The 57671-nt window shown below is 70.3% G+C and carries 44 protein-coding genes and 8 pseudogenes (1 of these 52 running past the window's edge); 30 read left to right on the top strand and 22 right to left on the bottom strand.

Annotated features, from left to right (window positions below):
- The 5 genes from ACFV9O_RS24690 to ACFV9O_RS24670 form a co-directional block, all read left to right on the top strand.
- Nucleotides 1-646 carry the 3' portion of an ABC transporter permease gene (locus tag ACFV9O_RS24690; RefSeq protein WP_385421233.1) on the top strand. The gene continues 1124 nt to the left of window position 1, outside the view, so 646 of the gene's 1770 nt are visible here — the last part of the coding sequence; its start codon lies beyond the left edge, outside the window; its stop codon occupies nucleotides 644-646.
- 26 nt (nucleotides 647-672) lie between these two features.
- A complete protein-coding gene (locus ACFV9O_RS24685; protein WP_385421231.1) occupies nucleotides 673-1803 on the top strand; it encodes an ABC transporter ATP-binding protein in 1131 nt (376 codons plus the stop codon).
- A gap of 69 nt (nucleotides 1804-1872) precedes the next feature.
- On the top strand, nucleotides 1873-3129 hold the full coding sequence (locus ACFV9O_RS24680; RefSeq protein ID WP_385421229.1) for an MFS transporter: 1257 nt from the start codon (nucleotides 1873-1875) through the stop codon (nucleotides 3127-3129).
- A gap of 127 nt (nucleotides 3130-3256) precedes the next feature.
- Nucleotides 3257-4324 carry a cupin domain-containing protein gene (locus tag ACFV9O_RS24675; RefSeq protein WP_385421227.1) on the top strand — a complete coding sequence of 356 codons (1068 nt, stop codon included), beginning with the start codon at nucleotides 3257-3259 and terminating at the stop codon, nucleotides 4322-4324.
- 19 nt (nucleotides 4325-4343) lie between these two features.
- Nucleotides 4344-5243: an AAA family ATPase gene (locus ACFV9O_RS24670; RefSeq protein ID WP_385421225.1), complete on the top strand. Its 900-nt coding sequence runs from the start codon at nucleotides 4344-4346 to the stop codon at nucleotides 5241-5243.
- 75 nt (nucleotides 5244-5318) lie between these two features.
- Here ACFV9O_RS24670 and ACFV9O_RS24665 read toward each other — a convergent pair whose 3' ends face one another.
- Entirely contained in the window at nucleotides 5319-6317 is a 999-nt protein-coding gene (locus tag ACFV9O_RS24665; protein ID WP_385421224.1) for a cupin domain-containing protein, read from the bottom strand.
- A gap of 171 nt (nucleotides 6318-6488) precedes the next feature.
- The gene (locus ACFV9O_RS24660; RefSeq protein ID WP_385421222.1) at nucleotides 6489-7250 is read right to left on the bottom strand and encodes a FadR/GntR family transcriptional regulator; all 762 of its coding nucleotides are present in this window, start codon (nucleotides 7248-7250) and stop codon (nucleotides 6489-6491) included.
- A gap of 88 nt (nucleotides 7251-7338) precedes the next feature.
- Between ACFV9O_RS24660 and ACFV9O_RS24655 the strand changes: the two genes are divergently transcribed.
- The 5 genes from ACFV9O_RS24655 to ACFV9O_RS24635 all read left to right on the top strand — a co-directional run bounded on the left by ACFV9O_RS24655 (nucleotide 7339) and on the right by ACFV9O_RS24635 (nucleotide 12571).
- Nucleotides 7339-8424: an ornithine cyclodeaminase family protein gene (locus ACFV9O_RS24655; RefSeq protein WP_385421220.1), complete on the top strand. Its 1086-nt coding sequence runs from the start codon at nucleotides 7339-7341 to the stop codon at nucleotides 8422-8424.
- Nucleotides 8425-8454: 30 nt separating this feature from the next.
- On the top strand, nucleotides 8455-9177 hold the full coding sequence (locus tag ACFV9O_RS24650; RefSeq protein ID WP_385421217.1) for a class II aldolase/adducin family protein: 723 nt from the start codon (nucleotides 8455-8457) through the stop codon (nucleotides 9175-9177).
- Between the two features lie 272 nt (nucleotides 9178-9449).
- Entirely contained in the window at nucleotides 9450-10136 is a 687-nt protein-coding gene (locus ACFV9O_RS24645) for a hypothetical protein (RefSeq protein ID WP_385421215.1), read from the top strand.
- Between the two features lie 43 nt (nucleotides 10137-10179).
- Nucleotides 10180-11361, top strand: coding sequence for an MFS transporter (locus tag ACFV9O_RS24640; protein ID WP_385421213.1), 1182 nt, complete (start codon nucleotides 10180-10182; stop codon nucleotides 11359-11361).
- Nucleotides 11354-12571 carry an MFS transporter gene (locus tag ACFV9O_RS24635; RefSeq protein WP_385421211.1) on the top strand — a complete coding sequence of 406 codons (1218 nt, stop codon included), beginning with the start codon at nucleotides 11354-11356 and terminating at the stop codon, nucleotides 12569-12571. Before ACFV9O_RS24640 ends, ACFV9O_RS24635 begins: the two co-directional genes overlap by 8 nt.
- Here the strand turns inward: ACFV9O_RS24635 and ACFV9O_RS24630 are convergent.
- A complete protein-coding gene (locus tag ACFV9O_RS24630) occupies nucleotides 12557-12835 on the bottom strand; it encodes an FCD domain-containing protein (RefSeq protein ID WP_385421210.1) in 279 nt (92 codons plus the stop codon). The two genes, ACFV9O_RS24635 and ACFV9O_RS24630, sit on opposite strands and share 15 nt — an antisense overlap.
- Nucleotides 12836-13269: 434 nt before the next feature.
- On the opposite strand from ACFV9O_RS24630, the gene ACFV9O_RS24625 reads away from it, so the two are divergent.
- The 5 genes and pseudogenes from ACFV9O_RS24625 to ACFV9O_RS24605 all read left to right on the top strand — a co-directional run bounded on the left by ACFV9O_RS24625 (nucleotide 13270) and on the right by ACFV9O_RS24605 (nucleotide 20851).
- Complete coding sequence (locus ACFV9O_RS24625) at nucleotides 13270-13539, top strand: hypothetical protein (RefSeq protein ID WP_385421208.1); 270 nt, start codon at nucleotides 13270-13272, stop codon at nucleotides 13537-13539.
- A 264-nt stretch (nucleotides 13540-13803) separates the two neighbouring features.
- Nucleotides 13804-13905 (top strand): annotated as a pseudogene (locus ACFV9O_RS24620) (ABC transporter ATP-binding protein); the annotation flags it as partial.
- A 137-nt stretch (nucleotides 13906-14042) separates the two neighbouring features.
- The gene (locus ACFV9O_RS24615) at nucleotides 14043-15146 is read left to right on the top strand and encodes a HupE/UreJ family protein (RefSeq protein WP_385421206.1); all 1104 of its coding nucleotides are present in this window, start codon (nucleotides 14043-14045) and stop codon (nucleotides 15144-15146) included.
- Between the two features lie 77 nt (nucleotides 15147-15223).
- Nucleotides 15224-19894 (top strand): PQQ-binding-like beta-propeller repeat protein, encoded by a 4671-nt coding sequence (locus ACFV9O_RS24610; protein WP_385421204.1) that lies wholly within the window; start codon nucleotides 15224-15226, stop codon nucleotides 19892-19894.
- A gap of 93 nt (nucleotides 19895-19987) precedes the next feature.
- Nucleotides 19988-20851, top strand: coding sequence for a transposase (locus ACFV9O_RS24605; protein WP_385421260.1), 864 nt, complete (start codon nucleotides 19988-19990; stop codon nucleotides 20849-20851).
- Nucleotides 20852-21368: 517 nt separating this feature from the next.
- On the opposite strand, the gene ACFV9O_RS24600 is transcribed toward ACFV9O_RS24605, so the two are convergent.
- From ACFV9O_RS24600 to ACFV9O_RS24580, 5 genes are all read right to left on the bottom strand, one after another.
- Nucleotides 21369-22664, bottom strand: a complete 1296-nt coding sequence (locus tag ACFV9O_RS24600; protein WP_385421202.1) for a nitrate/nitrite transporter — start codon at nucleotides 22662-22664, stop codon at nucleotides 21369-21371.
- Between the two features lie 63 nt (nucleotides 22665-22727).
- On the bottom strand, nucleotides 22728-23696 hold the full coding sequence (locus tag ACFV9O_RS24595; RefSeq protein WP_385421200.1) for a PDR/VanB family oxidoreductase: 969 nt from the start codon (nucleotides 23694-23696) through the stop codon (nucleotides 22728-22730).
- Nucleotides 23693-24133, bottom strand: coding sequence for a hypothetical protein (locus ACFV9O_RS24590; protein WP_385421198.1), 441 nt, complete (start codon nucleotides 24131-24133; stop codon nucleotides 23693-23695). Before ACFV9O_RS24590 ends, ACFV9O_RS24595 begins: the two co-directional genes overlap by 4 nt.
- Nucleotides 24134-24175: 42 nt before the next feature.
- Nucleotides 24176-25462: a Rieske 2Fe-2S domain-containing protein gene (locus ACFV9O_RS24585; RefSeq protein ID WP_385421196.1), complete on the bottom strand. Its 1287-nt coding sequence runs from the start codon at nucleotides 25460-25462 to the stop codon at nucleotides 24176-24178.
- A gap of 92 nt (nucleotides 25463-25554) precedes the next feature.
- The gene (locus ACFV9O_RS24580; protein WP_385421194.1) at nucleotides 25555-26670 is read right to left on the bottom strand and encodes a zinc-binding dehydrogenase; all 1116 of its coding nucleotides are present in this window, start codon (nucleotides 26668-26670) and stop codon (nucleotides 25555-25557) included.
- Nucleotides 26671-26773: 103 nt separating this feature from the next.
- Between ACFV9O_RS24580 and ACFV9O_RS24575 the strand changes: the two genes are divergently transcribed.
- Nucleotides 26774-27565 carry an IclR family transcriptional regulator gene (locus ACFV9O_RS24575; RefSeq protein ID WP_385421192.1) on the top strand — a complete coding sequence of 264 codons (792 nt, stop codon included), beginning with the start codon at nucleotides 26774-26776 and terminating at the stop codon, nucleotides 27563-27565.
- A 224-nt stretch (nucleotides 27566-27789) separates the two neighbouring features.
- Here ACFV9O_RS24575 and ACFV9O_RS24570 read toward each other — a convergent pair whose 3' ends face one another.
- A complete protein-coding gene (locus ACFV9O_RS24570; RefSeq protein ID WP_385421258.1) occupies nucleotides 27790-28161 on the bottom strand; it encodes a Rieske 2Fe-2S domain-containing protein in 372 nt (123 codons plus the stop codon).
- Between ACFV9O_RS24570 and ACFV9O_RS24565 the strand changes: the two genes are divergently transcribed.
- Entirely contained in the window at nucleotides 28138-28278 is a 141-nt protein-coding gene (locus ACFV9O_RS24565) for a hypothetical protein (protein WP_385421264.1), read from the top strand. The two genes, ACFV9O_RS24570 and ACFV9O_RS24565, sit on opposite strands and share 24 nt — an antisense overlap.
- Nucleotides 28279-28346: 68 nt before the next feature.
- Here the strand turns inward: ACFV9O_RS24565 and ACFV9O_RS24560 are convergent, their stop codons facing one another.
- The gene (locus ACFV9O_RS24560; RefSeq protein ID WP_385421190.1) at nucleotides 28347-29618 is read right to left on the bottom strand and encodes an MFS transporter; all 1272 of its coding nucleotides are present in this window, start codon (nucleotides 29616-29618) and stop codon (nucleotides 28347-28349) included.
- Nucleotides 29619-29942: 324 nt separating this feature from the next.
- Between ACFV9O_RS24560 and ACFV9O_RS24555 the strand changes: the two genes are divergently transcribed.
- On the top strand, nucleotides 29943-30770 hold the full coding sequence (locus ACFV9O_RS24555) for an IclR family transcriptional regulator C-terminal domain-containing protein (RefSeq protein WP_385421188.1): 828 nt from the start codon (nucleotides 29943-29945) through the stop codon (nucleotides 30768-30770).
- A complete protein-coding gene (locus ACFV9O_RS24550) occupies nucleotides 30763-31548 on the top strand; it encodes an IclR family transcriptional regulator C-terminal domain-containing protein (RefSeq protein WP_385421186.1) in 786 nt (261 codons plus the stop codon). Before ACFV9O_RS24555 ends, ACFV9O_RS24550 begins: the two co-directional genes overlap by 8 nt.
- A gap of 733 nt (nucleotides 31549-32281) precedes the next feature.
- Here ACFV9O_RS24550 and ACFV9O_RS24545 read toward each other — a convergent pair.
- Together ACFV9O_RS24545 and ACFV9O_RS24540 are read right to left on the bottom strand one after the other, a co-directional pair.
- Nucleotides 32282-33826, bottom strand: a complete 1545-nt coding sequence (locus ACFV9O_RS24545; protein WP_385421184.1) for an alkaline phosphatase D family protein — start codon at nucleotides 33824-33826, stop codon at nucleotides 32282-32284.
- A gap of 872 nt (nucleotides 33827-34698) precedes the next feature.
- Nucleotides 34699-35373 (bottom strand): hypothetical protein, encoded by a 675-nt coding sequence (locus ACFV9O_RS24540; protein WP_385421182.1) that lies wholly within the window; start codon nucleotides 35371-35373, stop codon nucleotides 34699-34701.
- Between the two features lie 169 nt (nucleotides 35374-35542).
- On the opposite strand from ACFV9O_RS24540, the gene ACFV9O_RS24535 reads away from it, so the two are divergent.
- The 3 genes from ACFV9O_RS24535 to ACFV9O_RS24525 all read left to right on the top strand — a co-directional run bounded on the left by ACFV9O_RS24535 (nucleotide 35543) and on the right by ACFV9O_RS24525 (nucleotide 39696).
- Nucleotides 35543-36754, top strand: a complete 1212-nt coding sequence (locus ACFV9O_RS24535; RefSeq protein ID WP_385421180.1) for a HupE/UreJ family protein — start codon at nucleotides 35543-35545, stop codon at nucleotides 36752-36754.
- A 179-nt stretch (nucleotides 36755-36933) separates the two neighbouring features.
- Nucleotides 36934-38424: a fibronectin type III domain-containing protein gene (locus ACFV9O_RS24530; protein ID WP_385421178.1), complete on the top strand. Its 1491-nt coding sequence runs from the start codon at nucleotides 36934-36936 to the stop codon at nucleotides 38422-38424.
- Between the two features lie 150 nt (nucleotides 38425-38574).
- Entirely contained in the window at nucleotides 38575-39696 is a 1122-nt protein-coding gene (locus tag ACFV9O_RS24525; protein WP_385421176.1) for a WxL protein peptidoglycan domain-containing protein, read from the top strand.
- On the opposite strand, the gene ACFV9O_RS24520 is transcribed toward ACFV9O_RS24525, so the two are convergent.
- Nucleotides 39586-40206 (bottom strand): hypothetical protein, encoded by a 621-nt coding sequence (locus tag ACFV9O_RS24520; protein ID WP_385421175.1) that lies wholly within the window; start codon nucleotides 40204-40206, stop codon nucleotides 39586-39588. The genes ACFV9O_RS24525 and ACFV9O_RS24520 overlap by 111 nt on opposite strands.
- A 294-nt stretch (nucleotides 40207-40500) precedes the next feature.
- The gene (locus ACFV9O_RS24515) at nucleotides 40501-41289 is read right to left on the bottom strand and encodes an endonuclease/exonuclease/phosphatase family protein (RefSeq protein WP_385421174.1); all 789 of its coding nucleotides are present in this window, start codon (nucleotides 41287-41289) and stop codon (nucleotides 40501-40503) included.
- A 2-nt stretch (nucleotides 41290-41291) separates the two neighbouring features.
- Here ACFV9O_RS24515 and ACFV9O_RS24510 point away from each other — a divergent pair, with 2 nt between their 5' ends.
- Nucleotides 41292-42773, top strand: coding sequence for an alkaline phosphatase D family protein (locus ACFV9O_RS24510; RefSeq protein ID WP_385421172.1), 1482 nt, complete (start codon nucleotides 41292-41294; stop codon nucleotides 42771-42773).
- A gap of 419 nt (nucleotides 42774-43192) precedes the next feature.
- On the opposite strand, the pseudogene ACFV9O_RS24505 reads toward ACFV9O_RS24510, so the two are convergent.
- The 4 genes and pseudogenes from ACFV9O_RS24505 to ACFV9O_RS24490 form a co-directional block, all read right to left on the bottom strand.
- A pseudogene (locus ACFV9O_RS24505) lies at nucleotides 43193-43657 on the bottom strand (MFS transporter); the annotation flags it as partial.
- A 119-nt stretch (nucleotides 43658-43776) separates the two neighbouring features.
- A pseudogene (locus ACFV9O_RS24500) lies at nucleotides 43777-44452 on the bottom strand (PP2C family protein-serine/threonine phosphatase); the annotation flags it as partial.
- Between the two features lie 754 nt (nucleotides 44453-45206).
- Entirely contained in the window at nucleotides 45207-46667 is a 1461-nt protein-coding gene (locus tag ACFV9O_RS24495; protein WP_385421171.1) for an alkaline phosphatase PhoX, read from the bottom strand.
- 250 nt (nucleotides 46668-46917) lie between these two features.
- Nucleotides 46918-47073, bottom strand: coding sequence for a hypothetical protein (locus tag ACFV9O_RS24490; protein ID WP_385421262.1), 156 nt, complete (start codon nucleotides 47071-47073; stop codon nucleotides 46918-46920).
- A gap of 116 nt (nucleotides 47074-47189) precedes the next feature.
- Here ACFV9O_RS24490 and ACFV9O_RS24485 point away from each other — a divergent pair.
- Nucleotides 47190-47426 (top strand): annotated as a pseudogene (locus tag ACFV9O_RS24485) (LacI family DNA-binding transcriptional regulator); the annotation flags it as partial.
- Here ACFV9O_RS24485 and ACFV9O_RS24480 read toward each other — a convergent pair.
- The gene (locus ACFV9O_RS24480) at nucleotides 47381-47653 is read right to left on the bottom strand and encodes a hypothetical protein (RefSeq protein ID WP_385421261.1); all 273 of its coding nucleotides are present in this window, start codon (nucleotides 47651-47653) and stop codon (nucleotides 47381-47383) included. The pseudogene ACFV9O_RS24485 and the gene ACFV9O_RS24480 sit on opposite strands and share 46 nt — an antisense overlap.
- A gap of 86 nt (nucleotides 47654-47739) precedes the next feature.
- On the opposite strand from ACFV9O_RS24480, the gene ACFV9O_RS24475 reads away from it, so the two are divergent.
- From ACFV9O_RS24475 to ACFV9O_RS24465, 3 genes are read left to right on the top strand one after another with little or no spacing between them, the layout of a single operon-like run.
- The gene (locus ACFV9O_RS24475; protein WP_385421169.1) at nucleotides 47740-48681 is read left to right on the top strand and encodes an ABC transporter ATP-binding protein; all 942 of its coding nucleotides are present in this window, start codon (nucleotides 47740-47742) and stop codon (nucleotides 48679-48681) included.
- Nucleotides 48678-50054: an ABC transporter permease gene (locus tag ACFV9O_RS24470; protein WP_385421168.1), complete on the top strand. Its 1377-nt coding sequence runs from the start codon at nucleotides 48678-48680 to the stop codon at nucleotides 50052-50054. The genes ACFV9O_RS24475 and ACFV9O_RS24470 overlap by 4 nt, the downstream gene beginning before the upstream one ends.
- Before the next feature lie 6 nt (nucleotides 50055-50060).
- Nucleotides 50061-52811 (top strand): alkaline phosphatase family protein, encoded by a 2751-nt coding sequence (locus ACFV9O_RS24465; RefSeq protein WP_385421167.1) that lies wholly within the window; start codon nucleotides 50061-50063, stop codon nucleotides 52809-52811.
- 278 nt (nucleotides 52812-53089) lie between these two features.
- On the opposite strand, the gene ACFV9O_RS24460 is transcribed toward ACFV9O_RS24465, so the two are convergent.
- Both ACFV9O_RS24460 and ACFV9O_RS24455 read right to left on the bottom strand, forming a co-directional pair.
- The gene (locus ACFV9O_RS24460) at nucleotides 53090-53974 is read right to left on the bottom strand and encodes a CPBP family intramembrane glutamic endopeptidase (RefSeq protein ID WP_385421165.1); all 885 of its coding nucleotides are present in this window, start codon (nucleotides 53972-53974) and stop codon (nucleotides 53090-53092) included.
- A 460-nt stretch (nucleotides 53975-54434) separates the two neighbouring features.
- Nucleotides 54435-55055 (bottom strand): annotated as a pseudogene (locus ACFV9O_RS24455) (LacI family DNA-binding transcriptional regulator); the annotation flags it as partial.
- Between the two features lies 1 nt (nucleotide 55056).
- Here ACFV9O_RS24455 and ACFV9O_RS24450 point away from each other — a divergent pair.
- The 3 genes and pseudogenes from ACFV9O_RS24450 to ACFV9O_RS24440 all read left to right on the top strand — a co-directional run.
- A pseudogene (locus ACFV9O_RS24450) lies at nucleotides 55057-56708 on the top strand (alpha-mannosidase); the annotation flags it as partial.
- Between the two features lie 146 nt (nucleotides 56709-56854).
- Entirely contained in the window at nucleotides 56855-57337 is a 483-nt protein-coding gene (locus tag ACFV9O_RS24445) for an Lrp/AsnC family transcriptional regulator (RefSeq protein WP_385421164.1), read from the top strand.
- Nucleotides 57338-57407: 70 nt separating this feature from the next.
- A pseudogene (locus tag ACFV9O_RS24440) lies at nucleotides 57408-57512 on the top strand (HAD family phosphatase); the annotation flags it as partial.
- Between the two features lie 71 nt (nucleotides 57513-57583).
- Here ACFV9O_RS24440 and ACFV9O_RS24435 read toward each other — a convergent pair.
- Nucleotides 57584-57671 (bottom strand): annotated as a pseudogene (locus ACFV9O_RS24435) (IS200/IS605 family transposase); the annotation flags it as partial.

Raw genomic sequence — 57671 nt, 5'->3', positions numbered from 1 at the left:
GCGCGTGTTCGAGATGCCGCAGGCCCTCAACGCGCTGGAGAACTCGGTGATCGTCGGCGTCGGCGCGGCGACCGCGGTCATGCTGCTGACCGCGGTGGCCTCATGGGTCGTGCTGCGCACCAAGGCCAAGGGGCGGCAGGTACTGGACGTGCTGGCCTTCACGCCGATCGTCATCCCCGGCCTGGTGCTGGGTCTGGCACTGTCCTTCGTCTATCTGCGCATGCCGCTGCCGATCTACGGCACGCTGCTGATCCTGTTGATCTCGTACTGCACCCGTTACCTGCCGTACGGGATGCGCTATTCCTCGGCGGCGATGTCCCAGATGTCGCCCGAGCTGGAGGAGTCCGCCCATGTGTCGGGGGCGTCCTGGTTCCAGACCTTCCGGCGCGTGCTGCTGCCGCTGATGAGCAGCGGCATCCTCGCCGGCTGGGTCTACATCCTGGTCGTCTCCTTCCGCGAGTTGTCCTCCACGATCCTGCTCTACAGCCCCGGAACCGAGGTTCTGTCGGTGCTCATGTGGGAGCAGTTCGAAAACGGTCAGTTCACCACGCTCGCCGCGATCGGCGTGCTGATGGTGGTGCTGCTCGTCGTCCTCGTCGCCGGCGCCTACCGCGTCGGGGCCCGCTTCGGGCTGCAGAACGACTGAACAGGTCCGGAACCGGAGGAAATCCCATGCTGACAGTCTCATCCCTGAAGAAGAGCTATGAAGGCCCCTCGCGGCGCCAGAAGCACAAGGAGGACGACACACGCACCTATGCCGTAGGCGGGATCGATTTCGAGGTCGAGGACGGCGAGCTGTTCACCCTGCTCGGCCCCTCGGGCTGCGGCAAGACCACCACGCTGCGCTCCATCGCAGGCCTGGAGAAGCCCACCGCCGGACGCGTCGCCCTCGGCGACCGGGTCCTGTTCGACGACGAGCAGGGCATCAACCTGCGGGCCAATATGCGCGGCTTCGGCATGGTCTTCCAGTCCTACGCCATCTGGCCGCACATGACGGTGTTCAAGAACGTTTCCTTCCCGCTGGAGGTCCTGCCCCGCGCGCAGCGGCCCTCCCGTGAGCAGATAGAAAAGCGCGTGACCGAGGTGCTGGAGGTCATCGAGCTGGGGGCGTATGTCTCCCGCCCGGCCACCAAGCTCTCCGGCGGCCAGCAGCAGCGCCTGGCGCTGGGCCGCGCCCTGGTCACCCGGCCCGAGCTGATGCTGCTGGACGAGCCGCTGTCCAACCTGGACGCCAAGCTGCGCGAGTCCATGCGCTTCGAGCTCAAGCGCCTGCAGCGCGAGCTGAACATCACCGCGATCTACGTCACCCACGACCAGTCCGAGGCGCTGGTGATGTCCAACCGCATCGCGGTGATGAACCAGGGCCGCATCGAGCAGATCGGCAGGCCCCGCGAGATCTACACCAAGCCGGCCACCCGCTTCGTCGCCGAGTTCATCGGCACTTCCAACTTCCTGGAGGCGAAGGTCACCGCGGTGCGCGGCAACGAGGTCGAGGTCGAGACCGCCCAGGGCAAGCTGACCGCGAGCGGCGTGGAGAAGGCGCCCTCGGTGGGCTCCCAGGTGCTGCTGTCCATCCGGCCCGAGTCGGTCGACCTGAGCCGCGAACCGCGCGCCGGCACGCCCAACCAATGGAGCGGAACCGTGGCCACCCGCGCCTTCCTCGGCGACACCGTGGACCACATCGTCAACGTCGGCGGCGTGGAGATCCGCAACCGCTCGAACCCGAACGTCTCCATCCCGCCCGAGGAGGAAGTCCACCTCAGCATCGACCCCGACAAGGTCACCCTCGTCCCGGTCGACTGAGCAGCCGCGCCCCGTATCCCCGTCACCGGCCCGCTCCGGCCGGATCCCCGTCCACAGGAAAGAAGGCTCGTGCACATACCCGAGGTGCTGCGCCACCGGGACTTCGATCTCTACTGGGGCGGCGTAGTCCTCTCCCAGATCGGGACACGGGGCGCCGTGGCCGCCAACCTCTACCAGGTGTACGAACTCACCGGCTCCACCGCCCAGGTGGGGCTGGTGGGCCTCGCCCAGGCCGTGGCGCTGGTCGTGCTCTCCCCGCTGGGCGGCGTGTACGCGGACCGGCTGGACCGGCGGCGCCTGCTGCAGGCCTCCCAGGCCGTGGCGCTGCTGGTCTCGGCCGCCCTCGCAGCCGTCACCCTGGCCGGCGAGGCCACGGTCTGGGCGGTGGTCCTGTCCTCGCTGCTGGCCACCGCGGCAGCCACCTTCGACCAGCCGGCCCGCCAGGCGCTCATCCCCGCGATGGTGCCACGCGAGCACCTGGTCGACGCCTTCGCCCTGCTCAACCCCTCACGGGAGCTGGCCGTCCTGCTCGGCCCGGCGCTCGCGGGGGTGCTCATCGCGATCGGCGGCCCGGGGCTGGTCTACGTCTTCGACACGGTGACGTACGCCGCCCTGGTGGTGGTCCTGGCCCTGCTGCGCACCCCGGTCCTCAAGCCGGACGGGCCGAGGCTGCCGCTGTGGCAGAGCATGCGCGAGGGCGTGCAGTGTGTGGCCAAGCGCCCCGTGATCTGGCAGCTCACCGGTCTCGACCTGTCGGCCACCGTGTTCGGCGCCTACCGAGTGCTGCTGCCCGCGCTGGCCACCGACGTCCTGCACGTCGGCGCCACCGGGTACGGGCTGCTGTCGGCAGCCCCCTCGGCCGGCGCTCTGATCGGCTCGGCCTGGGTGTTCCGCCTGGTCCGTACCGCCCGCTCGGGACACGTCGTGCTGTACGGCACGGCTGCCTACGGGCTGGCCGTGGTGGGGCTCGCGCTGGCGCACGCCTTCTGGCTGGCGTTGGTGATGGCCCTCGCACTGGGCGCCGCGGACGCCGTGGCCACCACGGTGCGGCACGCGGCCGTCCAGCTGGAGACCCCCGACGAGCTGCGCGGACGAGTCTCGGCCATCTACCAGATGGCCTCCCGGGGCGGGCCCGCCGTCGGCGACACCCTGATGGGTGTGGCCGCCGGAGTCCTCGGGCCGGTCGCCGCCCTGGCCGCGGGCGGGCTGGTACCCGCCCTCGCCGCGGGAGCGAGCGCCCTGCGCAGCCGCACGGTGCGCGAGTACAGCGTGCCGCAGCCCGGGTCCGGCGAGGAGTCCGAGGCCGATCCCAACCCCGCGTCCTGACCCCGCCCGTACCCCCCGAACCACCCGTCCACCTCGATTCCTGTCCCGACCCTGCCCGCACACCGAACACGTCTGAACCCCGCTCACCCCCGAACATGTCCAGAACGTACTCGTGTTGGAGGATCTTTTGAGTACGCACACCACCACCGGAACCACCCACTATCACGTCCAAAAGCGCCGCCGGGCCAAGTTCATCGAGGACTGGAGGGAGAACCACCGCACGGTGGTCGCCCTCGAGGACGCCGTGATGCACGAGACCGCGCGCGGCAGCAAGGTCGGCGTCTACGTCGGCGCGGACGGCGACCGGCCCACTCGTACCATGGACGCCCTCGCCCACGAGATCGAGCCCGGCGTGACCACCACGGTGCACCGCCACTCCTGGGACGCCATGGTCTTCGTCGTGGCCGGCAACGGCTGGACCGAGATCGACGGCAAGCGCATCGACTTCGGCCCCGGCGACTCGCTCCACCTGCCCTCCTGGGCCTGGCACCGCAGCGGCAACGACGGCGACACCACGGTGCGTTACCTGACCTTCTCCAGCCAGCCGATGCTGGAGACCATGGGCATGGCCGTCCTGGAGGACGCCGGGCACACCCCGGTCGCCGAGCTGGCGCCCCGCCCGCCCTTCTCCCCCGGCATCGACGGCGCCGACCCGTACGCCAACCGGCTGCGCCGCCTGGCCAAGGACCAGGAGCAGCGCCGCTCCGGCCGGCTGCACACCGACTGGGACGAGCTGGAGCTGCGCAACACCCCGCGCGGCACCCGCACCACCTTCCTGCTGGACCGCGCCATCGGCTACCAGGCCTCCGGCATCACCATGGCGATGTTCGAGATCGGCCCGGGCCGCCAGCAGTCGATGCACCGCCACCCCGGTGAGGCCTGGCTGTACGTGGTCGAGGGCTCCGGCGAGAGCTACCTGGGCACCGAGCCGGAGGGCGGCAAGCGCTACCCGTGGAAGAAGGGCGACATCATCGTCGTCGACCACTTCCTGTGGCACCAGCACATCAATACCGACCCGGACAACACCGCGAAGGTCGTGCGGATCCACATGTTCGACAGCCTCCTGGAGACCATGCGCGCGCTGTGCGACCCGCTGGTCCTGTTCGAGGAGCCGCCGGTCCACATCCGCGACGCCCAGGCCGGCGACCCCTCGACCATCGAGTGGCCCGAGAACAACCGCCCCACCTGGCCGTAGGAAAGGAGAAAAGCTCCTCATGAGCGCACTGCCGCACGGCGTTGCCGGAGTGCACGCCCTGCCCGCCGACCATCACGACGGTCCGTGGGACGCGGTGCTCATCGACCCGCGGGTCAAGGAGCGGCTGCTGGCGACCGCCGTCCTCGTGCTCCGGCACGGACGGCGGCTCGTCGGCTCGGCCGTCGCCCCGCACGGCCTGATCGTGCTGGCCGGGCCGCCGGGCACCGGGAAGACCACGCTCGCCCAGGGGCTGGCCCAGGCCGCGGCCCGCACCCTGGCCCCGCACGGGGCCACCACCCTGGTCGAGGTCGATCCGCACGCCTTTCCCAGCGAGTTGCTGGGCGAGAGCCAGCGCGCGGTGAGCCGGCTGTTCCGCGAGGACCTGCCGGAGCTGGCGGCCCGCAGGCCGCACACCATGGTGCTGGTCGACGAGGTGGAGGCACTGGCCGTCAGGCGGCAGAGTGCGTCCTTCGACACCAACCCGGTCGATGTGCACCGGGCCACCGATGCGGTGCTCAGCGGGCTGGACACGCTGCGCGCCCAGCGGCCCGGCACGCTGATGGTGGTGACGACGAACTTCGCCGACGCCGTCGACGAGGCCTTCCTGTCCCGCGCCGACCTGGTGATCCGTACCGAGCTGCCCTCGGCCGAGGTCACTCCGCTGATCGTGGCCGACTCGCTGCGCGAACTGGCCGCCCAGTGGCCGGAGCTGGCCCCGCTCGCCGAGAACGAGGAGGTGCACACCAAGGTCGGCCGCCTCCTGGACGGGGTGGACGGCCGGCGCATCCGCAAGACCGTGCACGGGGCGCTCGCGCTGCGGCTGTCCACCGCGCGCGAGCCCTCCCTACTGACGGTGGAGGACCTGGTGGAGGCCGCCGAGGAGACGGCCGCACAGGCGGCTGCCGAGGCCGCCGGCTGAGTACCGCGACAACGGGAAGAGCCCCGCACCTCACGGTGCGGGGCTCTTCCCGTTCCGACAGCCCGAATACCAGGATCAGCCCTGGTATTCGGGGGCGTCCTCGAAGTAGTGCACCGTGTCGTAGCCCAGGTGCTTGAAGACGCGGTTCTGGGCCGAAAACACCCGCAGCGGGGTGCCGTCGGCCGCGAACAGCTGGCAGATGTGGTTCTGCGGCACGTACAGCGTGTCGCCCTCGGTGATCTCGTAGCGCTTCGGCTCCTTGGCGACGCGGGCGTAGTACTTCTCCGCGATCTCCGCCTCGACCTCCCACTGCAGCGCGTAGCCGCCGCCCTCGAGGACGTAGAAGACCTCGTCGGCCATCTTCCAGTACTTGCCCGAGCGGCTCCCGGCCGGGATGTCCAGCTCGTAGGCGTCGACGGAGAAGATGCGCGCGTCGGTGCGCTCCGGCGAGGCCATCACCCGGGTGCGGCCCAGCGGGGTGGACTCCCAGGTGGTGTCCTTCGGGCTGATGACCTTCTTGCGGTCCAGTACGCCCGGAGTCCAGATCCGCGACCAGTCCTCGCGCTCGCCGAACTCCTCGGGGCGGTCGATCGGGCCGGAGCGGCCCTGCTGGATCAGGCCCATGAACATCCAGGTGCTCTTGGCCTTCACCACGAGCGCCTTGGCCTTCTCGTCGTACGGGTTGAAGTGCCGGTGCACCGAGTCGGTGTGAACGAAGACGAGGTCGTCCTTGGCCCAGTCGTAGCGCTGGTCGTCGTGGATCTCGTAGCCGCGGCCCTCGAGGATGTAGAACGCCGCCTCGTTCTGGTGCCCGTGGCCGTGGTTGCTCGACTGGCCGGGCAGCTCCACGAAGTGGACCTGGATGGTCTGGGTGAGGAAGTCCTCGTCACCCGGACCCACCCGCCACCAGGTGCGCGACTTCTCGCTGTCGCCGGAGTGGGCGACCTTCGCGTCGTCGACGACCACCGTGTCGTCCCGGACCCGCTCGACAGCCAGCTGCTGCTTGCGGAAATCGTTGAGGCCGTACGTCTCCGAGGTCAGACCGCGGACGAAGACGCGTCCCTTCTTTGCCATGGATCCTCCTGTAGGACAGCGCAACCGATCGGTCTAACCATAAAACCTCTAGCCCTCTACGCCAATCCCCGTGTCGCACCCGGACCTTGCCCGCACCGGGACATCCCTCACATACGCGTGCGCCCCGGACCACAATGGTCCGGGGCGCAGCAGGCAGGGCACGCGGGCGGCTCACTCCTTGAGGCGGGAGGCGGTGCGCTCCAGGTGAGTGCGCATGGTGGCGGTGGCCGCCTCGACGTCGCGGGCCGCGATCGCCTCGACGAACTCGTGGTGCTCCTTGGAGCCGTGCTGCCCCATGTTCGGCTCGACGGTCTGGGCCTCGCGCAGGCTCATCAGCAGCGGGCCGTGGAAGGACTGCACCAGCATCTCGACAGCCGGGTTGTGCGCGCAGGCCGCCACCCGGATATGGAAGGCGGCCGACGCCTCCATCGTGTACTTGTCCTGCTCCAGGGCCTCGGCGTGGGCCTCGCACATCTCGCGCAGCTCGGCGATGTCCTCCTCGGTGGCGCGCTCGACCACCAGCGGCACGATGCCCAGCTCGAAGACCAGCCGCACCTCGGTGACCTGGGCAGCCGTCAGCGGCGAGAGGGTGAGAAGGTCGACCAGGCCCTCGCTGACCCGCCGCGAGGACGGAGCGGTGACGAAGGCGCCCCCGCGGGCGCCGACGCGGATCTCCACGAGTCCGCTGGACTCCAGGATGCGCAGGGCCTCGCGCACCGTGACCCGGCTGACCCCGAACTGAGTGCACAGCTCCCGCTCACTGGGCAGGCGGTCGCCCGGCTGCAGGCGCTCCTCGCGCATCAGGTGGCGGATCTGCTCGACGATCACCTGGGACACGCGGTTGGAGCTGACGGCCTTGAAGAGGTGCCGGCCCACGGGGGCGGAGCGGGTGGACTTCTCGCCTTCCGTGGTCTGACTGGGTCGCGATGGCATGCCTGTCATCCTCCCATGCGAAGCGGCGATGTTGACCATGCTAAGCCTATGGCTTAACGTCATACCAAAACTCCATTATGGAGGTGCCGTGCTCGTCCTGGACAACCAGGCAACCGAGGCCGTGCTCACCGTGCCCGATGTCGTCCGCGCCCTGGAGGACTCCTACCGGGACCTGGCCACCGGCCAGGGCATCTGCCGCCCCCGCACCGACCTGCGCCTTCCGGTGGACGACCGCCGCGTCTACCAGTGGGGCACCATGGAGGGCGGATCGGCCCGCACCGGCTACGTCGCCATCCGCATGAAGTCCGACATCCTCACCGAGTCCGGCGGAACCCAGTCCAAATACTGCGTGGAACCCGGCCGTTACTGCGGCCTCGTCCTGCTCCTCAGTGCCCATACGGGCGAACCCCTGGCCTTGCTCAACGATGGGCTGCTGCAGCACCTGCGGGTCGGCGCCGACTCCGCGATCGGCGTGCGCCACGGCTCCCGCCCGGACGCTGCCGTGCTCGGCCTGCTGGGCTCCGGCGGCATGGCCCGCAGCCACCTGGAGGCCTTCCGCACCGTCCGCCCGCTGGAGCGCGTGCAGGTCTACAGCCCCACCCGCGCCCACCGCGAGGCCTTCGCCGCCGAGGCACGCGAGCGCTACGGGCTGGACGCGGTCGCGATGGACACCCCCGAGGCCGCCCACCGCGGCGCCGACCTGGTGGCCGCCTGTACGGACGCAGTGGGCGAGGTCGTCTTCGGCGCCCACCTGGACCCGGGCACGCACGTCACCTGCATCGGCGGCCGCCCCGACGCCCGCGCCCTGGAACGCTTCGACGTGTGGCTGCGCCTCGGCGACGCCACCGCCCCCGACGCCGCGCCCGAGGCCGCCACCCGCGACGAGTACGTGATCTACCGGGCCGCCCCCGAGGACCCGGTCTGGCAGCGGCACCGGCACGGCCACCACCCGCGCCACCCGCCGGAGCACGTGCGCACCGTCAGCCTGGAGGACGTGCTGACCGGCCGGGCCGCCGCCCGTCAGGACGTTGACCAGGTCACCTTCTCCGAGCGCGGCAACATCCAGGGCGCCCAGTTCCACGCGGTGGCCGGCCTGGTCTACGAGCGGGCCCTGGAGCGCGGGCTGGGCCGGGAGATCCCCCGCGACTGGCTGCTGCAGGACATCCGCGACTGACGGCCCCTTACACCCCTACCGGAGGACCCCATGCAGTACATGCCGGAGAGGCAGCTGGTCTCGGACGCCTGCCGCGTGCTGGCCGCCAGGGGTCTGGCCGACGGCATCCTCGGGCACATCAGCCTGCGCATGGACGACACCATGCTGCTGGTGCGCTGCCGGGGGCCGCAGGAGCGCGGGCTGCGCTTCACCACACCCGCCGACATCCGCCTTGTCGACCTGGACGGGCAGACGGCCGCCCCCGGCGAGCTGGACGGCTGGTCGGTGCCGAACGAACTCCCCCTGCACACCGAGGTCCTGCGCACCCGCCCGGACGTACGGGCCGTGGTGCACGCCCACCCGCCGGCCGTGGTCGCCGCCGACCTGGCCGGGCTCGCCCTGCGCCCGATCGTCGGAGCCTTCGACATCCCCGGCACCCGGCTCGCCGCGGATGGCGTGCCGGTCTACCCGCGCGGCGTGCTGATACACAACCGGCGCCTCGCCCTGGAGATGGTGCGCGCCCTGGGCGAGCGCCCCGCCGTGCTGCTGCGCGGGCACGGGCTGACCAGTACCGGCAGCGGCGTCCCCGAAGCAGTCCTGCGGGCCGTCTCCCTGGACACCCTCGCCCGGCTCTCCCTGGACATCACCCAGGCCGGCGGCAGCCTGCGCGACCTGCCCGAGGAGGACCTGGCCGAACTCCCCGACCTGGGCGGCTCCTTCAACCACGACACCGCCTGGCGCCACGAGCTGGCCCGGCTCGGCCCGGCGGACTGAGCGGGACGGCGGGCCCGGGTCCCGCCGCGGATGCGCCGCCGCCTGCCCGGCGACGGCCTGCACACCGGGCGCTGCCCCGGGCCCGGACGTCGGCGTACGGCACGGGAGGGTGCCGCCCCGCAGGGTCGGCAAGCGACGGCCCAACGAGTCCCGTTGGCTGGACAGGCACCCTGTGCCCGGTATTATATTCAATGGTCAAACCATTCTCGGGGGTTGGTGCAGTCAGGCGTGCGTGCCGACGTGGGGTCGGCGCAGGCATCAGGAGGAACCGCATGGCCAAGAAGGGCCGCGTCTTCGTCCGGCGGCTCACCTCCGAGACCTACCTCCTCGGGGAGTTCCGGCGGCAGCAGCTGGCGCATGAGCGCGTCCGCGACGACTCGGTGGTCGTCGACGACGCGAATGTCGCCCACTCCGGCGACAGCGAGAAGTCCCGGACCTGGTGGCGCATCGGCCCTGGCGACGAGGACTTCCTGACCCAGACCATCCAGGTCCACTTCGTGGGGCTGCCCGGCCAGTCCTCGAACCACGGGCACGGTCACCAGAACGACGACAAGGCCGTCGCCCTGGTCGTGAAGGCCAAGTGCACGTGGATGTTCATGGGGCCTATCCAGCAGGGCCGCAGCGGCCCGGTGGAGAACGAAGAGCGGTTCGGGCCGCGCGAGGAGTGGGGCCGCATCCGGACCCGCGTGCTGGACCGCAAGAAGGTGATCAGCCCCTCGGACACGGTCTGGGAGGACACCCCGCTCGGCCGCGTGCGCGTGCTGGCCTCGCCCGAGAAGACCGACGGCCGGATCCCGCAGAACCACGTGTGCCAGCTGTTCGCGGCCGACGGCACCCCGCTGCGCCTGTTCAACGCGCAGAACCGGGTCTTCAAGCACCTCGGCTACAACAACGTGCACTACTTCGAGGCTGCGCCGGAGTATGCAGGCGACCGCGCTCTCGCCGATGCAACCGCGTGAGCCACGGCCGACCGGGCCGTTGCCGAGGCCGGTGGGGAGGCGGGTGACCAAGCGTCGGACGATCCATCGCCCCCCGCGCGACACCGTCGCCGCCGCGGGCAGCGCCGTCGTCTTCTCGTGTGCGCTGGGCCTGGCCTCGGTCGCGCTGCCTCTGCTCGCCCTCGACGCGGGCTACACCAGCGTCGAGGTCGGTGTCCTGACCGCCATCTCGGGGGTGTCGCAGATGGCCACCCGCCTCGGGCTGGGCGTCGTGATGAGGGTGCTTCCCGACTGGACCCTGGTTGCCATGGCGGGCGCCGTGCTCGCTGTGGCGAACGTCATCGTGGTGGTCTCGGCGACTGTCGTGCCGTTCGTGGTGGCGCAGCTGCTCCAGGGAGTGGCGCGAGCCTGCTTCTGGACCGGCAGTCAGACCCACGTCGTGCGCGGCAACGGCTCGTCCGTCCGCGCCCTGGCGACGGTCAACTTCATGTCCAACGCCGGCCTGCTCATCGGGCCGGTGCTCGCGGGCCTGCTGTCGGAGCGCAGTCCGTCGTACGCCCTTGCCGTCTGCGCCGCGATCGCGGCCGTTGCCGTCGTGCCGACCCTGTGCCTGGACCGGCTGCGGCCGTTCCGGCGGCCCGACGACCGGCCCCCGGGCCGGATCTGGCGACGGCCCGGAGTCTCCACCGGGTGCTGGGCGGGTGTGAGCGCGGGCGCGTGGCGCGGTCTTCTCGGCTCCTACGTCCCGGTGGTGCTGGTGCACGCCGGGCATGCCGCGGCCGTCGTGGGCGCCCTCGTCTCGGTCGCCAACGCGTCCTCGCTCGCCGGGTCGGCCATCATCGGCCGGACCGGCCGGACGGCCCTGGCGCGGGCCTTCGCCATCGGCACGATCGCCACAGGGGGCGCGGTCGCGCTGCTCGGCGTGCTGGCCGGTTCCGCGGTGACTGCCGGCATCGCGCTCGCCATCTCGGGCATCGGAGCCGGAGCCCTCCAGACCCTCGGCCCGGCCATCGCCAGCGACGCGGTCCACCCCGAGGAGAGGGGCGAGGCGATAGCTGCGGCCGGCACCTTCCGCGCCGCCGCGCTGTTCGCGGTGCCGTTCGGCGCCGCCGGCCTGGTCGCCGTGCTGCCCGTCTCCGCGTCACTGATGATCGCCGGAGCCGCGATCGCGGTGCCGGCGCTCGCCGTCGGCCGACTGCGCGAGCACCTGCGCGAACCCCCGGTGGACGGAGCCGAACATGCGTGACGGGATGGCACGCGCGCTGCGCTCGCTGTCCCATCGCAACTACCGCCTCTTCCTCACCGGCCACTCGGTGAGCGTGATCGGCACCTGGATGCAGCGCGTGGCCCAGGACTGGCTGGTGTTCGACCTCACCGACGACGCGGTCGCGGTCGGGACAGCCGCGGCACTGCAGTTCCTGCCGATGCTCCTCTTCGGGCTCTGGGGCGGCGTGCTGGTCGACAGGTGGGACCGCCGCCGCGTGCTCCTGGCCACCCAGGCGGCCAGCGGGGTGCTGGCCGCCGCGCTGGCCGTCGTCGTACTCGCCGGGGTTGTCGAGCTCTGGATGGTCTTCGCGCTGGCGCTCGCGCTCGGGTTCGTCACCGTCCTCGACAACCCGGCGCGCCAGGCCTTCGTCGCCGAGCTCACGGCCCCGGCGGACTACGTCAACGCGCAGGCGCTCGCCTCGACGGTGCACAACCTCGGCCGACTGGCCGGTCCGGCGGTCGCCGGCGGGCTGATCGCCGCGGTCGGGCCCGGCTACGCGTTCGCGCTCAACGCCGTCTCGTTCGTGCCGGTGCTCTGGGGACTACTCCTCATCGACCCGCAGGCGACACGTCGCCGGCTCGAGGCCGCCCGGACTGGCGCCGGCGGAGTCCGTGAGGGCCTGCACTACGTGTTCACCCACCCCGAGCTGCGCGCCTGCATGCTGCTCATCGGCGTGGTCGCCCTGCTCGGGCAGAACTTCCGGGCGGTGCTACCGGTGCTGGCCAGAGACACCTTCGACGGTGGCCCCGCGACCTACGGCTGGCTCACCTCGGCGCTCGGCGTCGGCGCAGTCGCGGGAGCCCTCGGTACGGCGGCGGCGCGACGAGTCACCAGCTGGGCGCTGCTCCTCGCCGCGGTTGGCTTCGGTACTGCGAACGCTCTCGTGGCGGCGGCTCCCTGGCTGGGGCTCGCCCTCGCGGGAATGATCGCGGTCGGCATCGCGAACCTCGCGTTCAACACGCTGGGCAAAAGCCTGCTTCAGCTCGGCACGGACCCAGGCATGCACGGGAGGGTGATGGCGCTGCACGGCCTCGTGGTCCTCGGGAGCACACCGCTCGGCATGCCGCTCCTCGGCTGGATCTGCGACCTATGGGGCGCTCGCGCCGGGATGGCCGTGGCTTCGGTGAGCGCGCTGGTCGCCGCCGCCGTTGTGCTCCCGCAGCTGAGGCGGCGATCAGTCAGTCGGTGACGTCTCCACCGAGCTGACCCGCTCAGCGGTACGACCGAGGTGGGCGCGCATCACGGTCGTCGCGGTGTCGAGGTCGCGACGCTGGATCGTTTCAGCGAGCTCGCGGTGCTCCTCGGTGCCCTTGTGGCCCATGAGTGGCGCTGCCACCTGGGCCTCGCGCAGGGACATGAGCATCGGGCCGGGGAAGCTCTGCACGAGCATCTCGATCGCCGGGTTGTGTGTGCAGGTCGCGATCCGGACGTGGAAGGCGGCCGAGAGACCCATGGTGTACTCGCCCTTGTCGAGCGCGGCCTGGCCCTCCTACACCATGGCGAACAGGTCGGCGACGTCCTGCTCGGCCGCCCGCTCGACGACCAGCGGCAGGATGCCGAGCTCGACGATCATCTGCGCCTCGGTCACGTTCGCCGCGGTGAGCGGCGACAGGGAGAGCAGGCCGGCCAGGCCCTCGCCGAGCCGCTCCCGCGACGGGCTGGTGACGAACGCGCCGCCACGAGCGCCGACGCGATCTCGATCAGTCCGCTCGCCTCCAGCACGCGCAGTGCCTCACGGACGGACCGCCCACTACGCGCGGATCACCGACCAGACCGTCCGCCGCCGCTGGGAAGCGGCGATGAAGGTCAACATCAAGGATGAGCGCGTCACTCTCGACGCCGACGGGCCGCTCGGCCAGGCTCAGTGCGCCAGGGACCCGCTACGGCATGGCCACCCAGACCTTACCCAACGGCTACTGCGGGCTGCTGCCCGTCCAGAAGAGCTGCCCGCATGCGAATGCCTGCCTGACCTGCCCGTTCTTCCTCACCGGGCCGGAGTTCCTGCCCGAGCTCCGCGAACAGCGCACCCGCACCTTGACACTGATCGACAACGCCACCGTCCCCCCGCACGATCCTCGCCGCCCTGGCTCCGGTGCTGTTGCCTTTGCCGTCCGGCTGCGGGCCCGCGTGGGCGATTCGGTCCTGCCCGAGCGGTGACACCGAGTGACCATCACGCCCCGGTGACTGACTTCTCATCAATACGCGCTCCGCGCGCTCCGTTCAGGCCGCCGAGTGACTCCTCAATCGACCCCCAACACCACGCAGCGTTCGCGATCGTAACTTCTCCATCCACTCCTCTGCTTTTGATCAAGCAATCGCAAAAGGGTGCTGGCCGTTTCGTGTTCCATCAACATTTACTCGCGATCCCTGTGAGCAGCATGAGCAGTCCCTATGGTCCTTGGAGATGCCAAGGAAGGACTTATGGACAGACCTATCGCAATCCGGGCTCGCGCCATCGCAAAGAGTTTCGGTGACGTCGTCGCGCTCGACGGCATAGACCTTGATGTGACGCAGGGTCAGATACCACAGCAACGCTAAAGGTCAAGCTCAGAAACCGGCGTGAAGCGGCCGGTAGAAGATGAAACGCCCGCCCTCCCCCCCATCTCGGAGTTGCAGCTGTGCGCCTAAAGGCGTTCCTTACCACCCTCGTTGCCGCCGTCGTGACCGTGCTCCTGTGCGGCGCCCCGGCGCAGGCGCACGTCCAAACGACCTCCGTCGCCGTCGACCTCCGCAGCCACGGTGACGGCGTCGCCGCCGTCGCCGACGTCGAGTACGACGTCCTCGGCAAGCTGCTGAGCCTCGACGGCGTGAGCAGCAACGCCGGGTTGCCCAGTCCGGACGGGACGGTCGCCGACGTGCCCACCGACACGCGGCGGAAGGCGCTCGACGCGCATGCGACCGAGGTGGCGGCGTACGTCGGCGGCCGACTGCGACTGAGCCGTGGCACGATCGGGTGCACCCCGGAGGACGACCACCGCGTCGAGCTCACCGACGCGGGCGCGGTGCGGGTGTCGCTTGCCTACGACTGCCCTGCGTCGGGTGCGCTCACCGTCCGCAACGATATCTTCCGCTCCTCCGACGGAGTCGTCGACGACACCACCACGAAAGTGGCTTACGACATCGACGGGCACCGCGGTGCCGCACTGCTCGACCTCGCGCACACCAGCGTCACGGTCGGCCACACCGACTTGCTCAGCGAGATCCCGCGGCTCGTTCGCCTGGGGTCCGAGCACCTGCTGTTCGGCCTCGATCACGTGCTGTTCCTGCTCGCCCTCCTGCTCGGTGCGAAGCGGCTGCGCGACGTGGTCCAGGTCGCCTCGGCGTTCACGCTTGCCCACTCGGTGACCCTGGTACTCGCGGCGATCGGCTGGATCAGCGCGCCGACGTGGCTCGTCGAGCCGCTGATCGCGCTGTCCATCGCGTTCATCGCGATCGACAACCTGCTCTCACCCCGCGCCGCCCACCGGCTGCCCGTCGTATTCGGGTTCGGGCTCCTTCACGGGCTCGGGTTCGCGGGCGCGCTGAGCGTCGACGGCCAGTTGTCGGTCTCGACGCTGGTCGACCTCGTCTCCTTCAACCTCGGCATCGAGCTGGCCCAGCTCGCCATCATCGCGGTGGCCTTCCCGGCTCTGCTGTTCCTGCGTCGGGCGGCGACCGCACCCGCCGCAGCCCGCACCCTCACGCTCGGGACCGTCGCGGCAACCCTCGCCGTCGCCGGTTCCGGTCTGGTCTGGTTCGTCGAACGCTCGCCCCTCCTGACCTGACGCCCCCAATCCCCACCCCCCAACCGCTCACTCCCCGAAGGATTCTCATGTCCCCGTCCAGATGGACGCGCGCACGCATGCGCGTGGTCCTGTACCTCACCACGCTGGGGCTAACCGCCAGCATCGTGGCGGACCCGCTCACGTCGTACGTGGCGGCCGCCATCGACCCGCCGGAGGCCACCGTCAGTGGCGTCGTGTACGTCGACGCCAACGGCGACGGCGCCCGGAACGACGGCGAGGCCGGTCTGGCCGGCGTCCGCGTCTCCGACGGCGTGGTCGCCACCACGACCGCAGCCGACGGCACCTACTCCCTGACGATCTCGACCGACCGCCGCACGACCGACATCGTCTGGGCCAGTCAGCCCCGCGGCTACCGGTTCGGCCTCGACCGGTTCAAGGAGCCCAGGTTCTGGGCCAACCTCGGCCGGCTCGCCGACGGCGCCACGTCCTCGGCGGACTTCGCCCTCGAGCGCGACCCGGTCTCCGACGGGGACAAGTTCTCGTGGGCGAACATCGCCGACCCGCACGTCAACGCGCAGCTGCCCGACCAGATCCGCGAGATCAACTCGACAGGCACCGACCTGCGCTTCATCGCGGTGAGCGGTGACCTCACGAACAACGCCAGCCAGGGTCAGTTCGACACCTACCGCAACGGCACCGCGCAGTCGAACGTCGGCGTGTGGCCGGCGGTCGGCAACCACGAGTACGGCAGCGGCTCGGCGTACGCGGACCGGATCGACAACTACCGCAAGAACGTCGGCCCGGAGTGGTACTCGTTCAACTACGGCAACCGCCACTTCGTCGTGCTGGAGAACAACGGCTCCGCGCCGTTCGACGAGCAGCTCCAGTGGCTGCAGGACGACCTCGCGGCGAGCGTCCCGCTCGACGACGACCCGGCCAACGACCTCGAGGTCGTCGTGCTGACCCACCAGCCGATGAACGTGCCGTTCGGCTCGCCGTCGACCTACGACGCCTTCGGCGACGTTCTCGAGAAGTACAAGGCTCAGCTCATCCTCGTCGGTCACGAGCACTCCAACCACGTCGAGAACGACTCGGCGTTCGCCTCGACCGCCAAGCACATCCAGACCGTGTCGAGCTCCTACACGATCGACAACGCGCCCCGCGGCTTCCGCTACATCCACATGGCGGGCTCCGGCTTCGACAACCCGTTCCGGATGTACGGCGAGAACGAGCACCTGACCATCGTCAGCCCGGCCCCCGGCTCGAAGGTCCCGGCCGCGGGCTTCCCGGGAATCCAGGTCAACGCCTACGACACCGGTGACGAGGTCAAGTCGGCCCGCTACCGCATCGACGGGAAGGGCGAATGGCTCCCGCTGCGCGCCAGCGGCGAGTTCACCTGGCAGAACAACCTGCCGGAGAACCTGCAGACCGCCGGCAAGCACAGCATCGAGGTGACCATCACCGACAAGGCCGGCAAGGACTGGACGGAGTCCGCCGAGTTCACGCTGACCAAGGAGCCCGCGCTCGCCCCCGTCGCCGACGGTGACTGGACCCAGCACCACGGCGACGCCGCCCACTCCGGCATCGCGCCCGCGCAGGAGCCGGGCCGCCGTCTCGCCTGGAGCTACCGCACCCCGGGCACCTTCCTCACGGGCTCGCCGGTGATCCACGACGGCGTCGTCTACGCGGGCACCCGCGACGAGAACGGTGACGGCAACAGCCGCATCCACGCCGTGTCCCTCAAGAGCGGCAAGAAGCTGTGGGACTTCGAGGTGCCGCAGTCGATCCACGGCAGCCTCGCCTACGGCGACGGCCTGGTCTACGCGCCAACCCTCGGCTCGGAGCTGTACGCCGTCGACGCCACCACCGGCGAGCTGCGGTGGAAGGCCGTGCCGGAGAAGGCGCCCGCCCCGAACAACCAGCGCACCTACGGCTACTACTCGCCCGCCGTCTCCGGGAACAAGGTCCTCTGGCCGTACCAGACCCGCTACGGCATCGGCAGCCAGGGCGTGCTCAAGGCGCTCGACACGAAGACCGGCAAGGAGATCTGGGCCTCGCCGATGTCGGGCAGCCAGATGAGCGACGGCACCCCGGCGGTCATGGACGGCACCGTGTACGTCGGCAACCAGACCGCCGACCGGGTGCTCGCCTACGACCTCGAGACCGGCGCCCGCAAGTGGACCGGCACCGAGTCCCTGGGCAGCTGGCAGGACGGCGTACCGACGGCGGCCGAGGGCAAGGTCTTCATCGGCGCCAACAACGGCATCGCCGCCCGCGACGCCCGGACCGGCAAGACGCTGTGGACCTACAAGAGCCCGCACACCTCGCTCGTCTCGAGCGGCTCGACCCCGAGCGCCGCTGCGGTCAAGGACGGCGTCGTCTACATGGGCTTCCCGACCGGCGCGGTCACGGCCCTCGACGCCGAGACCGGCAACGTGGTCTGGAACCGGGTCCTGCCCGGCGACATCTACCACGGTGGCGTCATGTCGAGCCCGGTCGTGGCCGGTGACACCCTCTTCGTCGGCGCCAACAACGGCCGCTTCTACGCGCTCGCCGCGGACACCGGGCAGCCGCTGTGGAACCACGAGATGGGCACCTGGGTCGGCGCCGGTCCCGCGGTCAGCGGCAACACCGTGGTCGCGGGCTCGTGGGACGGCAACCTGTACGCCTACGTCCCCGGCGGCGAGGCGGCGCAGCGCTGGGCCACCGTGACCGGCACCGTCACCGACCCGGAGAGCGGCAAGCCCGTCGCGGGTGCCCGGGTCACCGCGACGGCCACTGGCAAGGAGACCACCCAGACCAGCACCGACGCACAGGGCCACTACAAGCTGGGCCTGCCGGCCGCGTCCTGGACGGTCACCGCCGCCAAGCGCGGCCTGATCGCCGACGACCGCTCCGCGACCACCGTCGAGGTCGGCGCCACCGGCACCTCCACCGCCGGCCTGAAGCTGATCAAGGTCACCCACCCGGTGGCCGGCGCGTCGAAGTACGCACCGGACTACGGCAACGGCAGCACGCGCCGCGACGTCGTGACCGGCAACGACTACCACTACGTCGCGAACGACCGGATCCGCAGCTCGATCACGCCGTACACCGCCGGCAACGACGGCACCGGCGGGCTCGCCCCCGGTGCGCTCTCCGACCTGATGCTGAACGACGCCAACGGCGCCGAGACGCTCGACTGGGCGGAGATGCTGCTGCGCAAGGACCTGTCGAGCCCGAGCAGCTGGGACCGGCAGTCCGAGCAGGTCGACCTGCCCGACCTCAAGGTCGACGGCTCGGCCGTGGTCGCGTCGGGCAACGCCCGCGCGAACGCGGACATCAAGACGAAGGTGCGCTACGAGACCCTGCCGGACGCACCGGTCGTCAAGCTCACCGTGAACCTGACGAACACCGGCAGCACGGACTACTCGGGCTACTTCAACTACATGATCGACCCCGACAGCTCCTCCGACGTCGGACGGATCCCCGGCATCAGCGGCACCAACCCCGGCCTGAAGACCTCGGGCTGGAGCGACGACTTCGTCTACGTCGGTGCCAACGACGCCACCACCAACGGCCAGGCGGCGCACGCCCTCGCCTGGGCCAAGGACGTCCCGGCGGCCGTCGGTGCCTTCGGCTTCATCGAGGGCCTCTGGTACGACGCCTCGATGCCCGCCGGTGGCTCCAAGGAGCTCTCGTTCTACCACCTGACGGACTACGCGACGGCCGGCGGCGACCCGACCGGCAACATCGCCCGCTGGGTCGACGAGCTCGACCTGCACGACCCCGCCCTGCCGGACGCCGCGCGTGCGGCCGGCACGGTGACCGCAGGCGGCAACGCCGTCGCGGGCGCCCGGGTCGCGCTGGAACAGGCCGGCAAGGCCGTCGCCTCGACGACCACGGACGCCGACGGCAAGTACCTGGTCAAGGCCCCGGCCGGCCAGTACGACGTCCGGGTGACCGCGCTGGGCCACCAGACGGCCACCGGCTCGGTCGAGGTGCCGGCTTCCGGCACCGGTGTCGCGGACGTCGCGCTGAAGCCGGTCACGGTCGAGGCGAGCTACGGCAAGCGGATCGGCTCCGGTCTGGTCGAGGCCGGCTACGACGACGTCATGCTGGAGAACGACAAGCTCTCCATGGCGATCGCCGACGCGTACAACGACTCGCAGCTGTCCGGTGGCACGCGTGGCAAGCCGGTCGACATCGCCGTGCGCGGCAAGGCCGACCAGTTCGACTGGATCAACCTGCCCTACGTCTCGGCGACCCAGCCGACCGGCGGCAGCGCGTGGGACATCCGGTCGGTCGCGGCCACCGACGTCAAGATCGTGCAGGCGAGTGGTGACAAGGCCGTCGTGCAGGTGTCCGGTCCGGTGAAGGGTCTCACCGGGCTGACCGCGACGACGACGTACACGCTGAAGCCGGGCGACACCTTCGCCACGGTCGAGACGGTGCTGGCCAACTCCGGTTCCACGGCGATGAACGTGTGGACCGGCGACGCGATGGACCACGACGCGGCCGGCCAGGCCAGTGTCATCCCGGGCACCGGCGTCGTCACGCCGGGTGCGACGGCGGCGTACACGCCGACGAAGCCGTACTTCGGCATGATCGGCACGGACCCGCAGGTCTTCGGCCTCGTCTACGGCACGCCGGCGAGCGCGTTCGACGTGTACGCCGCGGGCAACTGGGCGATGAGCCGGTTCCAGGCCGAGGTACCGGCGGGTGGCTCGTACACACTCACCCGGCGCCTCGTGGTCGCCCCGGGCAGCGACGCCACCGGCATCCTGGACGCCGTCCCGGCGCCGTGACGCGTTAGCAGCACAGTACGACCGCGTTCAGGGCCGGTCCGGATCCGTCCGGGCCGGCCCGCCCGGCTTCATGCGCGGTGCTGCCGGCAGGTGATGCTGTTGCCGTCGGCGGATGCCTTCTCGCGTCGCACGCAGTGTTGCAGCCAACCCACCGACATTTCTTGGCGGATCAGCCTGACAGGACAATCTGGCGTGAGCCTGATCGGCGCCGCGCACTTGACCCGGTGGCAAGGCCCTGAGCCACCACCCGCGGGGCAGTCAGCCGCGAGAAAGGCCGCGCTTGGCCGGCGATCGAATACCACAGCGACGTCGTACGCCGCAACGCTGCCGCCGTTGAGCATCTCGAGCAGGACATCGCGCCCCTCGCCGCAGCCGAAGAGCAGCGAGTCGACACCTCCGGCGACAAGTTCGAGTTCACTCCGCCGCTCGCGTACAGCGGTGCCGTCAGGCCGGTCAAGACGCGGAAGGAGGCCGCCGCGAACATCGCCGAGACGGTTGCGAGGCTCGTCTCGGCTACGTGCTGGCAGCAGAGGGAAATCCTTACCCGGTCGGCCAGCTGGGCGGGCTCGACCTGTACGCCCGGCAGGTGACCGGCTGGCTCACCCGCCCACGGCCCTGAGCGAAGAAGACCGCGCCGCGCTGAAGGACGTCCTGGCCTGCTGCCCCGAGCTGGACACCGCCGCCGAACATGTCCGCGGCTTCGGCGAAATACTCACCGGCCGCCTCGGCGCCACGCTTCCTGTCTGGATCGACGCCGTCGGTGCCGGCCAACTGCCCGGCTTCACCGGCTTCGCACTCCACCTGCTTCGGGACCTCGACGCCGTGACAGCCGGGCTCAGCCTGCAATGGAGTTCCGGCGGGACCGAAGGTGCCGTGAACCGCATCAAGAAGATCAAAAGGCAGCTTTACGGGCGAGCCGGATTCGAACTACTCCGCAAGATGCTCCTGCTTCAGTGACCCTCCGCGACCGCTCCCCACGATCTGTGCCGAACCGAGAGCCGAGATCGAATGTCGCCGGGCCCGGCACCGGGTTCCGGCGACCCGGCCGGTTCCCGATCGGCAGCGGGCATCCGATGCCTCCCTGCTGCGGCGATGGGAGGCCGTCACCGAGCGCAACCGACAGCTGGAGGCGGAGAACCGGGAACTGCGGCAGGGCCCTCGCCCTCGCACTCGGGGAACGACGCACCGCCGACCTGCCAGGCCGCTCCCGCAACACGCCGAAGAAGAATTCTTCCGCCGTCATCGGACCCTGCTGACGAGCCGCGTCGAGACATCGTCCACCACACAACGCACCAGGTCAGCAACCTGCGAGCCAGGCGAGCTCAAGATAGCGGAAGCCACCGCGCCAGTCCCCGGCCCTACTGAGGAGACGGCCGCGCCCAGGCCCGTATAAAAGCTATGAAAGCAAGGGCCCGCCCCCGTCCGGTCGTGGACGGGGGCGGGCCCTTCGCACACAGGGCCGCGAGGCCGGCGGCTACACGGACTCGGGCACCTTCTCCTCCGACTCCGTCGAGGTGGCCTGCTTGCGGTGCTCGGCCTTGTCGCGGACGGGCAGCATGAACAGGATCGCCAGGGCGGGTCCCGCGGCCAGCGTGAGGAAGGCGGCGTTGAAGGACCCCGTCGCTGAGAACACGGCGCCCACCGCCAGCGGGACGAGCACACTGCCGAGCTGCCAGATCGCGTTGGCGATGCCCGCCACGCTGCCCGTCACCGAGTCGGGCACGAGGCGCGGGATGAGGGCGACCAGGAGGGCGGCCCAGCCGTAGGCGGCAGCGCCGAGCAGTGGTGCGAGCCAGATGAAGGCCGTGGGCGAGGAGAGATTGCCGAACCACACCAGGGTGAGCGCGAACACCGCGAAGATCACCAGGCTGGGCGTCTTGCGGGCGCCGCCGAAGAAGCGGTCGGTGATCAGGCCCACCAGCGGCTTCACCGCGACGGCCGTGATGGCGAAGATCGCCACGACCATTCCCGCGGTGCCGGCGTCGATGTCATGACCCTTGATCATGAGCGCGTTGGCCCAGGTCACGAAGCCGTACAGGCCCCAGAAGCCGCAGAACCCGGTCAGGCAGGTGAGGACCACGTCACGGTTGCGGAGGAAAGTGCGCAGATCGGGGCCGAAGAGCCCGCCGGACTTCCGCTCGACGCGGGGCTTCTTCTGGCCCTTCACCTCCTCCGGACCGTTGCGGAGGAAGAACAGCAGCAGCGCCGCCACGACAATGGAGATGATGCCGAAGATGTGGTAAGAAGTCCCCCAGCCATGCCAGGCGATCAGGGTCGGCACGACGGCGTTGGCAATGGCGGTGCCGAGCGAGGTCGCCGTGGTGAAGACGCCCATCGGCATGCCGAGCTTGCTGGACGGGAACCAGCTGGAGATCAGGCGGACACCGGCCGCGTAGTCCGCCCCGGCGAAGAGCCCGACGACGGCCTGCACCGTAATGCCGACGGTCGCGGACGTCGTGGAACCGAAGACGCTCATGAACACACCGGCACCGGCCAGCGACACGGTGAGCACGATACGGCCGCCGAAGCGGTCCACACCGATGCCGCCGATGGCATTGGATATGACGTAGCCCACGTAATAGGCGGTAGCGAAGACACCGAGGCTCGCCACGGGCACGGCCAGCCCCTCGCCGACGAAGACCGAGGCCGGTCCCCAGGTCGAGCGGTCGATCGAGGTCAAGGTGAAGGACAGCCAACAGGCGACGAGCACGACCCAGCGGTAGGGGGAGGGTGCGGCTGCCCGGCCGGGGGTGGCGTGAAGCAGGTTCATCGTGGAACCTCCGCTGCGGAAGAGGGGAAGGGGGATGGGTTTTGGACGTGAAGCCGGGCAGACTCACAGGTCCAGGACGAGCCGCTGCGAGGCGCAGCCGCCAACGCAGATCATCATCGAGGTGTTCTCGGCACGTTCCTTCTGCGAGAGGATACTGTCGGCGTGGACCGGGGTCCCGCCGAGCACCTTGGTCTCGCAGGTGCCGCAGAAGCCCTCCTCGCAGGAGGAGAGGACGTCCGGCCGCAGGGTGCGGACGGCCTCGAGGATCGAGGTGCCGGGTTCGACCGTGACGGTCTCCCCGCTGCGGAAGAGCTCGACCTCGAAGGCCTCCCCATCCGTCGGCACCGCCGGCTCCTCGGAGCCGGTGCCCGCCGAGGTGAACTGCTCGATGTAGAGCGGCAGGGAGGGGCGGGAGCGCTTGATCTCCTCGCGCAGGGCGGCCAGCATGCCGGGCGGCCCGCAGGCGTGGATCGCGCCGCCTTCGGGCACGTCCCGCACCAGGGCGGGGAGGTCCAGCTGCTCCCCCGCCTTGAGGCGGAACGGCGCACCCGCCGACTCGGCCAGCGCACGGGCCTGATCGACGAAGGCCATGGTGGTGACGGCGCGCCCGCCGTAGTGCAGCTCCCAGGAGTCGCCGCGCGCCGTGGCCTCCCGCGCCATGGCGAGCACCGGGGTGATCCCGATGCCACCTGCGACGAGGACGTGGTGGGCGGCGGACTCCAGCGGGAAGTGGTTGCGCGGGCCGCGGATCGAGAGGGTGCGGCCGATGAGCGCGGTGTCGTGGATCTCGGCGGATCCTCCGCGCCCGTCGGCTTCCCTCAGTACGGCGATGGTGTACGCAGGGCCGCCCGGCTCGCCGCACAGCGAGTACTGCCGCACGGTGCCGGACGGCAGCCGCACGTCGATGTGGGCTCCGGCCCCCCACTCCGGCAGGGGGGCGCCGTCGGTCGGCGTGAAGACGAGCGAGACCACGCCGTCGGCCTCCCAGCCGAGTCGGGTGACGGTCACCTCCCGCCAGTCGGACACTGTCATGACTCCTCCTCCGAGTCGCGGGTACCGCCCCGCAGCACCTGCAGGAAGTGCAGGACGGGCGGCAGGTCGCGCAGGACGGCGATGGTGTCGACGTACTCGCGCAGCACCGCGGCGGACTCGTGCTCGTCGCCGCTGCTCCAGGACAGGCCGGGGGCGACGACAACGGCGCCGAGCAGGATGCCGGCGGCGCGGGCGGCCTCTCCCAGGGCGGCGACCGCGGCGTGGTCGACGAGGGAGAGGTCGCAGGTGACCAGGGTGATGGCATCGGCCCGCTCGACGGCCTCGCGGAGGCCGTCGTCGAGCTCGTCGCTGTCGGCGACGGTGACCCCGGTGAGGGAGTCCCTCCGCGCGGCGAGGTCCTCGAGGGCGGTCGGGTCCAGCGGCACGACGAGTACGTCGGCCACGTACGACCGCCTGGTCCACGAATGGCTGGGCATGATGTCTTCTTCCGGTGGGTGCCTACTGCCGGGCAGGGGCAGTCATATGGAGTAGAAGTCCTCGCCTTCCTTCACCTTGAGGACCTCGGCGGCGCCGTCCTGGAACGGGACGGACTTCGGAAGCAGCAGGGAGGTCGAGCGCACGGCGTGGTGCTTGCTGTTGACTCCGGGGACGTCCTCGCCCTTGGCGGCGGGCTCGGTGGCGGCCAGCATCCGGCGGCGGGCCAGGATGATGGCCGCGTCGGAGGTGCCCAGCCGCTCCTTGGTGCGGTCGACGATGGCGCCCATGCTCTCCTGCAGGGAGAAGTCCTGGGCGGCGATGCCCTCGACGCCTGAGAAGGACTTCTTCTCCTTCTGGGCCTGGCGGTCGATGAGGTAGTCGTTGGAGGCGTTGGCCAGGGTGTCGTAGGTGCCCGGGATGTACTTGGCGTGGATGCCGTCGCCGTTGCGCATGGAGGCGAGCTCGTCCTCGGTGAGCGGGCGGGTCGGGTGGTAGTTGATCGACCAGGCCCAGCAGGTCTCGTCGTCGATCGGGACCCAGGCGTGGCCGCCCATCGGGTTGTGGATGCCGAACGGCGGGATGATCGTGTACCAGGGCATGATCCACTGGGTGATGCGCCAGTAGTAGTTCTCTTCGTCGACGTTGCGGCGCGCGCCGATGAGCAGCCCGCCGTCGGACTCCACGACCTCGAACTTGGGCCGGGTGTCCTTCTTCAGGTACTCGTTGCCCGCGGTGCCCGAGTGCATCGGGTCGTCGTCCAGGTTGAAGCGGTGGGCGAAGGAGACGTGGCTGGAGTCGATGCCGCCCTCCATCGCCTGCATGAAGTTGGTCATCTGCCGGCGCTTGGAGATGAAGACCTGGCTCTCCGGCAGGCCGGCCCACTCCAGCTCGGGCAGCTCGGGCTTGAGCTCCGGCGGGCCCATAAACGTCCAGATGACGCCGCCGCGCTCCACGCAGGGGTACGCGGGCTGCTTGATCTTCTCGCGCATGCGCGCCTCCGGCGGCTCGGAGGGCATGTCCACGCAGTTGCCGTCCACGTCGTACTTCCAGCCGTGGTAGCCGCAGCGCAGGCCGCACTCCTCGTTACGGCCGAAGAACAGCGAGGCGGTGCGGTGGCTGCAGAACTCGTCGAGCAGGCCGATACGGCCCTTGGTGTCGCGGAAGGCGATCAGTTTCTCGCCCAGCAGTTGGACGCGCACCGGCGGGCAGTCGGGCTCCGGCAACTCCTCGGCGAGCAGCGCGGGAATCCAGTAGCGGCGCAGCAGGGTGCCCATCTCGGTTCCCTGGTCGGTGCGGACGAGGCGTTCGTTCTGTTCCCGGGTCAGCATCGGGACTCCTTCGTTGTGCGATGTTGTGCAATGCGCCAGCCAGAACCGGCTGGGGAGACCGGGCCGGAGTCGTCCGGGTCCGGTCGGTGGTTTCAGGGGCGGACCACGACGTGCGGGGACTTCGGTCCGGTGCCGGCGGCGAGCCGGGCGAGCATGTCGCCGGTCTCCTCGAGGGAGACCTCGACGGAGGGCAGTTCCTGCAGGCCCGAGGTGCCGTCGGCGAGCGAGGCGATCGCCTGGCGGACGTACTCGGGGCGGCGGCCGCGCACGGCGGAGATCCTGACGTTGCGGCGGATCATGGCCGAGGTGTCGACCGGCACCGCGGCGGGCTGCTTGGGCGTGGTGAGCACCAGGCGCCCGCCCTGGCCGAGCAGGTCGACGGCGACCCTGACCACGTGCGGGGCGGCCCCGACGGCGTCGACGACGCAGTCCGCGGCCCGGGAACCGAGCACGCGGCGCACACCCTCGGCGAGGTCGGTGCCGGTGTCGGCCGCGACGGTCACGGCACCGAGGCGCTCGGCGATCTCGAGGCGGGTGCGGTCGCGTCGCAGCCCGGCCACCACCGTCTCGGCGCCGGCGTAGCGCGCCGCGGCCGCCACGGCGAGCCCGTGGTAGCCGGGGCCGACGATGACCACGGTCTCGCCCTTGCGGACGGCGCCCGCGCGCAGCGTCCAGTCCAGCGCGTTCGCGTACGGCAGCACCCAGGCGGCCAGCTCCTCGGACAGCTCGGGCGGCAGCGGGTGCACCACGGTGTTGGGCTGCAGGAGCAGGTACTCGGCGTTCCCGCCGTGCAGGCCCGATGCCTCGGCGGCCGGCAGGGTGCCGACGCGGCGGCCGCCGCCCCACAGGTCGGTCTGCGGGCACAGGCGGTAGGCGCCCGAGGTGCAGGACGGGCACGTCCCGCACGGCAGGTACTCCTCGATGACGACCCGGTCCCCCACCCGGCCCTGCCAGGTCCGCTCCCCCTGCTCGGGGGCCACGGCGGCGATGCGGCCGACGACGTGGTGGCCGAGCACGGTCGGCTCCGGGACGCCCTTCGCGAAGAGGGAGACGTCCGTGCCGCAGATGCCGGAGGCGGTGACCTGCAGCCACCCCTCCCCCGGGCCGGCCTCGTGCAGGGGAAGGCTCCTCAGCTCGCTCCGGGCACCCGGCAGGGCCACGCTCGCGCGGGCCTCGGATGGCGGCCCGGAGACCACGGTGTCGCTCACCCTGAATCCCCTTTCTATCGCTCTGTGATAATGCGTTATTGCTCTGCGATTCGGCTACAGTAGGTGGCGACTTAGAGCACGTCAATGGGTGAGGAGCGACAAAATGGCCGGTGGTCGGGCGGGAGCGGACAGCGGGCGCAGGGCCCTGGAAGTGCTCTTCGCCTTCGCCGAGCAGCGCCCGGTGGCCTCGGTGCGCGAACTGGCCGACGCGGTCGGCATCCCGGTGCCCACCGCCCACCGCTATGTGGCGCTGCTGCGCGACATGGCCCTGGTCGAGGAGGACACCCGGGGGTACTACCGGCTGACGATGCGGGTGGCGGCGCTGGGCCGCGCGGCCCGGCAGGGCACCTCACTGGCCGAGGTCGCGGACCCCTTCCTGCGCGCCCTGGCTGACGAGGTCTCCGAGACGGTGCTGCTCATCCGCCTGGTGCGGGGGCTTCCGGTGTGCGTGCACGGAGCCGAGAGCAGCCGTCCGTACCGGCTGTCGTTCGAGGTGGGGCAGAATCTGCCGCCGCTGCGCGGTGCCAGTGCGCGCGTGCTGCTCGGCGGCCTGTCGCCCGCCGAGCGGGAGCGCTATGTCGACCGGGCGCTCGAGTCCGGCGCGGTGCCGCCGCTGCACGGGCGCGAGGAGTTCCTGCAGGGCGTCGAGCTCGCCGTCAAGCGCGGCTGGTCCGTCAGTCATGAGGAGATCGACGAGGGCATATGGGCCGTCTCGGCCGCCATCCGGGACGACGACCGCACGGTGGCCACCCTCTCCCTGTCCTGCCCCGAGTTCCGCCTCGACGACGCCCGCCGCAAGGCCTACACCGACCGGGCGGTGGCGACCGCGGAGCGGATCTCCGAGGCGCTGCGCGGGGGCGCGGCCGCGGGCTCCGCGCCGGGCAACGACGCCTGACCACCCGCGTTCCCGGTCGCCCCGAAGATCGCGGGGCCGGGCGCGGAGGATCGTATGACCAGCTGTGCTGCGGCCACTGGGTGATCCGCGAGTAGTAGTTCGCCTCGTTGACGACCCGCCGGACGCCGATCACGAGTCCGCCGTCGGACTCGGCGACCTCGAACTTCGGCCGGGTGTCGGCCTCGAGGTACATCAGCCCTTCGGTGCCCGCATGCATCGGGTCGTCATCGATGTTGAACCGGTGCGCGAAGGAGACATGGCTGGAGTCGATGCCGCCCTCCATGGCCTGCAGGTAGTTGGACTCCTGCCAGCGCTTGAAGACGAACCGGTGGGCGTCGTCGAGCACGGCCATGGCAGCTCGGGCTTGTGCTCGGGCGGCCCCATGTACGTCCAGATGATCCCGCCCCGCTCGCCGCACGGCTACGCCCGTTGCGTGATGCGGTTCTTGAACGTCGAGCCCTCCGGCTCGGAGGGCATGCCGACGCAGTTCCGTCCACGTCGTACTTCCAGCCCTGGTAAGAGCAGCGCAGCCCGCACTCCTCGTTGCGACCGAAGAACAGCGAGGCGGTGCGGTGGCTGCAGAACTCGTCGAGCAGACCGATACGGCCCCGGCAGTCACCGAAGGCGATGAGCTGCTCTCCAGCAGTGTGACGCACACCAGGGGGCTGTCCGGTTCCGCGATCTCCTCGGCCAGCAGTGCCGGAATCCAGTAGCGGCGGAACAGGCGTCCCATGGGGGGTGTCCGGACCGGTCGCGGTGAGCAGCTCGTTCTGTTCGTGGGTCAGCATGCGGGTCCATTCCTGGCGGATTCGGGATGGGGAGGCCGTCGCGGCGTCAGGCCACCGGGGCGGTCTTGGGGGGCGGGCGAACGCTTCGCGCGCCGGAGGAGGGCCAGGGCTGCGGCGAGCGCGTTGGTACCGATCACCGCGAGCCAGGCCGCGAGGTAGGAACCGGTGGCGTCGACGACCAGGCCGAAGCACAGCGGGCCCACGGCGAAGCCCACGTAGAGACCGACGGCAAGGATTCCGGAGGCGGTGCCGACGACATGCAGGGGAGTCGCCCGCATCAGCGCGAGCATGATCACGACGTTGGCGGCGATTCCGCTGGCGCCGAACAGCGTGGCACCGGCCCAGACCAGCGCGGGTGCGTGCAGCTGTTCCGCCGCGAGGATGGAGCAGGCGGCGAGCGCGGACGCGAGGGCGAGGGCGATCAGGGGGACACGGGGGCGGCGCACCCGGTCGGCGGCGCGGCCCCACGCGATACGGGCGATGAGTCCCACTCCTCCGGCGACGGCCGCAGTGAACCCGGCGGCCCGCACCGACATGTCCAGCCGCTCGAAACCGTAGAGGGGCAGATAGACGTTGGTGGCCTGGAGCGCGGCACCGGTCGCCAGGGCGTAAGCGGTGAGCCACCACACGGCGGCCGGCAGGTCCGCGAGCCGCCGCGTCGGCCCGGCCACGGGCCGGGGGCTGCCGGCGGGGATCGAACGGCGGACCAGGACCAGCCCCGCCGTGGCGGCGATCGCCGCCACGCCCGCCGCACCCCGCCACCCCCACACCAGCGCGACGCTCGGGAGCACGAGACCTGCCCCGAACTGGCTCATCTGGACGCCCGACTGCTTGACGCCCATCAGCCGGCCGCGCCGGCCCTGCGGGAGGTTCGCCGCGATGAGCTGGTTCGTCACCGGGTTGGACAGCGCCTGGGCCGCTCCGCACAGGACCGTGGCAGCCACCAGCCATCCGTACGAGGGGGCCGCGGCGGCTCCGAGGAGCGCCAGGCCGGCGCCCGTGAACAGCACCACGAGGACCGCCCTTCCGCTGAACAGATCCGCGCACCGGCCCACCAGCGGTGAGAAGAGCGCCGCGGCCAGAAAGGCCGCCGTCGTCAGCGAGCCGAGCTGAGCCCGGCTGATGCCAAGGTCGGCGGTCAGCAGCGGTGCGGTCGCCGTCAGGGCGTACAGCATGAGCGGTCCGGCGCCCATCGACAGCGCCAGGGTGACGCCGAACCCCCGGGACAGCACTGGCCGCGACCGACCGTGGCCGGCAGTCCTCATACAGTCTCCCTTTTCGCATGGCGAACAATGGTGCGGAATGCGGTTGAACCGTAGGGATGGCTCGAGGATGCCGTCAAGAGCTGCACAACAAAGGCGTCAGACGCGAGTCCGAGAAGCTGCAGCAGCGGCACAATGCAAAGCGTGGCCGCCGGCCCGAGGGAGCTCGGCCCGCCAGACGGGGACGCCGCACGTTGATTTGCCTTCGCTCCGATGATTACTGTTCGACATGCGCATAGCTCAGCCGCACGCGCCGACCGCTCGACCGTGGACGGAGCGACCACCCACTGCCATGCCTGCCCTCCCACCCGCAGAGAGCGAGACCGGATGACCGACGAGGCCCGGCGCTCGCCCCGTGACACCGACTTCGTCCAGTCGCTCGCACGAGGCCTTGCCGTCATCAACGCCTTCGACGCGGACCACCCGCGGATGACCCTGAGTCAGGTCGCGCGGGCGGCCGGCATGGCCCCTGCGACGGCCCGTCGTTTCCTGCTGACGCTGGCTCAGCTTGATTACGTGGGCTACGAGGACGGCCTTTACCATCTGCGCCCACGCGTCCTCGACCTGGGCTACCGCTATCTCTCCACGCTGTCCGTTCGCGATGTCGCCGAACCCCACCTGGAGCAGCTGGCAGCCGAGGTACACGAGTCCTGCTCGCTGTCGATCCTCGACGGCGTCGACATCGTCTACGTCTCCCGCGTGTCCATCTCACGGATCATCGCCATCAGCATCGGACTCGGCACACGGCTCCCCGCACATGCGACGTCCATGGGCCGGGTACTGCTCGCCGGCCTGCCCGAGCGCGAACGTGAGGAGTACCTGACGCACGCCCAGCTCACCCGGCTGACCGACCGCACCATCACCGCCCCCGATGTGCTGCGCGCGGAGCTGGAGCAGGTGCGTAAGCAGGGCTGGACGATCGTCGACCAGGAACTCGAACGAGGGCTGCGCTCCGTCGCCGTCCCGGTTCGTACCCAGCTCGGCGTCACCTTCGCAGCCGTCAACATCGCCACTCACGCCGGCCACACCTCCGTCGAGGGCATCCGGCGCCGACTGCTGCCGCCGCTGCTGTCCACCGCCGCACGCATCGAGGCCGACCTGCACAGCTATCCCGCCGGGCCCCCATCCGGCCACCGAGGAGGCATTCGTGCCTGACCAGTCCACCCCGGACGTGCCGTTCGTCCAGTCCCTGGAGCGCGGGCTCCAGGTACTGCGCACCCTCAGCGACGCCTCGTCCGGCCTGACCCTCGCCGAGGTGGCCAAGCGGACAGGCCTGACCCGCGCCGCCGCGCGACGGTTCCTGCTCACCCTCGTCGAACTCGACTACACGCGCTTCGACGGCCGGGAGTACTCACTGCGCCCGCGCGTGCTCGAGATCGGGCGCTCCTACCTCTCGAGCCTGCGCCTGCCTGACGTGGCACTCCCCCATCTTGAACAGCTCGCCTCGGAGGTCCGTGAGACCACCTCGCTGACCGTGCTCGACGGCGACGAGGTCGTCTACGTCGCCCGCGTCCACGGCTTCCGCATCCTGGCGGTCTCGATCGCCGTCGGAACCCGCTTCCCCGCGTACGCGTCCTCCACCGGCCGCGTCCTGCTCGCCGGCCTGGAACACAGCGAACTCGACGCCTACCTCTCCCGTGTGCCACTGCGTCAGTTCACCGCGGACACCAAGACCAGCCCTGAACGCCTCGCCCAGGAGATCGGCCGGGTGCGGAGGCAGGGCTGGACGATCGTCGACCAGGAACTCGAGCCGGGGCTGCGCTCCGTCGCTGCGCCGGTCCACGATGCCGACGACCGCGTCATCGCCGCCGTGAACATCGCCACCACCGCCAGCCGCACCTCACTCGACACCATGCGCCAGTCCTGGCTGCGCCGGCTGCGGGACACCGCCGAGAGCATCGGGACAGACTTCACCCGGCATGACCGCACGTAAAGCCCATCGCCGGTGCGGAGACGTCGGTGCGGTGTCCAGCCGGGCCGCGGCGATCGCCTTGCACCCCAGAGGGTGGCCCAGATGGGGTTCGAAGCCGTAGTCCTCAGCATCGGCTCCTGACCCCGCTCGAAGGCCCGCGGCGCGATCGACGCCGAGGGACCGGCCGGCGCACACCCGGTAACTCCCCCACGCCGGGTGCGCGCCGGACTGGTTCCAGAACATCGCCCGATGACAACGAATGACTGATCAGATGCCGAGCAACGCCGAGGGATTGGAGCTGGCAGCCGGACGCACGTCCTCCTCGGACAGACCGGCGTCATGGAGCGCACCGGGGAACATCCGCAGGAGGTCCGAGGGCGTCGGGTTGCTTCCCCCGAAACTGTCGCTCGTCAGGACCACCCGCGACGCCCCGACCTCGTGGATCAGAGCGACGACATCGGCCGGGCGGCGTCGGCGGATCGACGTCCCTACCCGACTCGGCGATGGCCAAAGCGTGCTCGGACTCGTCGAGGTCGAGCGCAAGCACCTCGTGAAGCTCCCTGGACAACGATGATCCCGAGCCCGTCGCGCAGCAGGAGCCAGAAAGCCGTGCGCTGTCGCTGCGGCGCTCGGGAACGTGACGTTGTGCGTCTGCGGCACCGTCTGCCCGCGTCCGGTGTCCGCGAGCTCCGGGTCCGGTGTGGCCGACCGACCGGAAGGATGCCCGGTCGGCCAACCTCATGCAGCCGGGGCGTCAGTCGGCCTGCGCGCCGGGCCGGCCCGCTTCCACGACGAAGCTGGCGTGCGTGGACACCGGAGCACCGGGCTTCGTGACGTAAGGCATCACCCGGTAGTCGCTGCGCCATTCGTCGGGCGTCACCCGGCAGCGGACGTAACCGCGGCGCTGGTTGTAATACATCATGTGTGGGTTGGAGGCGAGCCACGACTCACCGCGCGCGTCCATGTCGGCACCGTCGCCGCCGGAGGCTATCGACGTACCGAGGAACTCGGCGCCGATGGTGGGCGAGTTCTGGTCGTCGAAGTTCAGCTTCAGGTCCGCGACCATGCTGCAGTGCGCGTCGCCGGTGATGACGACGAAGTTGTCCACGCCGCGCTCGGCCACCGCGTCGAAGGTCCGCTGGCGCGCGGGCTCGTAGCCACTCCAGTTGTCGTCCGACAGCGACAGACCGGGACCGGGGTCACGGTCCGCCCTGGCCATCACGGTCTGCTGCGCGAGGACCTTCCACTTCCTGGTGGAGGCGCCGAGCCCGTCGGCCAGCCACCTCTCCTGCTGCGCACCGAGCATCGTGCGGGACGGATCGTCCCGCTCGGCCTGGGTGTCTGCCTGCCGGGAGCGGTACTGACGGCCGTCGAGCACGTTGAAGTCGGCCAGGCGCCCGTAGGACAGACGGCGGTAGAGCTGCATGTCCGGGCCGTTGGGCAGCGCGGCCCGGCGCAGCGGCATGAACTCGTAGTACGCCTGGTAGGCGGCCGCCCGGCGCTGCAGGAACTCCTCCGACGGTCCGGCGTCGCCGTTCCGGGTGGCGTTGGCGTAGTTGTTCTCGACCTCGTGGTCGTCCCAGGTCACGAGCCACGGGAACGCGGCATGTGCGGCCTGCAGGTCCTCATCGGTCTTGTGCTGGGCGTGCCGGACCCGGTAGTCCGCCAGCGAGTAGATCTCCGCCGCGGGGAGGTGCGGTCGTCCGATGGATCCCTGGGAGTCGCCTTCATAGATGTAGTCGCCCAGATGCACGACCAGGTCGAGGTCCTCCGCCGCCATGTGCTTGTAGGCGGTGAAGTAACCGGCCGGGTAGTTCTGGCAGGACGCGAAAGCGAACGACAGGCTGTCCGGACTGGCGTCCAGCGCCGGTGCGGTCTTGGTGCGGCCGACGGGGCTGACGTCCTGCCCGACGCGGAACCGGTAGAAGTACACCCAGCCCGGGCGCAGCCCCTTGACCTCGACGTGCACGGAGTGGCCCAGCTCCGGCGTGGCCCGTTCGGCGCCGGCGGCGACGATGCGGCGGAAGTTGTCGTCCTCCGCGACCTCCCACTCGACCGGAACGATCACCTGGGGCATTCCCCCCTTGCCGTCCTCGGCCAGGGGCTTCGGTGCCAGGCGCGTCCACAGCACCACTCCGTCGGGCAGGGGATCGCCGGAGGCGACACCCAGCGTGAACGGATAGCCCGAAAGGCGCCCCGCCGCCATGGCGGGCGCCACGGAGAAGCCCGCGATCGCCAGCGCCACGCCGGTGCCGGCGCCCATCAAACCGACGAACCCTCGTCTGTCAAGCTGTCCCATGGTCAGTCCTTTGATCTCGTTGTCTATGGGTACAACTGTCAAATGGCCAGACCAATGTGATCGTCAAGTGACGGACAAACGACGGGAATGCGGCAGCCGGAGAGCGGCATCTCCAGTCCCTGACATACGGGCGGAACTGCCGAGCGGGCGCAGCGGAATGCAACCGGTCACTGCATCAGGGAGTTCGTCCGCTCGCTGCTGTCGCAGCCGGCCGAGTCGGAGGCGGTTGGACGACCGAAGGCTGCAGGCAGAGCATGCCCTGGCCGTCGACGTCGGCTTCCACGCCCGCCGGATGTGGCTCACCGGCGGCCATCCTGCCGTCTCGGACCACCACCAGCGCGTTGTCCATCACCCGGGGCCCTGACAGGGGCGCCACATGTCACTGATGCCTGGAAGGGAGACCGGAGCAGGCCGGCGCCGACAAGGTGGCGATGATCACTGGTCCCGCCGCCTTGTTGATCCACGCGGCGATCAGCAACACGGCTGCGCTGAGAGGGCTTCTCGAAACCGAGTGTGGGGCTGGGGTTTCCGTACGGGGGTGCTGTTCAGGCGATTGTGGTCGCGCGGGGGCATGAGGGCAGGGCCTCTCGGTGGCGCAGAGGGTGTCTACGCCACTGCTCACCGGGAGGCTCCGTTGTCGCCGTTGTATCGGTCCGCTGGGGAACAGTCCATTCCGGACATGCGAGTGTGCGACCGCCTCGCCCCCATGTACGGTCCGTGCAGAAGCCGCAGACCGGACTCGCGCCGACTCAATGCCGGACACCGGGCGACGCCGAAGGGCCACAAAGCCTTCATCATCTACACAGCACCGCATCAAGTGGGTCCGACTACATCAACCTCACTCTGCGCTCGTTGCGCACTTGAAGATCAAGCTAGTCGATCCAGACGACAATCCCGGTCAGACCGGTGAGCACCGCCGCGACTCCGGCCCGTACGGCGCGCCCGGCCCGTTCCGGGGTGAAGCTGGCCGGGTCGTACGACGAGGACATGCCGAGTCCCTCGCCCCGGAACGAGGCACCGGTCCAGTCGGCGGCGGTGACGTTCGCCGTCGGCTCGGCCAACTCCGCGCCGACCACGAGGAACTGCTGGTCGAGGTGGTTGGGCGAGACCATGGCCAGGGGGTCGACGAGGTCGTTGCCGGCGCTGATGATCAGGTCGGGCCGCATGCCCATCGCCTCGCTGATGCGGGGGACGAACTGGTCCGGCTTCGTGGCGGTGACGGTCCTCAGGTCGGCGTGCACCTCCTCGGCCCACGACTCCACGGCGCTCACCAGCGTCCTGGTCTGGCGGTCCTTGCCCGCGGTGAGCAGCACCACGCGGTAGTCCTTCGACGGGCGGACCCCGTCCCAGGAGCCGGGCCGCGGAGCGATCGTCGCCTCCGGGGCCGGTGGTGCCGTCGGATCGGAGAACCCCGGGCTCAGGGTGCCGACGGCGCTCGGCTTCGGGTGCGGCTCGGACCAGTCGTCGCCCGAGCCGCATCCGCCGACCAGTACGGCGGTCGCGACTGCCGTGGCCAGCGTGCAGGCAGGCAGAAGCCGAGAGCGCATGGGAAGTCCTCCGTAGTGGCGTGAGTGCGCCTACTTCCTACCTCATGGCGGGCGGTTTTCGGCCAGTGAGCCGACTTGTCCGAGCTTGGTTCCCCGTCGGTTCGCGCATGCGCCACCGGAGGTTCATCCGCGCCCAGCAGATTTCGTGCGCCGACCGAAGAGGAGTCACATGTTTCCCGCCGCCGGGCGTCGCGCCTGTGCCGCCGTCGCCGTCATCGTCGCGGCCGTCCTGCTCGGCGCCGTGCCGGCGCTCGCCCACGGGTTCAGCTCGACCGTGTACGCAGATCTCACCGCGCCCGAGGGTGGGCATGTCCGTACCGAACTCCAGCTGGAGTACGACCTGCTCGTCGTCTCCGCCGCCGACTACGAGAAGGACGATCCGCTGTTCCGGGCGGGCACCGCGGCGTTCGACAACGGCGACGCGAAGGAACAGGCGGCGGCGCTCGACGGCCACGCCGACTCGGTCGTCGCCTATGTGACCCGCCGCTTCGGCGTCACGGCCGGGGGCCGGGAGTGCATACCGGTCAGGGACGGCGACTTCGCGATCGAGCGACGCGAGGGAGTTCCGTACGCCCTGCTGGTCCTCGACTACCGGTGCCCGTCGTCCGCCGAGGCGCACGAGGTGCGCAGTGGGCTGTTCCCGGACTCCGAGGGCTATGTGCGCGACACCAAGACGATCGTCGCCTACGACTTCGATCTGACGTCCGGAAGCACCGCTCTCGACGCCGAGCACCGGTCGTTCTCCACCCAGCAGTCCGGGGCCGAGCGGTTCTGGACCTTCTTCCGGCTCGGAGCCGAGCACCTGCTCGCCGGGCTCGACCACATCCTGTTCCTGCTGGCGCTCATCGTCGGATCACGCCGGCTGCGCGAGATCGTGCTGGCGGCCACGACCTTCACACTGGCCCACTCGGTGACCTTCGTCCTGGCCGCCCTGGGGCTCGTGCAGGTTCCGGAGTGGTTCGTCGAGCCCGTCATCGCGCTCTCGATCGCGGTCGTCGCGGGCTGGCACCTGTGGCGGCTGTGGCGACGCCGGTCCCACGCCACGGACCTGGAGACGTTCGGCCGCGGTCACCTCAGCCTGGACCGCGCGGGCTGGACGCGGCTCGCGGTGGTGTTCTGCTTCGGCCTCATACACGGACTCGGCTTCGCCTCGGCGCTGGGGATCGACCGTGCCTGGTCATGGACGCTCCTGTGGTCGCTCCTCGTCTTCAACGTGGGCATCGAAACAGTCCAACTGGCCATCGTGGCCACCGTCTTCCCGGCCCTCGCCCTGCTGCGCCGGCGTCGGCCGGACCTGGGGTCGTGGACGACCGGAGCGGTCGCGGCGGGTGTGTCCGTCATGGGCCTGGTGTGGTTCGTGCAGCGGACCTTCGGGGTCTGAAGGTCAGTCCAAATTCCGGCAAGTGGAACGATCCGCTTCTCCCCGGTTCATCAGAATGTCACGGCCTCATGTGACTTTTTGTCGAGTCTTACGCCACCCCCCAAATCTCGAACGAACGGAAACCGATGAAGCTCGACAAGGGGGCCCAGAGATCTGGGCTCATCCGTCACCGAGTGGCCATGAGCGCCACCGCGGTGGCCCTGGGCGTGACCACGGCCTTCGGCAGCGGCCTGATGACCGGGGCCCACGCCGAGACCTCCGCGACGCCCGCCGGAGTCGTCCTCGGGGTCGGCGCCAACGAATCGCAGCGCGTCGCGTCCTGGTACACCCCGGCCGACTCGGCGCAGGTGGTCCAGGTCGCGCCGACCTCCCAGCTCGTGGGCGGCGAGTTCCCCGCGAACGCCGTCACCTTCCCGGCCAACGTCGCCGCGAACAGCGTCAACGGCGGTTACAACGGGCACGCGACGATCGACAGCCTGCGCGCGAACACCGCGTACTCGTACCGCGTCGGATCCCAGGGCGGCTGGTCGCCGACGTACTCCTTCAAGACGCAGGAATTCAAGGGCGACTTCGACTTCCTGTTCTACGGCGACCCGCAGATCGGTTCGTCCGGCAACGTGGACAAGGACGGCGCCGGGTGGAAGGACACCCTGGACGTCTCCCTCGCCGCGAACCCGAACGCGGAGCTGCTGGTCTCCGGTGGTGACCAGGTGGAGACCGCCAACACCGAGACGCAGTGGAACGCGTTCCTCGCGCCCGACAAGCTGCGTCAGTACCCGTGGGCGGCCACGATCGGCAACCACGACGTCGGCGGCAAGGCGTACGAGCAGCACTTCTGGACGCCGAACACCGACCGCTCCGCGCCGTACTACAACGGCAGCTCGGCGACCCGGTCGGGCGGCGACTACTGGTACACGTACAAGGACGTCCTGTTCATCGACCTGAACAGCAACGCGTACTCCAACGGTTCCGACGAGGCGCACATCAAGTTCGTCAGCGACGTCATCAAGAACCACGGTGCCGACGCCAAGTACACGGTGCTCGTCTACCACCACGCGATCTACTCGCCGGCCGACCACGCGAACGACGGCGACAACAAGCAGCGCCGCAAGGACTTCCCGGCGGCGTTCTCGAAGCTCGGCGTCGACCTGGTCCTGCAGGGTCACGACCACGCCTATTCCCGTAGCTACGTGATCAAGAACGGCGAGAAGGCGCACCCGGACGAGCAGCCCGGTGCCGCCCAGGTGGCCCAGGGTCCCGGCGGCGTCATCTACGTGACGGCGAACTCCGCGTCGGGGTCGAAGTACTACGACCTCACCGCTCCCGACACGAGCAAGGACCCGAACTACGGTCCCGACCCGCTGAACCCCAAGAACCACTGGGCCAACTCGGTCGAGAACCAGGAGCACGTCCGCACCTACGTCAAGGTCCAGGTGCGCGACAACAAGCTCGTCGTCGAGAACCTCCGCAGCGGCACGTGCGCCGCACCCAACGCCGCCGTGGAGCTGAGCAAGGTGAAGTGGTGTGGCCCGGACAGCGGCGCCACCCCGGCTCAGCCGGTCGGCTCCGCCGTCGACTCCGTGGTGATCCACCCCTACCGCGGCGAGGGCTGGGACGAGCGCGCCGACGTGGCCACCACCACCCCGGCCGAGTCCGACTGGCTCCAGTAGCCGACCCGGGGTGACGCCGGGACTCTCGCGCCGACCGCGCCCAGACGTTCCGGCCCGCTCCATCGGTGGGGTGGGTACCGCCGGGTGCGTGCCCACCCCACCCCGCCCCCGTTCCGCTCCCGCCACCCCGACTCGCCCGAGGACCCTCAGATGCGCCCGCCCAGACCTCGTACCACCACAGCTGCCAGATCCCTCGCACGCGCAGCCGTCGTGGCCCTGCTCGCCGTGCTCGCCTTCCTCGGAACGGGCGCCGGACCCGTGGCGGCGGCGGACGGCGACGCCCCCTGGGCCATCAGCACAGCCTCCAACGACTTCGGGTCCGACCGGCCGAACTACAGCTACACCGTCAATGCCGGCGGCCATGTCACCGACGCCCTCGAGGTCGTCAACCACGGCACCACGCCGCTCCACCTGGCCGTGTACGCCGCCGACGCGTTCACCAACGAGGCCGGCAGGCTCGACCTGGTCGCCAAGGACGCGAAGTCGCCACGCGTGGGTGCCTGGGTCCGTATGGACCGACCCGACGTGACGGTTGGGCCCGGCCGGTCGGTCAAGGTGCCCTTCACGCTCACCGTGCCGCACGACGCCGCGCCCGGCGACTACATGGGTGGCATCGTCACCTCGCCGACGGACGGGACCGACGCCGGCCGCCGTCTCGGCATCCGGATCCGGCTGCGCGTGGGCGGAGCGCTCGAGCCGAAGCTGTCGGTGCAGGACCTGCACGTGCGGTACTCGGGTACGACGAATCCGGTCGGCAAGGGAGATGCAACCGTCACCTACACCATCCGCAACACGGGCAACGCCATCCTGATGGCACGTCAGACAGTTTCCCTGTCCGGCCCCTTCGGGCTCCTGGGGGCCCGCGCAGGCCATGTCGACGACTCGCCCGCGCTGCTCCCCGGCGATACCTGGAAGGTCACCGTGCCGGTCCACGGAGTGACTCCCGCGCTGCGGTCGACGGGGACGGTCACCCTCGTCCCGCTCCTCACCGACGCGTCGGGCTCGGTCGCGCCGCTCGCCGGCGCGAAGACCACGACCCACGCCTGGACCGTTTCCTGGACGCTGCTGCTCTGCCTCGTCGTCCTGTGCGCGTTGGTGGCCGCCGGGCCGGTTTCCTGGAGCCGCCGCCGTCGTCGGGCCAAGGGATCAACCGAGACCGCTTCAGCCGAGGTTGAAGGTGATCACGGCCCGAGCCGGGAAGTGAAAGGCGCCATCGAGCATGTCGGAGCGCTCGACCATGACGCTGAGACCGGAGCCCGTGGAACCCGGTGACGGGTAGATCCAGACGGGGCCCCGCAGGGCGGAGCCGCACAGGCCGTCCGGCAACGGGATCACGGGGTCGGCGACCGCCGCGCTGCCGTACCGGTGGTCGAACAGGTCCTCGCCGTCGGGGACCAGGCCTGTGCGGTGCAGGCACCCCGGTATCAGGGCGCTCACGAAGGTCACCTCGGCCGTGCCGTTCCTCGTGAGGCAGTGAACGTCCTTGTCGTCGGCGGGAATCGGCGCGCCTCCGGCACGGATCGCATCCGGCAACCGCGGGGCGCTCCCCCTACGCACCTGGGTGCCCCAGGTACGGAAGTTCGGGCTCTGCCCGCCGGCCGGCGGAGGCGTGGGCCCGGGCGCGGGTGCGCCGCCGAGGATCTCGCCGACTCGGGCGCGGAATCCCGCCATGCCACCCGGCCGGAAGGCGGGGTCCGTCTTGCGCTCCGGTGCCCACTCCTTGTGGCCCCAGTGCCCGGTCGGCCCCGAGCCCGACGTGCCGCAGCAGGGCGGCCACGCCACACGGGTACGAGTCGATCTGCGCGGGAGTCCAGCCGCGCACGTTCTGCCACGGCCCGCCCTTCCCGGCGTGCCACGCCTGCCCGGCCGCGATGACGATCCAGCTGCCGTCGCGCGCCAGGCCGAGGTTCGCACGGGGCGGACCTGGAGCCCTTCCTTCCGCAGGATGTCCGCCAGCCATGTCAGGTACGCCATGTGAGTCCCCCACTCTCTGCTCGCCGTCGTGGCCCGCCGATCTCGGCGGGCGGGCGGTCGGTGAGGCTGGTCCGGGCGCGGCGCCGCGGACCAGCCGTCAGGTCAGTTCGGTATCCCGGCCCGGACGACGAGCGCGTCGTGGTCGGTGTAGGTCGTCGGCTCGATCTCCAGCGTCGGCGCCGCGAGATTTCCGTAGACGTGCTGGATGCCGGGAGCCTGGGTGGCGGCCGCGTCGGTCAGCGTCCAGAACTGCGCGGGCGCGCACGGGGCTTGCCGGTTGACATCACCGGCGAAGAGGGTGGGCCGACCGCGAGAGGCAAGCACCTGGGTGAGCTCGGCGCACTGGATGGAGTTGGTGGTGCCGGGGGCCTCGCCATCGGTGGAGAGGTGACTGGTGCACACGTCCAGGCCGCGGGCGGTCGTCACACAGATCCAGCGTCGCTGCTCCACTCCGCTGAACACGGAGTACGGCGCGTCCTCGGAGGCGCGGATCTCCTCCTTGGTCAGCACGGCGTTCCCGAACACTCCGCGCCCGTCGGGCGACTTGCACGGCAAGGGGGCGCCGCGGTAGATCACCGTGGCAAAGCGGTAGTGGTAGCCGGTGCGCGCGGCGATGTCGGCCACGTCCCCGCTGCACGCCTCGTTGAGAGTGACCGCGTTGACGTCGTTGGCCCGGATACGGTCCACGACCTCATCGACGATCTTCGGGTACTCGGTGCGGGCATAGCAGCCGGCTACTCCGCTGGAGCAGACGTTCATCTGCAGGAGCGAGTAGGGCGGGTGCGCGTCCTGCGACCAGGCCTCGTCGGACTGCGTCGCCGTGGCGGCGACCGCATTCGGGGCCAGCAACAGCCCGGCGACGCCCAGGCATACGAGGGTCAGCGCACGCAAACGTGTCAGGGTTATTCGGATCATGCCGCCATGCGGCGCAGCTCAGCGGGTCTCTGCGCACCCGCCCTCCGGTCGGCTGCGGGCCCGCCGTCCCGCACAGCCCGACGCGGTTCGCCGGATCGCGTCACAACTCCCGGACAGCGGGTGTCCTCCTGTGCTCCAGCTCCCGGTCATCCAGCGGGAGTCAGGTTCCGGGCCAACGGCTACCAGGCGTACTACGAGCACCTGCCGATGCGTCCGGCGCAGCAGCCGCACGGCCCCGACGCCACGATGTACCGGCGCGTACGGGCGGGCTGGCGGAGTTCAGCATCCTGGACGGCCGCCAGTTCCGCACGGACCAGGCGTACGGCGACGGCCGCAAGGTAGCGGACCCCGACGTCCTGGATCCCGCCCGGACCATGCTCGGATCGCCCCAGGAGCAGTGGCTGCTGGACGGTCTGGGCTGCTCGCAGGCGCGGTGGAACGTCATCGCCCAGCAGGCGATCATGGCCCAGTTCGACTACGACCTGGGGCCGGACAAGATCGCCAACCTGGACCGGTGGGACGGCTACGCGGCGGCCCGTTCCCGCATCCTGGACTACATCGCCGAGCACCGGCCCGCCAACCCGGTGGTGGTGAGCGGCGACTGGCACACGAACTGGGTCAACGATCTCAAGACCGACTTCGACGACCCCCACTCCCCCACCGTCGCCACCGAGTTCGTCGGCACCTCGATCTCCTCGGGCGCCGGCTGGGACGCGGACGTGCGGCTCGGCCTGCCCGCCAACCCCCATGTCCGCTTCTGCAACGGCTCGTACCGCGGCTACGTCCTGTGCGACGTGACACCCGAACGCTGGCGCAGCGACCTGCGAATCGTGCTCAACGCGCGCGACGCGGCGTCGCCCGCGTTCACCATCGCCGCGTTCGAGGTCCAGGACGGCACGCCCGGCGCGCGGCGGATCGACGCGGGCGACGGGCTGTCGGGCCGGGTGACCGACCGGGTCTCCGGCACACCGCTGCCCAACGTCGAGGTGACCGTGACCACGGCGGACGGCACGCGTTTCGCCTCCGGCCTCACCGACCCCGAGGGCGAGTTCCTGGCCTTCGCCCCGCCGGGGACGTACGACCTGACCGCCGTCGGCGCCGGATACGAGCCCGGGTCGGCGACCGCGACCATCACGGGAGTCCTCGGAGACCGCCGAGCCGCTGGACCTGGCCGCCGTGGGCCACCTGGACCAGCTCGACCGGCTCAACCTGCCGTACGCATCGGCCAGTCAGCCGCGCGGTTCCAACGCCTGGCAGCAGCACACGGTGCGCTCCACGTCCGTCGAGGTGATCTCGGCCGGCGGCCCCGTCGCCTCGGTCCGGGCCGTCGGCGCCAGCACCTCGGTGCCCGACATCGCCGTCACGACGACGTACAGCATGCGCGCGGGCCGGCCATGGGTCACGGCGGAGACGGTGTTCACCAACGCCGGTACCACGCCGCACACGGTGTGGGTGGGTGACGTACTGGACCACGACGGCACCGGTCAGCGCAGTGGTGTCGCGGGGCACGGCACCATCACGGCCTCCGCCCCCGCGGACTTCACGCCCACGCGCCGTGGATCGGCATGACCGGTCCCGACCGCCAGACGTACGGACTGCCGTACGAGGAGGGTGGATTCACCGCGTACGCGTGCGGGATCTGGGCCATGACCCAGCGTCAACTGACGCTCCAGCCCGGGGAGACCTTCACGCTCAGCAGGCGGACCGCCGCGGTGGACAACGGCGGCACGGCCGACCCGTTCGCGGTCCTGGCGACGCTCCGACCCGGCGCGTCCCGGCCACGGGAGCGACCCGCGCGTAAAGGGGTCCCCACAAGCTCTCGCCTGTGGGGACCTGCGCACCGCCGGGACGACAGGATCCGAACCTGCTCCCCTGATCCCTACCGCACGCACACCGATGCCGGGCGCTCCGTGAGCGGGGCGCCGGGGCAGTCGGTGCGGCGGGCCGGGACCAGGAGGGCCGCACCGGCCGCGGCGAGGAGGAGCAGCGCCAGCAGCGCGAACCCGTGGGTGTACCCGGACTCGTAGGGCAGACCGGAGGGCTGCAGCCGGCCGGTGACCAGGACGAGCGCGGCGCCGATCGAGCCGCCGATGGTGCGGACGTTGGCGTTCACGCCGGTCGCGGCGCCGGTCTGCTCGGGCGGAACGCTGCCCACGATGAGGTTGGCCATCGAGGCGAAGGCGAGGCCGATGCCGAGGCCGAACACGCCGGAGACGAGGACGAGCTGCCACTGTTCGTCGTGCCAGAGGGCGAGGACGCCGCAGGCCATCGCACCGAGCGCGGCACCCGCGGTGAGCTGGGCCTTGGGGCCCATGACCGGTGCGAGACGGCCGCTGAGCACACCCAGAGGCCCACCGCGACCTCGCCGACGTCGTCCGCGCCCTACGGCGGCCGGCGTCCTGGCCGCGCGAGCGTGAGCATCCTGCCGCACCCCGGCACTCATGCCCCGTGGCCCAGTCAGCATCAGCTGTGCGGGGTGCGCAGGGCGAGGATGGCCATGTCGTCGTGGCCGTCGCTCGGGTGTTGGTCGGCCAGGGTGTTCACGAAGTCCTGCAGCGGCAGGTCGGCGTGGGCGGTGGCGAGTTGGGCGAGTTGGGCGAGTTGGGCGAGTTGGGTCAGGCTCTCGTCGACGGTGCGGGCGGGATCTTCGATCAGCCCGTCGGTGTAGAAGACCACGGTGGCCCCGCGGGGCAGGGGGTGGGTGTGGTCGGGGCAGTGTTCTTCGGTGTTCACCGCAAGCGGCAGGCCTCGGCGTGCAGGTATTACGTCTGCCGTCGGGAGTGATCAGCAGTGGAGGGAGGTGGCCCGCAGTGCTCCAGTGCAGCGTCCAGCCACCGCCTTCTGCGGGTTCGATGCGGGCCAGGCAGGCGGTGGTGACAGGCAGGTCCGTGATGGCGTGCAGGGTACGGTCGAGCTGATGCAGGACTGAGCTGGGCGGGGTGAGCCGGTCGAACAACAGGGCGCGCAGCATGCTGCGGGTCTGGGCCATGGCAGCGGCCGCGCGCAGGTCGTGGCCGACGACGTCGCCGATGACCACGGCGCAGGCGTTATCGGGCAAGGTGGGCAGCAGCAGCCGCTGGAAGTGTTCGGCGCTGTCGCGGACCTGCTCGAACAGGCGGACGTTCTCGATGGCGATGCCGGGCCAGGGTCAGGGCGGCGGGGTGCCGGGTGAGCAGGCCGGTGGCCTCACGCACCGACAATGTGGGCAGAGCCGGGGCGGGTCCGACGGCGCGGGGAAGTGCTGTGCGGGCCCAGTCGCGGACGGTGGAGTAGCTTCCGGTGTAGCCGCGTTCGGTGATCTCGCAGTAGAGGACGGTGGCGGTGAGCCGGCTTCCGGCTTCCGGCTTCTGCCCAGCGATGTTCCAAGTAGGGCTTGAACGGGTCGAGTTTGCTGCCTCGGCGCGCGGCCGACGGTCTTCGGCGAGGTCCTGCAAGCGGGCGGCGTGAGCGTAACGGCGGGCGGTTGCTGATGGGCCAGGGGCTGAGCCCACGTGAAATCGCCCGCCGCCTGGGCTGTGTCCGCAACACCTGCGTCCCTCGCGAGCTCCGCTTCGGAGTACAGCAAAAGGAGGGTGCCCGAGGTCAGGAGTCGGCGACGGAATTGTCAGATGCTCTACCACTTGAGCTACACCGACCCGAAGTCGATGACGGGATTCGAACCCGCAACATTCCGATCCCCAAGAAGTATCCGCTGCCTGCGCACCGGGCACCGGGCACCCACCATGTGCTACGCCTCCCGAGATCAAGTCGGCGGAACCGACAAGGCGCTCTGCCCGCTGAGCTGCACCGGCTCGTCGTACCGGTGGCGGGGCTCGAACCCGCGGCCGCCCCATGTGCATCACTCCAGGAGGCGTACCGCGGGCCGGGCTGACCAATCAATTTCCGCGGGAAGTTCAGTCGCGCTTCTGCCGCTGCCAGGGTCCCGTGATCGCTACCAGAATCCCCGGGGTCTGGATGTTCGCGTACAGGATCGTGCCGTCCGGAGAGAACGTGACTCCCGCGAACTCGCTGTACTCCGGCTCCGCCTCGGTGCCGATGTTCAGGTCGTTGCGCGCGATGGGGTACGTACGGCCGCTGTCGGTCGCGCCGAAGAGGTGCTGGACACCCTCGCCGTCCTCCGCGAGCACGATACCGCCGTAGGGCGAGACGGTGATGTTGTCGGGGCCGTCGTAGGCGCCGTCCTTGGACGGGTCGGGGTTGACGCCCAGCAGCACCTTCAGCGTGAGGGTGCGGCGCTTGGGGTCGTAGAACCAGACCTGCCCGTCGTGCTGCGCGGGGCTCTCCGCACGGGCGAACGAGGAGACGATGTACGCGCCGCCGTCGCCCCACCACATGCCCTCGAGCTTGCGGGCGCGGGTGATCTCGCCGGTGGCGAACTGCTTGCGGACGGAGACGGTCTTCGCGTCGCGGTCCGGTACGTCGACCCAGTCCACGCCGTACACCGTGCCGATCTTCGTGGCGCGCGAGAGGTCGTCGACGAACTGACCGACAGAGTCGTAGCACTTGGGGGCCTGCAGCACACCGGCGTCGTCGGCGAGGGTGCGGAGCTTGCCGCGGCCGTGCTCGAAGCCGGCCGGCGGGGTCCAGCGGTACAGCAGGCCGTTGGGGCCCGCGGCGTCCTCGGTGAGGTAGAGGTGGCCGCGCTTGGGGTCGACGACGACGGCCTCGTGGGCGTAGCGGCCGAGGGCCTTGATGGGCTTCGGGTCGCGGTTGGCGCGGGCGTCGCGCGGGTCGACCTCGAAGACGTAGCCGTGGTCCTTGGTCATGCCGTTGGAGCCGGCCTTGTCCTCGGTCTCCTCGCAGGTGAGCCAGGTACCCCAAGGGGTGGTGCCGCCCGCGCAGTTGTTGGAGGTGCCTGCGATGCCGACCCACTCGGCGACCGCGCCGCCGGGGCGCACCTCGACGACGGTGCAGCCGCCGGACGCGGCGGGGTCGTAGACAAGGCCGTCGGTGAGCGGCACCGGGTACTTCCAATTGGCGCGCGGGCCGCTCAGCTCGTGGTTGTTGACGAGCAGCGTCGCGCCGCGCGGGCCCTCGAAGGTGCCGGTGCCGTCGTGGTTGGACGGGGTGTACTCGCCGGACTCCAGCTTCGTCTTGCCGCTGTAGGTGACGATGCTGTACGAGAAGCCGGCGGGGAGGGCGAGGATGCCCTTGGGGTCCTCGACGAGGGGGCCGTAGCCGAGGCGGCTGACGGCGTCGGCGGTGTCGCCGAGGTCCGCGCCGTCAACGGGCTCGGTGTCCTGGCTGGCGAGAGCACCCGGCGTGGTGGCGAAGGCTCCGACGCTGCCGACCAGCGCGACACCGGCGCCGGTGATCACGGATCGTCTGGCGAAGTCCCTGCGGGTGAGCGACATGGTTTCTCCTGAGGCCTGAGGGCGCGTACGGCTGGGGCTTGGCGGGGGTGGCGCGGCGCGACCGTTTCGACGGTCACCGTTGCCGCCCGCCTCAAGGACCTTAGGTGCAGCAACCAACGTTTGACACGGACTGCTGGTTGAACGTTCACGGAACGGGGGATGGCCGGCATCCGGGCCGATGCCCCGCCGATAGCCGTCGATATCTCGACCGGCACCTTTCGGTGGCCGGATCGCAGAGCCCACCGGGCCATCAGGCACTGGCGATCGCGAACATCGTCAACTGGTCGTCGAGCCGCATCATGGCGTCCGAGACCCGCTCGAGGACGTCGTTGGTGGGCTTCCTCATGCCGTCGGGCACGATCATCGACGCGGCGAGCGCGGGCAGCGGCACGGGCGCGCGCCCCAACTCTCTTGGATTTTAAGGGCATTGCTCCAGGTCAACCATGCAGAAAGGTGCCTGCCAGCGGGTGAAGTCTTTCAGTAACCCTGCTGGGTGAGTCGTGAATATCGGCTCGTCATGACATGAGCAAGGAGTGCCAGGTGAGCCGCGCGGATACCCCACGTCGAGGCAGTCGGCAGGGCAGAGCGGGCATCAGGGAGGTAGCCGCCGTCGCCGGTGTGTCCGCCACGACCGTTCCCGATGCACTGAACGGCAAGGGTCGGCTACCGAACGCCACCCGGTGCCATGTCCGAGAGGTCGCAGACCGGCTGGGCTACCGCCCGTCGGCCGCGGCCCGCACCCTCCGTACCGGGAAGTCGGTCATACGGATCCGGTGCGTCGGGGCGTTGCTCGAGTCTGGCTTGGTGCCGGCTACTTCGTACACACGGACGTGCCGACGCCTGGTCGTGATCACGATCCAACCGGCGACGATGTTCGCGATCGCCAGTGCCTGATGGCCCGGTGGGCTCTGCGATCCGGCCACCGAAAAGGTGCCGGTCGAGATACCGACGGCTATCGCCGGGGCATCGGCCCGGATGCTGGCCATCCCCCGTTCCGTGAACGTTCAACCAGCAGTCCCTGTCAAACGTTGGTTGCCGCACCTAAGGTCCTTGAAGATCGAAGGAAGGACTTATGGACAGACCTATAGCAATCCGGGCTCGTGCCATCGCAAAGAGTTTCGGTGACGTCGTCGCGCTCGACGGCATAGACCTTGATGTGACGCAGGGTCAGATCCATGGCCTGATCGGACCGAACGGCGCCGGGAAGACGACCTTGCTCGGCCTTCTGCTGGGGCTCTCGGTTGCCGACAGCGGTCGCCTGGAGGTCCTGGGTACACCGGTCGGGCGGGCACTCGACGCCCCCGACGGTGTCGCCGGCTTCGTGGACGGTCCCGCTCTCTACCCCTCGCTCACCCCACGGCAGAACCTCGCCGCGCTGGCCGCACTCCGCGGCCACGACGCGCGCACGGCGGAAGTCGACGACGTACTCGCCGAGGTCGGCCTCACCGGCGTCGCCGACGAACGCACCCGCGGCTTCTCCCTCGGCATGCGCCAGCGGCTCGGACTCGCCGCCGCCCTGCTGACCAAGCCCCGCCTGCTCGTCCTCGACGAACCGTCCAACGGCCTCGACCCGGCCGGCAAGAAGCACGTGCACGGTGTCCTCAACCGGCTCGCGGCCGACGGAACCGCCGTCGTGCTCTCGAGCCACAACATGGACGACCTCGAGACGCTGTGCTCCGAGGTGACCATCCTCGCCACCGGACGCGTCGTCTTCTCCGGCCCGCTGAGCAAGCTGGCCACCGACAACCGTGAACTCGACTACCGGCTGCTCACCTCCGACCCGCAGGCCGCCCGCCGGGTGGCCGACGACGCTCCGGGGATCCAGGTCCTCGAGGACGCCGGGGTACGGCAGGACGCCGAACTGCTCGTCGTACGCGCCCTTGTGCCCGCCCTCGACGAACTCGTGGTGCGGCTCGTGGCGAAGGGCGTCGCGCTGCGCGAGCTCACTCCCGTGGTGTCGCCGCTCGAAGCCGCGTTTCTCGCCCTCACCGAACAGCAGGAGGCGGGCAGATGACCGCGACCCTCACCCCGAGCCGGGAACAGGAACACGAGCAGGTGACCAGGGGCCCTCGCGTCCCCGTCACCCGCACCTGTCGCTTCGAGCTCGTCAAGCTCGTCTCCCAGTGGCGGATCCGCCTGCTGGTCCTCGCCTGCTGGATCGCTCCCGCCCTCTTCGTCGCCGGCGTGAGCCAGCAGGCCACGCTCCCCGTGGACACCCTCTTCGGGCGCTGGATGCACGCCTCCGGGTGGGCCGGACCGCTGGTGATGCTCGGTTTCGCCGGGAGCGTGGCGCTCCCGCTGCTGACCTCGGTCGTGGCCGGTGACGTGTTCGCCTCCGAGGACCGGCTCGGCACCTGGCGCCAGCTGCTCGTGGCGGTCCGCTCGCCTCGGCGGATCTTCGTGGCGAAGGCAGTCGCCAGCCTCACCGTCCTGCTACTGCTCGTGGCCGGGATCGCGGTCTCCAGCACGGTCGGCGGCCTCCTGGCGGTCGGCGACCAGCCACTGGTCGGCCTCGACGGCCGCCTCCTGGCGCCGTCGGACGCCGCCGTTCAGGTCCTGCTCTCCTGGGTCTGCGCCCTCGCTCCGACCCTGGCGCTCGCCGCGCTCGGCTTCCTCGGGTCGGTCACGCTGGGACGGTCCCCGATGGGGCTGCTGGTGCCCGTGCTCGTCTCGTTCGCGATGGCGGTCGCCCAGATGCTGCCGCTTCCCGTGGCCGTCCGGGTCGCCCTGCCCACCTACGCCTATATCTCCTGGAACGGTCTGTTCACCAGCCCGCAGCAGCTCGGCCCGCTGCTGATCGGCATCGTCGTCAGCCTCGTGTGGGCCGTGGTCGCAACCGCGCTGGCCTACGTGCTCTTCGTACGGCGCGAATTCACCAACCCGACCCACGACGGTCCGGGCCGCCGCGCGATCACCGTCGGAGTCCTGCCGCTCGTCGGGGTGGCCGCCGTGTCGTTCGCGGTCGTCGCCGCGACGACCTCGGCGACGGGCTCCGGGATCGAGCAGGACAAGGTGCAGCGCTCGGTCGCCACGGCGTTCGCGCACCTGTACCGCATACAGACCGACCAACTCAACCGACCCGCCGTCACCGAGGCCCAGTTGAAGGCCACAGCGGCGTGCAACAAGGGAAACACCAGGGTCGCAGCGCAAGGCCCGGGCAACGACTGGCGCTGCGTCGTCACCTGGCATCTTCCCGGTGTCGAGCCCACCGGACAGGCCATCTACCAACTCGACATCACTCCGGACGGGCGGTTCATGGCCGATGGCGATGGACCGAAGGAAGTGAACGGCTACTTCCTGGTGCGGACCCCCGACGGGGACGCACCGAACCCACTGTGGCAGTTCGACGGCAACGTCGAACTGCTCGAAACCACCCAGAAGGGATAACACTCGATGCAGGTAACTCGCCGCCACAAGCTCGCTGAGGAAGCTCGGATCAGCCTCCTCGGAAGACTTATCGGCCGCCGGATACCGCTGTTGACGGCGGGCACCACCGCCGTCGCTCTCGTGGTCGCCGGCACGGCGTTCGCCCAGACCCACCAGTTCGGCACGGACCAGGTCGGTCAGGTCACTGCCGACGGCCAGGTCGTCTCCGGCAACCAGTACATCGCCCCGTACGGCGACCGTCTTGTCATCAACCAGGGCAAGATCATGTCGTCCTCGGTCAGCCCGGACGGCACGCACATGGCTGCCTCGGTCACCGACGGTGGCGCGGCCCTGGCCATCGTGGACCTGAAGAACTGGAAGACGCAGCAGCTCGTCAGCAACGCTGCGTCGTCCAACCCTCGCATCAGCAGCAACAACGTGGGCCAGGAAGGCCCGACGTACTCGCCCGACGGCAAGCAGCTGTGGCTGGGCCAGCCGGACGGCTACACCGTGTTCACCGTGAACGCGGACGGCAGCGTCTCCAGCCCGAGGACCGTCGCCATCCCGGCGCAGGGTTCCAAGAGGGCCCTGGTGGGCGAGGCGGTGTTCTCGGCCGACGGCAAGACCGTGTACTCCGCGGTCAACGGCCAGAACCGGGTCGTCTCCATCGACGCGGCGACCGGGACCATCAAGCAGAGCTGGGCCGTGGGCAACGCCCCGCGCGACATGATCGTCGTCGGCGGCAAGCTCTACGTCAGCAACGAGGGTGGCCGCCCGGCCAAGCCCGGCGAGCCCACGATCAACTCGTACGGCACGCAGGTACTCGCCGACCAGAAGACCGCTGCCACCCTCAGCGGCACGGTCAGCGTCATCGATCTGGCGAACCAGGACGCCGCCGTCTCCAGCATCGAGGTCGGTCTGCACCCGACCGCCCTGTACGCCAAGAACGGGGCGCTGTTCGTCACCAACACCGCGACCAACGACGTGTCGGTCATCGACACGGCGAAGGGCGAGGTCGTCCAGACCATCGCCACCCGGCCGTGGGCCGAGGCCTCGGTGGGTTACGAGCCCAACGCGGTGACTCTCACCGACGACGGTCACCTGCTGGTGACCCTCGGCCGTGCCAACGCGGTCGCCGTCTACAACTACACCTCCGCGCAGGAGCCGGTCAGCTACGTCGGCCTGCTCCCGACGGACTACTTCCCCTCGGAGATCACCACCGTCGGCGACCAGGTCTACGTCTCCAACACCCGTGGTATCGACGCCCGCCGTAAGGCCAGCGGTCACGGCACCCACGACACGACGTCGAGCCTGACGAAGTTCACGCTGCCCGACGACAGCGTGATCAGGTCCTACACCGGCAAGGTCTTCAAGCAGAACGGCTGGAACGGCGAGTCGCTCAAGAAGTCCGACGGCACCCCGGCCAAGCCGGTGCCGGTCCCGGTCAAGCTCGGCGACCCCTCGACGATCAAGCACGTCTTCCTGATCGTCAAGGAGAACCGGACCTACGACCAGGTCTTCGGTGACATGCCGCAGGGCAACGGCGACCCGTCGCTGGCGCAGTACGGCGAGAACGTCACGCCGAACCAGCACGCCCTGGCCAGGCAGTTCGGCCTGTACGACAACACGTACGACATCGGCACGAACTCCGCCGAGGGCCACAACTGGCTGATGCAGGCCGACAACCCGGAGTACACCGAGTCCTCCGCCGGTGAGTACATGCGCAGCTACGACACCGAGGACGACGCCCTCGGCCACCAGCGGACCGGCTTCATCTGGACCGGTGCGCAGGACGCCGGCAAGTCCGTGCGGAACTTCGGTGAGTTCCAGCAGTTCCTGACCAAGCCGGCGGGCGCGACCTGGCAGAACCTGTACTGCGACAGCAAGAACATGGCGGCGACCGGTCAGGACACCGCCTACCCGCTGAACTCGACCTCGCCGATCCCGTCGCTCAACGACGTGTCGGTGCACGGCTTCCCGAAGTACGACCTCAGTGTCCCGGACGTCTACCGCGCCGAGATCTGGAGGCAGGACTTCAAGAAGAACGGTCCGGCGAACCTGAACATGTTCTGGCTCTCCAACGACCACACCGGCGGCCCGGTGAGCGGTGCCGCCGGGGTCGCGGACAACGACCTCGCCGTCGGCAAGATCGTTGACGAGATCTCGCACAGCGAGTACTGGAAGGACTCGGCGATCTTCGTCGTCGAGGACGACTCCCAGGCCGGCACCGACCACGTCGACGGCCACCGCGCCCCGGTCCAGATCATCAGCCCCTGGGCCAAGCACGGAGTGGTGGACAGCCACTACTACTCGCAGATCAACATGATACGGACCATCGAGCAGATCCTCGGGATCCAGCCGATGAACCAGAAGGACACCGCGGCCAGCCCGATGGCCGCGGCGTTCACCCAGAGCCCGGACTTCACGCCGTTCACCGCGCTGCCCAACCGGGTCTCGCTGACGGACGGTGTGAAGAATGGCGCGCCGTCCTGTGGTCTGGACACCCCCGCGGCGCAGAGCCTGAAGGCGGAGGTCGTGCCGGCGGCCTCGGTGCCGGCGGACATGAAGGACCTCGCCGCCGAGTGGGACCAGTGGAAGTCGAAGCAGCGGCTGTCCGGTCCCCAGGCCGTGCCGGACTACGCTCCCCCCGCCCAGATGAACCACTTGGCCTGGTACGAGCGGTACAACTGGGCGAAGCCGTACCCGGGTGAGAAGAAGATCTACGCTCCTCAGGACGTGCCGGGTGCGTTCATCCCGTCGGCGGAGAACGAAGGCTGACGTTTGCCGGTAATCTGAGCGGCGACTGCCGTCAAAATGCCCCGGAGCTTGATCGCTCCGGGGCGTTTGCGCTGGTGCCCCTGGCAGGATTCGAATCTGCAACACCCGATACCCCACCACGGCAGCCCGCAGCCACAGGCTGCGCAATCGGCAGCGTGGCGCGTCCTGCCGGACTCGGGGATGTCCACCAACGGCAGGGCCAACGGCAGCACACCGACCGCCGGCGGGTGACATGCGGACCGCAGCAGTCACTGCCGCACAGGGCGGCGGGACGTCGGTCAGAGCGGCAGTGGCCGGTCGCCACTCCAAGACCCGGGCGCGACAGGCGCGTCGGCGGGCGCGGCCGAACCGACCGCGGCGAGCCGGCGGCGGCGGGCGAGCCACAGCACGACGGCTGCGTACAGAAGGATCATCGGGACGTCGACTGCCACCTCCATCCATCCCATGTCGGCGGCCGTCTCGTCGGAGGCGAGGGCTCCCGCGATGGCTGCCGCGATGCCCATCGCCAGCAGGTTGTTGATGACGTGCAGGGCTATGGCGGCTTCGAGTCCGCCCGTACGTATCGCCAGCAGGCCCGCGACCAGGCCGAAGACGACCAGGTCGGCAAAGCCCCAGGGCGTGCCCCACCCGTGCGCGGTGGCGAAGAGGACGGCCTGCGGCAGGACCGCGATCCATGGCGAGCGGAACCACGCGCCGAACGCCTGGAGAAGCCAGCCACGGAACACGTACTCCTCGGCCGCGGCCTGGAACGGCACGAGGGCGCACACCATCGCAAGGCCCAGCAGGAACGAGGAGAGGCCGGCCCACTCCAGCTCCTCGGTGTCGCCCGCGGTTTCGGGCAGCAGTACGGAGATGCCGAGCGTGCCCGCGACGAGAGGCAGCGCCACCGCCAGGCATATCCCGAGCCAGCGCCACCGCAGCCGTCCGGCCACCGACGACACGGTCCCTGCCGGGCGCCGCTGCACCCAGCGAGCTGTCACCAGAACCACCGGAGTCACCAGCGCGATGGACAGCAGCGCCAGCGCCGTATCACCGATACCGCCCCAGGTGGGAATGCCGTCGGAGTCCAGCGGGCGGTCCATGACCTCCCCTGCGATCTCGGCGCCGATGAACGTCACCACCATCACCACGAGCGAGCCGATCAGCACCACTCCGCTCCCCACCAGGGGGGACCACCACCGGTGCCACCCGGTCGCCCGGGTGAGTCGGTGGAAAGGGAGGGGCCGCGGCGGTGGACCGGGCGGAAGCGGCGGCATGGCGGGGTGGGCATACGGCGGCCAGGCTCGGTTGCCCGTCATGTTCTCCGTATCCCGGCGGCCGAACACCGGGTCATCAGCCGTCGGCACGATCTGCGTCTCCAACCAGGGGATGGACAGGACCAGGGACAGTGCATGCCTCGGGAGGGACAAGGACCCAAGCCTCGAGGAGTGCGGTCGTCAGTATCGTCGTCGCCGTCGGCTGCCGGGACCGGGGGTCGACGGCGGCTTCCGCCGCATCGGAAACCGCTGCGGCCCGCGTCAGCCGTCCAACCAGGAGACCCTGTGGGCATCAACGCCCATGAGGTGGTCCACGTCGCGCTCCGTCAACGCGTCCCGGCGACCCCCACCCCGCGCCTGCGCCCCGTCAGCGGGAGCCGGCGGGGCCGATGCTCGCGCGTTCGATACAGCTCCGGCAGGGGCAGCTGGACGGTGCGGGCGGAGCCGCCGTCGAGCAGGGCCGTGAGCTCGCGGGCGGCGGTGCGGCCGAAGGCGACCGTGTCCCGGGACAGTGCGGCGAGCCAGCGCTGCACAAGGCGGCACAGGGCCGAGTCCTCCCAGGCCACGATGGACACGTCGACCGGCACCGCGTAACCGAGTCCGGTCGCGGCGGTGATTCCGGCAACGGCCATCACATCGTTGTCGTACACCAGCGCGGTCGGTGGTGCATCGGCCTCCAGCACGCCGCGGGTGACCTCCGCCGCCTCCTCGTCGGAGCAGTCGGTGGTGACCGAGCGGACCTCGGCCAGGCCCAGCCGCTCGGCCTCGGCCCGCAGCGAGCGGATGCGGCGCTCGGTGTGGGCGAGTCCGGGGAGCCCCGCGATGTGCACGATGTGGCGGTGTCCGAGCGCGTGCAGACGGCGGACGATCGAGGCCATCGCGCCCGCGTCGTCCGCCCACACCGTGGACAGCCCCGGGTGGCCTTCCTTGGGGCCCCGCCGATCACCACTCCTGGCAGTCCCAGTTCGTCGAGCAGGTCCGGCCGCGGCGGAGGCGGCGGCACGACCCGCGAGATGGTCACCAAGGCCGCCCGTATGAAGGACCTGGAGGGCTCGGCGACCGTCGTCTGGGAGACCCCGGAGGAATTCATCACCAAGGCCGAGGCCGAGTACCCCAGTCCGCCGGTGTGGGTCGGCGAGCTCTACCTGGGGCTGCACCGGGCCACGCTCACCAGCCAGGCGAAGACGAAGCAGGGCAACCGGCGCTCCGAGCACCTGCTGCGCGAGGCAGAGCTGTGGGCGGCGACGGCCGCGGTGCGGACGGGATTCCCGTACCCGTACGAGCAGTTGGACCGGATCTGGAAGACGGTCCTGCTGCACCAGTTCCACGACATCCTGCCCGGCTCGTCCATCGCCTGGGTGCACCGCGAGGCCGAGAGGACGTACGCGGCCGTGGCCGATGAGCTGAACGGCATCATCGACGCGGCCCAGCGCGCCCTGGCCGGTGACGGTACGGCCGAGCTGGTCTTCAACGGGGCGCCGCACGGCCGGCACGGGATCGCCGCCAGCGGTACCGCGCAAGTGGTCCCCGCCGGCGCGTCGTATCTGCACCCGCGTGAGGGCGACGGTCACATCCTGGACAACGGACTGCTCCGGGTGGAGATCGACGCGCGCGGTCTGGTCGTCTCCGCGTACGACTTCGGCGCGGAGCGCGAGACGGTCGCCCCCGGCAGCGCCGCCAACCTGCTGCAGATCCACCCCGACTTCCCGAACATGTGGGACGCGTGGGACGTCGACGAGTTCTACCGGAACACGGTGACCGACCTGGTGGACGCGGAGGAGGTCGCGGCGGTCCCGCCGGCCGGGGGCTCGGGGGCCGCGGACTCGGGGGCCGCGGCGGTGCGGATCGTGCGCACCTTCGGGGACTCGAAGGTCACACAGGTGCTGACGCTCGCGCCGGGGGCCAAGCGGCTCGACATCGACACCGAGGTCGACTGGCACGAGACCGAGAAGTTCCTGAAGCCGGCGTTCCCGCTGGACGTGCACGCCGAGCGGTACGCGTCCGAGACCCAGTTCGGCCACTTCCACCGGGCGACCCACACCAACACGAGCTGGCCCGCCAAGTTCGAGGCGTGCAACCACCGCTTCGTGCACGTCGAGGAGCCGGGCTGGGGTGTCGCGCTGGTCAACGACTCCACGTACGGCCACGACGTGACCCGCACCGTCCGCACCTCCGACTCCGGTACGACGACCACGGTGCGGGTGTCCCTGCTGCGCGCACCGCACTTCCCCGACCCCGAGACCGACCAGGGCCTGCACCGCTTCCGCCACGCGCTGGTGCCGGGAGCGACGATCGGCGACGCGGTCCGCGAGGGTACCGCGTCAATCTGCCGGAGCGCCGGGGCACCGGTGCGGGCACCGAGGTCGCGCCGCTGGTCGCGGTGGACGACGACGCGGTCGTGGTGACCGCCGTCAAGCTCGCCGACGACGGCAGCGGCGATGTCGTCGTCCGCTTCCACGAGTCGCGGGGCGGCCGGGCGCGGGCGGCCCTGACGACGGGCTTCGCGTTGGCCGACGCCACGGCGACGGACCTGTTGGAGCATCCGCTCGCGGAGGCGGCGACGCCGCGGCGGGCGGGCGACACGGTGTTCCTGTCGTTGCGTCCCTTCGAGCTGATGACGCTGAGGCTGAAGCGGGCATGACCGAGGACCGACGCGGGAGGAGGGGCCACCGAAGTGCGGCCCCTCCTCCGCTTGTTCGCCCGTACAGTTACCGCGTTTTCGGGACGAAAGTGAGCCATTGGTACAGTGAGATGTGTCTGAGTGCGGCCGGAGGGAGCCAGCGGACCATGGCGGTCGACGAACTCGACACCCGCATCCTGCGGCTGCTGATCGAGCAGCCGCGCACCAGCGTGCGTGAGTACGCCCGGATCCTCGGCATCGCGCGCGGCACGCTCCAGGCCCGGATCGACCGGCTGGAGCGGGACGGGGTGATCACCGGCAGCGGGCCCTTCCTCTCCCCCGCCGCGCTCGGCCATCCGGTGCTGGCGTTCGTCCACATCGAGGTCACGCAGGGGCATCTGGACGAGGTGGGCGACGCGCTCGCCGGCGTACCGGAGATCGTCGAGGCTTTCTCGATCACCGGCGGCGGGGATCTGCTGACGCGGGTCGTGGCCCGCGACAACGGCCATCTGGAGGATGTCATCCAGCGGCTGATCAATCTGCCGGGCGTGGTCCGTACGCGTACGGAGATGGCACTGCGGGAGCGGGTGCCGCACCGGCTGCTACCGCTGGTCGAGTCGGTGGGGCGCGCCACACGAGGGGCGCGCTGACGCCCTGGGCGGACGCGCCACACGAGGGGCGGGCTGACGCCCCCGACGGCCGGTTGACATCAGGGAGTCCATGAGCACTGCGCGGAGGACCTCGGTCATTTTCGATCTCGACGGGACTCTCGTGGACAGCGAGCCGAACTACTACGAGGCGGGCCGCCGGGTTCTCGCCGGCTACCGGGACTAATCGCAGTGCATCGGGCTTCAGCCCGGTGGTGAAGCGAATGGAGAAGTGCTCTGACCCGCACCTTAGAGCGGACGGTTCTGCTGCTCGATGTACTGACGGACTATCGACAGCGGAGCCCCGCCCACCGATCCCGCGAAGTAGGAGCCGGAC

The organism is Streptomyces sp. NPDC059909, assembly GCF_042730885.1.
Lineage (GTDB): Bacteria > Actinomycetota > Actinomycetes > Streptomycetales > Streptomycetaceae > Streptomyces.
This window is presented reverse-complemented; position numbering and strand designations above follow the sequence as displayed.

Coding starts and splice junctions, on each gene's coding strand:
- ACFV9O_RS24540 (WP_385421182.1), bottom strand. CDS start 35,373: ATGCGCTCTCGGCTTCTGCCTGCCTGCACGCTGGCCACGGCAGTCGCG.
- ACFV9O_RS24610 (WP_385421204.1), top strand. CDS start 15,224: ATGCGCGTGGTCCTGTACCTCACCACGCTGGGGCTAACCGCCAGCATC.
- ACFV9O_RS24600 (WP_385421202.1), bottom strand. CDS start 22,664: ATGAACCTGCTTCACGCCACCCCCGGCCGGGCAGCCGCACCCTCCCCC.
- ACFV9O_RS24465 (WP_385421167.1), top strand. CDS start 50,061: ATGCAGGTAACTCGCCGCCACAAGCTCGCTGAGGAAGCTCGGATCAGC.
- ACFV9O_RS24470 (WP_385421168.1), top strand. CDS start 48,678: ATGACCGCGACCCTCACCCCGAGCCGGGAACAGGAACACGAGCAGGTG.
- ACFV9O_RS24495 (WP_385421171.1), bottom strand. CDS start 46,667: ATGTCGCTCACCCGCAGGGACTTCGCCAGACGATCCGTGATCACCGGC.
- ACFV9O_RS24590 (WP_385421198.1), bottom strand. CDS start 24,133: ATGCCCAGCCATTCGTGGACCAGGCGGTCGTACGTGGCCGACGTACTC.
- ACFV9O_RS24685 (WP_385421231.1), top strand. CDS start 673: ATGCTGACAGTCTCATCCCTGAAGAAGAGCTATGAAGGCCCCTCGCGG.
- ACFV9O_RS24575 (WP_385421192.1), top strand. CDS start 26,774: ATGGCCGGTGGTCGGGCGGGAGCGGACAGCGGGCGCAGGGCCCTGGAA.
- ACFV9O_RS24445 (WP_385421164.1), top strand. CDS start 56,855: ATGGCGGTCGACGAACTCGACACCCGCATCCTGCGGCTGCTGATCGAG.
- ACFV9O_RS24555 (WP_385421188.1), top strand. CDS start 29,943: ATGACCGACGAGGCCCGGCGCTCGCCCCGTGACACCGACTTCGTCCAG.
- ACFV9O_RS24670 (WP_385421225.1), top strand. CDS start 4,344: ATGAGCGCACTGCCGCACGGCGTTGCCGGAGTGCACGCCCTGCCCGCC.
- ACFV9O_RS24665 (WP_385421224.1), bottom strand. CDS start 6,317: ATGGCAAAGAAGGGACGCGTCTTCGTCCGCGGTCTGACCTCGGAGACG.
- ACFV9O_RS24650 (WP_385421217.1), top strand. CDS start 8,455: ATGCAGTACATGCCGGAGAGGCAGCTGGTCTCGGACGCCTGCCGCGTG.
- ACFV9O_RS24480 (WP_385421261.1), bottom strand. CDS start 47,653: ATGGCCAGCATCCGGGCCGATGCCCCGGCGATAGCCGTCGGTATCTCG.
- ACFV9O_RS24475 (WP_385421169.1), top strand. CDS start 47,740: ATGGACAGACCTATAGCAATCCGGGCTCGTGCCATCGCAAAGAGTTTC.
- ACFV9O_RS24545 (WP_385421184.1), bottom strand. CDS start 33,826: ATGGGACAGCTTGACAGACGAGGGTTCGTCGGTTTGATGGGCGCCGGC.
- ACFV9O_RS24530 (WP_385421178.1), top strand. CDS start 36,934: ATGAGCGCCACCGCGGTGGCCCTGGGCGTGACCACGGCCTTCGGCAGC.
- ACFV9O_RS24635 (WP_385421211.1), top strand. CDS start 11,354: ATGCGTGACGGGATGGCACGCGCGCTGCGCTCGCTGTCCCATCGCAAC.
- ACFV9O_RS24585 (WP_385421196.1), bottom strand. CDS start 25,462: ATGCTGACCCGGGAACAGAACGAACGCCTCGTCCGCACCGACCAGGGA.
- ACFV9O_RS24645 (WP_385421215.1), top strand. CDS start 9,450: ATGGCCAAGAAGGGCCGCGTCTTCGTCCGGCGGCTCACCTCCGAGACC.
- ACFV9O_RS24605 (WP_385421260.1), top strand. CDS start 19,988: ATGCTGTTGCCGTCGGCGGATGCCTTCTCGCGTCGCACGCAGTGTTGC.
- ACFV9O_RS24525 (WP_385421176.1), top strand. CDS start 38,575: ATGCGCCCGCCCAGACCTCGTACCACCACAGCTGCCAGATCCCTCGCA.
- ACFV9O_RS24560 (WP_385421190.1), bottom strand. CDS start 29,618: ATGAGGACTGCCGGCCACGGTCGGTCGCGGCCAGTGCTGTCCCGGGGG.
- ACFV9O_RS24595 (WP_385421200.1), bottom strand. CDS start 23,696: ATGACAGTGTCCGACTGGCGGGAGGTGACCGTCACCCGACTCGGCTGG.
- ACFV9O_RS24625 (WP_385421208.1), top strand. CDS start 13,270: ATGGCCACCCAGACCTTACCCAACGGCTACTGCGGGCTGCTGCCCGTC.
- ACFV9O_RS24660 (WP_385421222.1), bottom strand. CDS start 7,250: ATGCCATCGCGACCCAGTCAGACCACGGAAGGCGAGAAGTCCACCCGC.
- ACFV9O_RS24630 (WP_385421210.1), bottom strand. CDS start 12,835: ATGGGTCTCTCGGCCGCCTTCCACGTCCGGATCGCGACCTGCACACAC.
- ACFV9O_RS24535 (WP_385421180.1), top strand. CDS start 35,543: ATGTTTCCCGCCGCCGGGCGTCGCGCCTGTGCCGCCGTCGCCGTCATC.